Below are 47,845 nucleotides of genomic sequence, written 5' to 3'. Positions count from 1 at the left end.
AATAGGGTTCACAACAATCGTGGCAGTATGGCTTATATTGTCTGCATACGTTGTTAGGTCGGTTGGGTGAAAGATCGCCTTGGCAGGGTGACTGCCTGCTGCTAGCAACGTACCTATGCCGATCACCGTTCCCGATGGATCGAGTTGGTATTCAAAGCTACCGGGAATAGTCACACCTGCCGATGTCTTCGCCTGTGCATTCAACTGCGTTGCTGATAACAAAGTGCCATAACTGATTGGTGACGGATCTGACCAGGTCAAAACAGGTGTTATCGGGGTAACCGGAACAATAGGGTTCACAACAATCGTGGCAGTATGGCTCACATTGTCTGCGTATGTTGTAACATCTGTTGGGTGGAAGATCGCCTTGGCAGGGTGACTGCCCGCTGCCAGTAACGTACCTATATCGATCACCGTTCCCGATGGATCTAGCTGGTATTCAAAGCTACCGGGAATAGTCACACCTGCCGATGTCTTCGCCTGTGCATTCAACTGCGTTGCTGATAACAACGTGCCATAACTGATTGCCGTAGGATCTGACCAGGTCAAAACAGGCGTTATCGGGGTAACCGGAATAATAGGGTTCACAACAATCGTGGCAGTATGGCTTATATTGTCTGCATAGGTTGTAACATCTGTTGGGTGGAAAATCGCCTTGGCAGGGTGACTGCCCGCTGCCAGCAAGGTACCTATATCGATCACCGTTCCCGATGGGTCGAGCTGGTATTCAAAGCTACCGGAAATAGTCACACCTGCCGATGTCTTTGCCTGCGCATTCAACTGCGTTGCTGATAACAACGTGCCATAACTGATTGCCGTAGGATCTGACCAAGTCAAAACAGGTGTTACCGGGGTAACCGGAATAATAGGGTTCACAACAATCGTGGCAGTATGGCTCACATTGTCTGCATAGGTTGTAACATCTGTTGGGTGGAAGATCGCCTTGGCAGGGTGACTGCCTACTGCCAGTAACGTACCTATATCGATCACCGTTCCCGATGGGTCAAGCTGGTATTCAAAGCTACCGGGAATGCTCACACCTGCCGATGTCTTTGCCTGTGCATTCAACTGCGTTGCTGATAACAAAGTGCCATAGCTGATAGCCGCCGGGTCTGACCAGGTCAAAACAGGTATTATCGGGGTAACCGGAATAATAGGGTTCACAACAATCGTGGCAGTATGGCTTATATTGTCTGCATACGTTGTTAGGTCGGTTGGGTGAAAGATCGCCTTGGCAGGGTGACTGCCTGCTGCTAGCAACGTACCTATGCCGATCACCGTTCCCGATGGATCGAGTTGGTATTCAAAGCTACCGGGAATAGTCACACCTGCCGATGTCTTCGCCTGTGCATTCAACTGCGTTGCTGATAACAAAGTGCCATAACTGATTGGTGACGGATCTGACCAGGTCAAAACAGGTGTTATCGGGGTAACCGGAACAATAGGGTTCACAACAATCGTGGCAGTATGGCTCACATTGTCTGCGTATGTTGTAACATCTGTTGGGTGGAAGATCGCCTTGGCAGGGTGACTGCCCGCTGCCAGTAACGTACCTATATCGATCACCGTTCCCGATGGATCTAGCTGATATTCAAAGGTGCCTGCGATACTTACGCCTGCCGATGTTTTCGCTTGTGCATTCAACTGCGTTGTGCTTAACAACGCTCCATAACTGATTGGTGACGGATCTGACCAGGTCAAAACAGGTGTTATTGGGGTAACCGGAACAATAGGGTTCACAACAATCGTGGCAGTATGGCTCACATTGTCTGCGTATGTTGTAACATCTGTTGGGTGGAAGATCGCCTTGGCAGGGTGACTGCCCGCTGCCAGTAACGTACCTATATCGATCACCGTTCCCGATGGATCTAGCTGGTATTCAAAGCTACCGGGAATAGTCACACCTGCCGATGTCTTCGCCTGTGCATTCAACTGCGTTGCTGATAACAACGTGCCATAACTGATTGCCGTAGGATCTGACCAGGTCAAAACAGGCGTTATCGGGGTAACCGGAATAATAGGGTTCACAACAATCGTGGCAGTATGGCTTATATTGTCTGCATAGGTTGTAACATCTGTTGGGTGGAAAATCGCCTTGGCAGGGTGACTGCCCGCTGCCAGCAAGGTACCTATATCGATCACCGTTCCCGATGGGTCGAGCTGGTATTCAAAGCTACCGGAAATAGTCACACCTGCCGATGTCTTTGCCTGCGCATTCAACTGCGTTGCTGATAACAACGTGCCATAACTGATTGCCGTAGGATCTGACCAAGTCAAAACAGGTGTTACCGGGGTAACCGGAATAATAGGGTTCACAACAATCGTGGCAGTATGGCTCACATTGTCTGCATAGGTTGTAACATCTGTTGGGTGGAAGATCGCCTTGGCAGGGTGACTGCCTACTGCCAGTAACGTACCTATATCGATCACCGTTCCCGATGGGTCAAGCTGGTATTCAAAGCTACCGGGAATGCTCACACCTGCCGATGTCTTTGCCTGTGCATTCAACTGCGTTGCTGATAACAAAGTGCCATAGCTGATAGCCGCCGGGTCTGACCAGGTCAAAACAGGTGTTATCGGGCTAACCTCAATTATACCAGCCTTACTCAGATTGTCTGTATAATTTATAAGATCAGTTGGGTGGAAGATCGCCTTAGCCGGGTGATTGCCTGCTGCCAGTAATGTACCTATATTGATCACCGTTCCCGATGGGTCGAGTTGATATTCAAAGGTGCCTGGAATAGTCACACCTGCCGATGTCTTTGCTTGTGCATTTAACTGCGTTGTGCTTAACAACGTACCGTAACTAATCGCTGCAGGATCTGACCACACTATTTGAGGGATGCCCTGCGTAACACTAAAAGACACAAGTAACTCGGCTGGCTTGTAAATACTATTACCAACCTGTATAATATGGAGTGTAACGCTTCCAATTCCGGTTAGGGTAATAAGTGTGCCCGATATGGAAGCAGGATCTGTTGATAATATTGAATAAGTAATTGGTAACCCCGAACTTACTGTTGCATTCAATGCAGCAATATCAAACGGCGCATCGCCATAATGTTTATCAGGAATTGTGCCGGTAATACTTATTGTTTGGCTGGCTTTTGGTGTTACAGAAACTGCGGTAGAAAGCGCACTCGTTGCAATGCTATTAAAAGCAGATATGGCATAATAGTAAGTCTGCCCGTTGGTTAAAGCTGGTCCTGTAGTTACGTAAGTAGGACTGGTAGCAGGGAAAATCTGAGCAATTGACAATAAATTCGCAGGATCCGTCCCTCCGAATATTTTATAAGAAATTAAATTATCTCCGGTTGGGTTAGCGGTCCAGTCTAACTGAACTTTACCATCAAGCGAGGTGGCGGTTAAACCAATGGGTACCGATGGCGTTGCCAAATAAGTAACACTATAGGTGGCAAGATCATTACCATTGCCATTAATATCGTGGGTTTTATCGGCGTCTAATGTTAGCTTTACAGTTCCATTAACCGGGGTTAGGGTTAGGGCGTAAATTTCATTTACATTAAGTATTTGTACGCGTTGATTCGCTTGGTCTGCAACATAAATATTGCCCAATTTATCTGCCGCCACGCCAGTCGGGAAATAAAAATGTCCATTTCCAGAAACCAGGTCATCTCCTATCGAACCAAGAAATATCCCGTCTGTATTGAAAACCTTAATCTTGAATCCTTGATTATCTGCTACATAAAGTTTGCCAGTACCATCGGTTGTTATACCAACCGGTGATTGAAATTGGTTATTATCAGTACCATGCGTACCAAATGCACTCACAAAAACACCCGTCGGACTAAATTTCTGTACGCGATTATTGTCTGTATCAACTACATAAATAAACCCGGCAGCATCTGTTACTACCCCCCTGGGGGTAATAAATTGCCCATTACCAGAACCGAACGAACCTATTTTTTTTATAAAGTTGCCATTAACAGCATTAAAAACATCTATACGATCATTATCACCATCGGCTACAAATAAATTATTGCCGCTATCCACATAAACGCCTTGTGGCGAGTCCAGTTTCCCATTTCCGGAACCGCTTGAGCCTATAATAGCAGACAATATGCCCAAGGGAGTAAATACCACAATTCTGTCATTACCACTATCGGCTACATAAATTTTCCCGCTTGCATCAAGCGCAATACCATTAGGATTATTTAATGGCGTGTTACCGGCTATTACATCCCCAAAAACTCTTATAAGTGTACCATTTGTGCTAAAAACTTCAACCCGGTTGTTTAATTTATCTGTAACATATATTTGCCCTGCACCGTCAACTGTAATACCTGTTGGATTATTAAACTGACCTGGTACAGCAGACCCCGGCGTTGGTGGGTTAACTGCCGGCGTATTTCCAAATTGCGAAGTATAGGTAAGTGTAACATTTTCTTTTAAACTGCTTATTGTTGCATTTTCTGGTATAAAATCTGCTATGGTTAGCGGTGTTACTACAGGCTTGTCTAGTGTTACTGTAATGGCTATGGGCGGAGAATTTACCGGACTAGCAGGGCCGGTTATGGTAGTATGAACTGGGTTACCTGACGGCAAAGCATAGCTAAGCCCCGCGGCTGACGCATATATAGTATACCCTAAAATTAAGTTGAACAGCAGTATAAGTTTTTTCATACAGGAACTTGCAATATGTTTAGGTAAATAGCTGTTTAATTGTGAGTCATTTTTGATGACGCTGTGATTACCACATTAAACATATATAACAAGCAAAACTTGGAGCGTTATGCCATTGTTCAAATATAACAGAAAGTTATATCTGTAAGTTACCACAATATTTTGATTAGTGTAAAAATATTGTTACAATGCAACATTTTCCATAAGCCATTTTTTTACGTATACGAACTATTTAAAATTGAATACTAGATAGTTATTACTTAAATGAGTATCATAGAATGTAAAAATTTTAAACAAAGTAAATAACTTGCCGAAGCCCGATATATTAATCAATTGTTAAAATAGTATTAGACAAATTTTACTGTTATCAACTAATTTTATACTCGCCAATATAATCCATTTCTTTTTAAAACGCGTGTTGCCTCAATATCAAATAAGTTTTGCCTTATGATCATTAAAAACACTTATTTTATTAAATACATTACTGTATTTAGTTGTTGTTTATTTGCTTTTATAAATTTGGCTTGCGCCCAGGCAGAATTACAACCGTGGGGAAATTTAACCGGGATAAGAAAGGATGGACAACTTTTCAATTTTGAATCATCTTTAACTTTTGTTTATAAAGGTTGGACAAACAGTATCTCCACAAAATTAGAAGCCCAGCAGCCTAAATATATCCGCGACGGCCAAAATCAAATTGTCAATACTGCTATTGATAGCTTGTTGCTTTCTGAAAATATTAAAGAAGCAGGCAATGGCAAGGTCAGGATCAAAGTTGAGGCCACCGGCAAATCCGATATACCCGCAGAGGGCTTATTTTTCAAATTAATGTTACCTGCTGTTTATAATAACGGCTCCATACAAGCGGAGGGCGCTGTCAACCCCTATTCCATTGCTCAGTTGACAAATACAGCATTGAAAATTTCGACCAAAGTAATTACCATTATTACCGGCCAGCAACAGCTAAAATTAAATTTGGAAGAAGCAACCGAGGTGATAATCAAAAAAACAGATACTGGGACAACGTTTTACTTACCTGTTATAACAGGCAGTATTGCTAAAGGACAAAATGTGGTTAAAGAATTTTCTATTGCGGTTTCGGGTGCTGTTAATTTAAATGCGGTTAATATTAAACTTAATGCCGCTGACCAAGGCCGTGTGTTTGACGGCTTTGGCGGGAATTTTAGATTACAAAACTCCAAAACAGACCCACAGGTTATTGACTATTGCCTCAATAATATGCGCGTTGCCTGGGGACGGGTTGAAATGCCGTTTGCATTTTGGCAGCCCGAAAAAGATACAGACCCTTTACTTCAAGACCCTAACGGCAACCTTAACCCGCATGTAAAAGCATCTATGGAGATGGCGCAACGGCTGCAAAAAACAGGGATGCCTATTATATTAACCGCATGGAGTGCGCCTAAATGGGCTATTATTGGTGAGCCACATTATCGCCCTAAACCCGGCGAGCAATGGGGAAACCCGCTTAACCCCGAAGCCATGCAGGCCACTTACAAATCTATTGCCGATTACATTTTTTATTTAAAAGATAAGTTTGGGGTTAATGTAGATCTATTCTCCTTTAATGAATCTGATCTGGGGATTTACATCAGGGTAACCGGGCAGCAACATAACGAACTGATTAAAGGCCTTGGCGCTTACTTTGTATCAAGAGGCATAAAAACTAAAATGTTATTGGGTGATAATTCTGACGCTACCACGTACGAGTTTATTTATCCTGCCCTTAATGATACTGATGCGCGGCAATATATCGGCGCTATCTCTTTTCATTCATGGCGGGGCTGGGAAACAGAAACACTGCAAAAATGGGCTGATGCTGCAAAAAAGATAAATGTACCGCTTATTGTGGGCGAAGGCAGCATTGATGCCGCTGCCTGGAATTATCCGGCTATTTTTCAGGAGCAAACTTATGCTATTGAAGAAATTAATCTTTATATACGCCTGTTAGCTATTTGCCAACCTATAACTATACTGCAATGGCAGCTTACTGCCGATTATTCTCCGCTTATTGGTGGCGGTATTTTTGGCAATGATGAGCCCTTACACCCGGGACAGCGTTTCTGGAATTTAAAACAACTGGCATCAACCCCCCAAAATGTTTATGCCATAGCCGCAAAAGCAGATCAGGACAATGTAACCTGTGCCGCCATGGCCAATAAACAAACACAAGATATTGCCTTACACCTGGTCAACAACGGCGCTAAGCGCAAAATGGTCGTTTCGGGTTTACCGGCAACAAATAAAAAGCTGGTGCTTTATATCACCTCTAAAAAATTGTCGATGCAAAAGAGATCTAAAATTGAGGTTGTAAACGGTGTAGCCAAATTCACACTCCCTGCTGTTTGCTTTGCCAGCTTACTAACCGAATAAACATTAACGCATTGAATTAAGCCGTGTAACTAAGATCCATAATCATCTTAACTCCGATTTTACAATTACATGATTTAAATAATCAAACAGACTTGTCTGTTTTTTGCTCTTTATCTTACATTTGCTCCCGGTAATTAAAACCAGCATATTATGAAAGAGCAGGTAGGCGTTAAAGAACGGATTATGACAACGGCATGCCGGCTATTTTATGAGCAGGGCTATCAGGCTACCGGTATTAACCAGATTATAGATGAAGCACAAATAGCCAAATCGAGCCTTTACCAGCATTTTGCCTCTAAAGAATTATTGCTGAACGAATACCTGCTTACCCACAAGGCGCAATGGCAGGTTGATATTACAGATTTTACATCCGGTTTACCCGATGGTAAAGATAAGCTGCTGGCCTTTTTCGATTTTAGAAAAAAACGCCTGGAACAAAACCATTTTAAAGGCTGCACGTTTTCGCGCGTGGTGTATGAATTGCCAAACCTTGTTGAAAGCTCGGCCGACATTATCCGGGCTCATAAAAATACTATTAAAACATTTATTGCAAGTCAGTTAAAGGCTGTTACCCCACCCTACTCCAAAGAAACAGTAGACGAGATGACAGGCATGATCTTTAATTTATCGGAAGGGGCTATATTACAATCTACGCTTTTTAATACCTCACAACCTTTAGATGATTCTAAAAAGGTGGTAGCTCAATTGCTGCAAACTATTTAACACATACATTTCATTCTTTTAATCTACTACCTATGCAAACAGACTTATCTGTCCCCACCCCCATAGTTGAGAAATTTCCCTGGCTTATTCTCTTTACTATTTTACTGGCTCCATTAATAACGGTGATAGACGTATTTATAATGAATGTAAGCCTGCCTACTATACAAGGTTATTTCCAGGCATCAGATGCTGCTGTACAGGGCATTATAGCATCTTACCTGGTTGGCTATTCTGTATTTTTGGTAACCGGCAGCCGTGCAGGCGATCATTTTGGCCGTAAAAAAATTTTCATGGGCGGCCTTTTTGTATTCACACTAGCTTCGGCGCTTTGCGGCTATGCGGGCAGTATCGAGCAGCTTATTATTTTCCGTTTTTTACAAGGAATAGCTGCGGGCTTTGCGGTACCGCAAACCGTAACACTTATACAACTTAACTTTAAACATGGCGAATACCGCAGCAAGGCATTAGGCTATTACGGCATAACTTTGGGTATAGCATCTGTTTTGGGGCAGTTTTTAGGTGGTTATTTTGTTACCGCCCATTGGATGAATGAACCCTGGCGATTAATATTTTTAATCAATGTACCCATTGGTGTCATCGCAGTTACAATGGCTACCTTCTTTATCCCGGAATCAAAAATAGTGAAGAAGGCCAACTTTGATATGGGTGGCGTGCTGCTACTCACCGCCGGTTTATCGGCCCTTATTTACCCCATTATACAGGGCCGCGAACTGGGCTGGCCTGCATGGACCTTCGCGTTACTGGCTTTCGCTTTTATATTGCTTTTTGCATTTATACGCTATCAATACCACCGTGCAAAAAAAAACAAAAGTGCCCTGATGCCACTGCATCTATTTAAAATTAAAAGCTTTAACCTGGGTTTAGGCATGGTATTCTTTTACTTTGCCTTGTTTAGCGCATTTTTGCTAACCTGTGCCTTGTTTCTGCAAACCGGCCATCATGTTGATCCTTTAACTTCGGCCAGTTACTTTATAATATTGGGCTTTGCATTTATGTTCTCTTCGCACTGGTCCATTAAAAACGGATCGAAATTTGGCACCGGCTTATTACAAGTCGCTTGTTTATTATTAATCGTATCGTTTGCCATACAACTCATCTGGTTTAAAAACGCCATCCCTTTTATTGCCATTGTAGTTACCTTTTTATGCTACGGCTTGGGTGCTGGCATGCTGGTGCCTTCGTTTCTTAAAATAGCCCTTAAAGATGTACCGCATGACCAGGCCGGTATTGCCAGTGGTGTATACTCTACCGTGCAACAGTTTTCATCGGCCTTGGGTGTAAGTATGATTGGCGGCGTATTTTTTTACGTAGAGCATAAAAAAGGAAATTTTGATGCTGGCTATCATGCCGCATTATATTGTTTAACGGGTTATGCACTGGCTGTTTTATTGTTACTCTACCTTTTCAAAAAAACGGACGATAATAAAGGTGCGTTGTAAAACTAGTTCGAAAAAATTCACATGATCAAAATGCCTTCCTAAAATCAGGAGGCATTTTTTTGCAATAAGAAAGCAATCTATTTCTTACGGTTGATGATGAACCCGTTTTTCACGGTGTCCATGCCAATTTTAGGGTAATATTCCATGGCGGTTGGTGCCGAGAGTAACAGCATCATACATTGGTCGCCAAGGGTTTCTTTGGTTAAGGCTACCAGCTTTTTACCAATGCCTTCTTTCTGGTATTCGAGTTTTATAGCCAGATCTGCCAGGTAACTGCAATAGTAAAAATCTGTTAAGGTGCGCGACACGCCAACCAACAGATCACCATCCCAGGCGGTGATCACGAGGTTAGAGTTTTCATAAATTTTCCCTATCCGGTCGGCATCATCAGTTGGCCGATTTAAACCGGCGCTGTTGTACAGATCAATAATTTGCTGCGTTGTAGGCTTAACATCGGTTTTGTAAGTGATATTCATATGAGCAGGAAATGGTTAGTTATCAAATATCAGAAATAAAGCACATAATTATTGGCCAAATACAAAAACAAGGCAATGTGGCAAAACCATAAATTTACATAACGTATGTGCTTTATCATTAACCACAAATACCGTATTGCAATTAAGCCTGTTGCAACAATACTAAGACAAGAAAGGGGATGTTGATCTAAAAGATATCTTGTTCAATGTTTTTTATCACCCGGTTTACCTTCTCGTTATAAAAGGTCATGATCCTGTTTTGGAAGTTTACCGGGTTGGGCTTAGCATAGCCTTTGGTGGCCATCATACTCATCAATACGCCCCTTTGGTTTAGCCTGCCCGCTTTGGTTTTTTTGTTCCAGCTAAGAGCGGTTATTTTCATCAGCCAGTTATCCAGCATCTCACCTATGGTATTGTTAAATAAAGCCTCTGTAAACGATTTAATCCACCCTTGTTTTAATGGCTCTGCACATGATACCCGCATCAGGTGATTGGGCAGGTAATCGCGGGTCCAGATGTTGGCCCTGTAAAATTTATCGAAGGCCAGGTCGCCTTGTAGTGGTATCATCGTTACAGTTTCGGTGGCTGTAAATAAATTTTGCTCTACAATTTCGGCATGTACTTCATCCACAAAATAGTTCATGCAAAAGTAATCCTGCTTATTAAAAATAAAACTGAATTTCTTTAACAGGTGCAGCAAACTACGAGCTATCCACAGCCGGTTAGTGGCGGTAATAATAAAAAAGTCGATGTCCGATTTATCGTCGGCATATTTTTTTGATAACGAGCCGGATACTGCTACCCCCCTTACATAGGGAAACTTAATTAAATAGCTGCTTACCGTTTCGGCAATTGCCAGTAGTTCCTGTGCTTTTTTAGCCCCTGCTTTTCTGCGGGCAACGATGTATTCATCGTTTTTTAAGGCATAATAGTTATCCAGCTGATACACAAAGCCATTGTCGCTTAGGTAATTTAAACAATGCTGCACCTGGTCTAACTCACAACGCGTTGTCATGAATAAAAAAACTTCCTCTTTGGTAAGCGGAAAGTTAAAAAGGTCGTAATAAGCCAGGGCCGACAAAACCTGGGTTTTAATGCCCGAATAATCTGTGATGTATCTGTATGGCTTATACATAAGTGCTTTGTTTATAGCGTTGTTGCTGTACACAATTAACACGTTGAAACTTGCGGTAAGGTTGCCTCTAAAGCTTGCTTTTTTATATTTAAAGTTGATTTTGATGCTGATTTTACCGTTAATAGCAACAAGGCAAAAAATGCACTGTAAAAGAAAATGCCTTTGTTTGCATCCAGTGTGTTTTCGGCTACAGAGGTACTAATTATGAGGACTACACAGGTGGCCAACAGCAGGTCTTTATTCCTGATGGAGATGATGAGGCTGTAACCCAGCGCAAATAAATAAACAGCTAAACCAACCAAACCGCTTTTAATAAGCAAGCTCAAAAACTCGTTATGCGCGTTAAGTTGATGTATAAACGAATGATACAATTTGTTGTAGAAATACGTTTGCTCCATTACTTCCTTCTCGGTGCCTGTTCCAAAACCAAATATTGGTTTTGCTTTCACAGTATGCATAGTAGCTTTCCAGCGGTCGAGCCGCGAATCGGTAACCAGGGTAAAGCGATTCAGGTCTACATCCGACTCCAGATCAGAAAATAACCTGGTTTTTAAACCATCGTACCGAAACACCAAAGCCGTACCCAACAACGTAATTAATAACGAAGCAATCAATAGCATCAACCGTTTTTTACCTTTAAACAGGTACAAAGGCACAAACACATAGGCTACAATGAGCAAAGAAATAATGGCCGATTTGGAAGAAAGCTGGATGAGCCCAAGCAGCAATATCCCTATCCCCGTAAGTAAAATTACTTTGGCCGATTGCTTCTTTTCACATAATGTATCCTGAAACAGGATGACAACAGCAGCAACCAACAGGATAGAAAAAAAGGTAGCATGGATGCCAACCGGTTTCGAAAAATTATGGTTGATAAAACTAGCAGTATAAATGAACGAAAGCGGTAAATGAAAATGCCTGATGGTGGCCAGCACAATGCCAAACAAAACTGTTACAACCAAAACACAGCTCCAGGCATAGCCGCTCAGCAACTGCTTTTTGTATTTGTTGATTAATGGCTGATGCAGCGCAAACAACATGGGTACTAACAGCATATGCGCCTGCGTGCCCCAATCATCAAGCGCTTGTTTGAAATTGGTTGTATATATGGTACTGAAAAGTGTTACAAAAAATACGGCTTGTACTATTAGTACCCGTTTATCATAGATCCGTTTCAGATCCTCTTTTTTCAGGTTGATCAGCGTATGGATCGTCAGGCTTATAAAAATCAGTTCGCTAAAAAAACGATCGAGCGGTAAGCAGACAAAGAACAGCAGGATATGGTAATAGCTGATCTGGTTGATTATGGTATCCTTAATAAGCCAAAACTTTCTCATAGTTCATGCTGCAATAACATTCATAAATATAGGCTTCGTACTCGCCAATGATCTTGTCCCAGTTGTAGTGTTGCTGAATCCTTTTAATGTTGTTACCGATCATAGTATCCTCTGCCGAATTACGTGCTACCACTTCGGTTAGCCATTGTACATCTGCCGATGAGCTGAAGTAAAACGCATTATGATTTAATACCGACCGGTTAAAAGGATTATCGTGCGCGGCGATTAAAGCGCCACCGGCCATAGCCTCTAACAGCGACGGATTAGTGCCACCCACACTGTGCCCGTGAAAATACAGGTAAGCATTATGCTGTAGCTGCTGTATGGTTTTTATATTAAAAATGGCATCATGAAAACACACCCGCTCGTCGTGCCCAAATTTGGCTTTGAGGTATTTACCAAATTTGTTACCGGTGTTGCCTACCACTAAAAACTTTTTGGTTGATACGCTTTTGGTAAACCCTTCTAAAATTGTTTCTATATTATTTTCGGGCTCCATGCGAGCCACCAGCAGAAAGTACGCTTTTGGTTTTAGTGCAAACCGGTTCATGAGCGGGCAATCATCACCAATAAACTTTTCGGCCCCGTAGGCTATAAAGGCACTGCTGATGCTATACTTTTTTTGCAAGTATGAGCGAATCACCGTAGAATCGGCAATGTAATAATTGCTGTGCTTTACAGCCAGTTTTTCAGCATATTTTAAAAATGATTGTACCGGTTTTGAGTACTTCGACCGTTTCCACTCCAAACCGTCCATGTTGGAGATAATGGTGGCTTTACGTGGAAACAAACTACCCCATACCGAACTGCTGGTATAGCCCATAAACAGTATCACATCAAAATCGCGCCGGCGCATATCCTGTATACAGTTAAAATCATAAATAAACTGGCCTGCAGTGCCCAAAACGTGCTCGGGGTCGTAACAGTGTACAATTTCCACTCCGTTCCAGTTGCTTCCCTGGTAAGGGTGGTTATGCGAATTATATACTGTTACCGAATGCCCTTTTTCCACCAGTCCAGGTGCAACATAAGCGGTTATTTGCTCGAAGCCGCCATAGTGGTTAGGAATGCCGCGCGTACCGGCAATGGCAATTTTTAACTTCATGATCTTAGTAAATTATAAAGTGTACCGGCCGTTTGCTGCCAGTTATACTGTTGTTGAATTTGGGTGGCCGCATTTGCAAGAAAAGCAGCATTGGGCGGGTTGGTTAATATCATTCGGAGTTGAGAAGCAAATCCAGCCTCATCATTCGGGTTAAAGCAATACGGCTCAAAAAAGCTGAAACTTTGCATGGCCGTAGCCGATGAGCATAATACCGGCACCCGGTGTATGGCAGCCTCTAATGGCGGGATGCCGAAACCTTCGGCAATTGAGGGATAAACAAATAACCGGCAGGCTTGGTAAAACAAGGACAAATCATCCTCATTAACCTGTTCTATGCAATAGAAATATTGTTTTTGTTCATCCGTTAATCCGTCTACCAATTGCTGCAAAGCAGGCACCTTTATTGAGTTTTTGCCGATAAAAACCAGGGGTATCTGCTGTTTGTATAACTCCAGTTTCAACCAGATTTTTAGCAGCAGTTGGTGGTTTTTACGAGCTTCTACCCTGCTTATATACAGGATATAATTTTGAATGCCGTATTTTTCTTTGATGCACTTAGCAGCTACTTCTTTATCAACTGTAATTATAGGTTTAACACCATTCGGCAAAACATGGATCTCATTTTTTGAAAGATGGTAGTAATTTGCTATCCGCGCTTGTGAGTAAGCGGATACCGTAGTTTTAATACTGGCATTTTTAATGCTCCGGGCAAACAAATACTGCCTGCTTTTGCGGTAAGCGAACGAAAAGTATTGTGCAAAATCGTTAAAAACAATATCGTGCAAGGTTACAATGTATCGGCAACCCGGCTTACTACGTGGAATGATATATTGAAAATGTGCAAAATCAAATTGATGCTTCTTTATCAGCCGGGGTATATCAGTTACATAGCGCAGCAAACCCGGTTTAGCATTTTTATACTTCAATATATTCTGTGCTTTTAATTGAGGAAACACCGCCTGTAATTTTGCCGGGTTAGATGTACCAAAATATAGGTCCACATCCGGATAGCCCTCCATCATCGCACCGTATAATCCTTGCAAAAAGGTGTAAGTCCCCTGGTACTCTTTGTCCATAGTGTGGGCATCTACAAACAGTTTAATGGGTTTATCGTGCATTTTCTGCGCCTCCTTGTTCGCGGTGTAAGGTTGTGGCTTTGGCCTTATGGTAGATAAGGTTAATGAAACGGCCGGGCAACAAGGTCATCAGCAAAAGCATGTAACTTTTAAAATGGAGCCTGTTAATGGATAGCAGCTTATAAATATTGGAACGCGCTTTTTGCGGATTGTGATTATTCCACAAAAACTTTTTAGCCAGCAGGCCATAGTAGGCTTCATGGTTAATATTGTTACTCAATTGTTGACTGCGAATCTTCATCAGTTCGCGGTATTCATCAGCGCTGATAGATCCGCTTTGTAGGGCATCAAACTTAATTTCCAAAAATCTGGGGTCGCACCATTTTTCGTCTATGGTTACAGATTCCGGGTTCAACCTTACCTTAATCAGGCTTTGGGGCAGGTTGTAACCTTTGTAATGCTTAAGCACTTTAAGCCACAGTAAATGGTCTTCAAAAGTATGCGCATAAATATTATAGCCGCCCTGTTCTGTGATGCTATCCTTGCGGTAAAACACACTTGAATGAATAAACGGGCATATCTTATAACTTATACTATCGATACCCTTATGTGGCAAAATTGGGGCTTCGAAATTAAAAATATGGTTACCATCCTTATCCACATAATCTGTCGCCGAACCGATAATGTGGTACTCAGGATGGGTAAGCATAAACCCGTACTGCACAGCCAGGCGGTTTGGATAGCAAATATCATCAGCATCAAAACGGGCTATATAAGGTGCATTTGCCAGGCGCAGGCCCGTGTTTAACGCCCCGGCTACGCCCTCATTTGGCTGATTAATCAGTACAATGCGGTCATCATTAAAAGATGCCACAATTGCAGCTGTATCATCAGTCGAACCATCATTAATAATCAGGAGTTCGAAATTGGTAAAGGTTTGCTGCAGTACAGATTCAATAGCCTCGGCAATGTATAACCCGGCATTATAAGCAGGCATCAGCACGGTGATATGTGGGTTGCTACTCATATGGCCTGTGGTTTAAGCGACTGGTTCTCGCGGATATCGGCCAATAAAAGCAGTTCGGCCAGTACTACTATAGATAATTGCTCGAACCAGTAATCTGTAAAAAACACGCAGCCTATAAAAAGCAAAAGTGGCAAACCATAGCTGAGGTACCGGTATTGCTTTAAGAAATAGCCCACGTAACATAAGGCAAATAACACAAGCCCGGCAATACCATATTCGCCCAGTAACTGGTCGTAAACAGAATCTGGACTATTGATAATGGAGTGCATCCCCGTACGCCTGCTAAAAAAATTGAGGTATACATCGAGGTGGTTCGATAAAAAATCGTGGCTGATAAACGTATACCTGGCCGGGTACCCACCCGCCATGCCCAAATCTGTAGCCTTGAAAGCCAGCTTGGATGAGAAATTACCCATCCCGTCGCCGGTTAAAATTTTCCGTGGATTTGCTGCCAGGAAATGCACCGTCTGCTTAAAGCTAATTACCTTACCGGGCACAATACGCTTTGTGGTTTGAGGTTGAGTAGCCAAATGCAGGCTTTGCGGGTGTTGTGCTATAAAAGCGATCAGCCTTTGCTGTGTGGCATCAGTGTCAGACCGGGGCTGAAATTTCGCTGTGTGGATACTGTCTTTTGGTAGCTCGTATTTAATTAAACCTAATGGCTGAGGCCTATTTATATGCCTGGCCCGATATTCCGCCTCCAGTTTAATGCTCAGTGTATCAAGGTAAAACTGCGCTATTTTTTGTTGCCTTTGCAATGGCGTAAGTATGGAATCGGGCATATTGGTAATCCGCACTTCTTTAACCGGTACAGGGTCAAAAGACACATTTTTGTTGAACACCATTTTGTTATACATCTTATCGATGTAGTACATATTTTGTGGTGATATTTTGACCATAAAGATTATCAGCATTAAAAGGCAAACTACCATCATACTCTTCTGTACCTTTGTGCTTTTTATTATAAAAGCCAGTATCAGCACGCCGAACAGCATTAAGTTAATGGTATTGCTGGCTGCCAGTAACAGTACCAGCATACAGATTAACAGCATTTTAAAATTTTGCCTGAACAGGAAATAAATTACCCCCGATGCTGCTATTACGGCATTGGTAATAGATACATCAAAGGTGATCCCCTTAATATAATCGCCGGTATTGAGGAAATATTGTTGAAAGTTACCCTGATAGGTATAGGGGTTAATTTCCCCGATCTTTAAAATGATCAACAAAATATTACCAAAAGACACAAGGGCATTAATGATAAAAAACGCCGTAATGGTACGATGTAATATTAAAGGCGCGGTGGTATCTGCAAATAACTTAACCTGGTGGATGGCCAGGATACAGATTAGCCAAAATATTAACCCGGTAAAAAAGGCTATGTTATAATGGGCCGAAAAGAAGTATCGAAATATAACCCAATTTATGACGGCAATAATTATAATACCGGGGTAAAACAACGGCAACCGCGAATTTTTAAGCTTAAACCCAAACTTAAAATCGGGCCGTATAAAGTAGATCAGCACCAGGGCAAACAGTTTTACAACCAGCTTTACATTTAAAAAAAGCAAAAGGAATACCAGCCACGGCCAGTTAATTCCTTTTACTAATGCTCTCATTTTAACTAAAACTAATTCACCCATTAATTAACACTCATCCGGCTTATTTTAAACCCCGCATAGTTGTTAATAGAATTACGCCTGCGTAACACAATAGGTTGCCTGACAGCAAGCATCAACAAAAATTTATTACCCAATGGCTAATTTTATGGCAGTTAGTTTCTTGAGGTTAATTTGCCCGGTAAGCAAGGCCAGCAACGCATACATAGCGGCAGCAAAAAATACAACCGCCCATATATTAGTGAAAATATATAAAGTAATCAGTCCGCTCACCAGGGAGCATACCATGCAGATAAGCAGATCTATCCCCGCGCGACGGGCCAGCTGCTTTTCAATACTTAAACTATATAAAACCGCCTGTGCAAGCATGGCAGCCAGGTAAGCGATAGCTGCACCTATATTACCAATTAAGGGAATCAGCATTACATCCCCTATAATATTCACTACAAAAGTAACCGCGAATACCTTAAATATGAGCCGCATTTTCCCCTGCGCAAAGCCAATGCTCCACAAAAAATTGTTAAAGTACATTAAAGGCATGCCCGCAGCTAATACCAAAATTATAGCCGAGTTAACAGTGCCGTATTTGTCCCCGGTAAGCCAGTCTACCAATGGCGACCAGCACAAATACAGCATTAAGCCAATGAAAGCAGCCCCTGCCAGTTCTATCCTTAATAACTGAAACAACCCCGGTGGGAATATGCCCCTTTCTTTAATTAAATTTACAAACCGGGGCAGCAGTAACGGGGCTATTGCCAGCAGCGGCAGGGTAGAAATTTCGAAGGCTTTGTAAGCAAAACTATACTCGGCCAGCTTAACGGCAGACAGGTACAGGCCGATAAAGATCCAGTCGAACCGGGCCAGGGCCGATGTAAATAATACCACCCCTATCTGCGGTAAGGCTTCCTTCAGTAATTTTAAATAAGCTTTAGGAATTAATTTGATAACAACCGGTAGCCGCAAATAGCGATAGAACAGAAAAAGCGTAACCACAAATTCCAGGCTATCTCCTGCTAAAAAAACAATAGCCGTTATACTTAATGATATATGCTGAAACAGGGCAAGTAACAAGAGTGCTATACCACGTACTATATTAGATACCACAGCCATTTTAGCCAATAAACCAAACCGCTCTTTACCCGATGCCAGCTGCTTAAACGGCGTAGAAAAATAAAGCGCCAGTTTACCTGCGCCAATCAGCATTAACAACTGCAGCACTGGCCCGTTGTGCGGTGCCAGCCACCATACAAACCCTAAACAGGTGTAAAACAATAATCCTGACAGTAGTACATGGGTTATAAACAGCGAGGTTACGTTAGCGGCATCATCACCCCGGGCTACCTTTTTAATCACCAATTGATCTATGCCGCAGGCCAGGATATTAAATGCGGTAAGCAGTACGGCCAGCACCCAATTGAATTGTCCAAAGCTGGCTTTATCCAACCTGGCCGATAGAATATAGAATATAACCAGCCCGAATACCTGGTTAATAACTAACTGAATAGTATTGGCAGAAAGATTTTTTAGATGGTTAGATTTCACTGACTGCTTCAATATCCGGGTTATAAATAGGGTACGCACCAAACACCTAAAGCGTTGCCTGTGTTGCAATTAATTAACATAAACATACTTGGCAGTACACAATAATTTATTTATTTTGCAATACAAACTTTACTTATCACAATAAATTCGTGAAACGATCTCCAAACGCCAATAAAGTAAACTATGTGTACATAGTTTAAAGCTGATTCAGCCTGTTTAAACCTATAAAATTCTTTGTTATTCACTATTGATTCGTCAAAGCTGCACCCCTTATCAGTTTTCACAGCCCCCTAACCCTAATTGCACATGCGAAAACACGTACTTCTGTTTATTATTCTCTTAATTTCACTCACAAAAAGTTTTTCAGAAACCCACGTTACGGGCAATATTTCAAGTAATACCACCTGGACAAAGGCTAATAGTCTGTATATACTTGACGGTACAGTTGGCGTACCCGCTGCTTACACCTTGACTATTGAACCCGGTGTAACGGTACAAAGAGCGGCCGACTATCAGATACTCATTAATGGGGCAGCTTCTTTTAAAAGGTCGGCAGCAGACAGGATTACTTTTTCGAGTGGAGCTGCACTAACTACTTTCAGTACTTTTTTTATAGAATTTCAAAAAAGCAATTTAGATAATTCCAGTTTGCGATTTATAAGTTTTCATGCAAACAGTGGAAACGCAAACAACTTACGAATTGGTAATGAATCTGAATTCTCGCAAACATCTCCCCAAAATTCAGGCTCATTGTTAATATCGCGGTCTAATCTTAGCAATGGGGTCAACGATCAGCTGGGCGGTACAGAGTCTTGGTATGCATCTGCAGTTTTAACAAAAATATTACCCTCTCCACCGGCAATCACATATTCAAACAGTAACTTAACTCATTATCTGGGGCAAGCCATTACCCCGTTATCGCCTGCTAATAGCGGTGGTGCAATACCCTCCAATTACATTAACAATGTTACCACCATTGCGGGCAACGGCACGCTGGCACTTACCAACGGTACAGGTACGGCTACCAGTTTTTATTACCCGGCAGGTTTAACTACAGATGTTTCTGGTAATATATATGTGGCCGATGCCAATAATGCCGCCATCAGAAAAATAACACCTTCCGGCGTAGTTAGCACCTTTGCTAAGGAGCTACCACTTAATTACCCCACCGGCGTTACTGCAGATGCTGCTGGGAATCTATATGTGGCAGACCAGCATCTTAACGCCATTTTAAAAATTACAGCGGCAGGGGTAATTACCACGTTTGCAGGCACTGCCCCCGGCGATTTGGATGGCACCGGTACCAATGCGCGGCTGTACGCTCCATCTGCAATAGTTACTGATGCAACTGGCAACCTGTTTATAACAGATGAGGGCAATCACCGGATAAAGAAAATAACTCCGGCGGGCGTGGTAACTACCATTGCAGGCAGTGGTACTTCGGCATTTGTAAACGGTACAGGTGTTAGCGCGGGCTTTAAAAGCCCGCATGGCATTACTGTTGACCAAGCAGGCAATTTATACGTTACCGATCTTAGTGATTTCCGCATCAGAAAAATAACCCCTGCCGGTGTAGTTACAACCTTTGCAGGTAGCGGGGCAGCAGGCACTGCCGATGGCGCAGGTATTACAGCCAGTTTTGCAGCGCCCACAAACATTACTATAGATGGAAGTGGTAATTTATACGTAACCGATTTAAAACTGATCCGCAAAATTACGCCCGATGGCGTGGTTTCAACCATAGCTGGTAATGCTTCTTCAGGTTCTGCAGATGGCGTTGGAGTTGCGGCAAGTTTTAACACCCCCTGGGGAGTTACAGTTGATGCCGATGGCAACCTTATTATAGCAGATGGGTTTTCTAAAATACGGAAGCTTGCTTTAACGGGTTATGGCATCAGCCCTTTATTGCCTAATGGATTATCGTTCAGCACTACAGGTGCCATAAGCGGTACGCCTACAGCCTTATCACCCCAAACAGCCTATAAAATTACTGGGGCAAACTCGAGCGGTGTTAGTACCGCTACAATTAATATTGCTGTGCAACTAGTCCCTGCACCAAACATCAGTTATAGCGGGCCCAACATATACACCGTTAATACATCAATAACGGCTTTATCAGCAACCAGCAGCGGCGGCGCGGTACCTGCCGGTTTATATGCGCAAACAACTACAGTAGCTGGCGGGGTAGTTCCGGGCAGCTCCAATGGCACGGCTTCATTTGCATCTTTTAATAATCCGCAGGGATTAGCCACTGACGCATCCGGCAATATCTATGTAGCTGATGCCTTAAATAATAAGATCAGGAAAATAACACCGGCAGGTGTAGTAACTACCTTTACAGGTACAGGTGTAGCCGGGTCTTTAAACGGCACACTGTCAACAGCAACTTTTAATACGCCCGGCGGTATAGCTTTTGACAACGTTGGTAATATGTTTGTGGCCGATGGCAATAGCCACAAGATCAGAAAAATTACACCAGATGGTACGGTGAGCACTTTAGCAGGCGACATTAATGGCGGTTATGCCGATGGACAGGGTACAGCTGCCAAGTTTACATTTCCATGGAGTATTGTAACAGATGCAGCCGGTAATATATATGTAACAGACACCTATAATAATGCTATCAGAAAAGTAACATCAGCCGGTGTGGTTACCACATTTGCCGGTAATGCTACCGCACATGGCGCTGCAAATGGTACCGGAGCTGTAGCTACTTTCAATATACCGATAGGTTTAGCTATTGATGCCGGTGGAAATTTATTTGTTGCAGATCAATCAAATTACCTGATCAGAAAAATAACGCCTGCCGGTGTAGTAACCACCTTTTCCGGCAGCGGCCAAAGCGGTACTGCAGATGGAACCAGTGTAGCCGCAAGTTTTACCTCGCCGACGGCAATCACGATCGATGCGACAGGCAACCTGTATGTTACCGACAAAAATCTTATAAGGATGATCACGGCCCAGGGCGTTGTTACTACACTTGCTGGTAATAGCACAGCAGCATCTGCTGATGGTATCGGTGCATCGGCTGGCTTCAACAATCCGTTCGGTTTAGTGACAACCCCGTCCGGAAACCTTTTCATTGCAGAAGGTGGAACTAAACCCGCAATAAGGAAACTTGCCTTAACCGGATACAGCATTTCCCCTACGCTTCCCCCCGGCTTAACACTTGATGGTATGGGCACTATAACAGGCACTCCCAAAATTATATCTCCGGCAGCCAGTTATACCATAATTGCTGCCAATACGGGTGGGGTTGGCACAGCTAAAGTTAGTATAGCTACTACGGTTTCTCTTCCCGCTGTTCCAAATATCAGTTATAAAACGCCGCAAAATTATGGTATCGGTACTGCTATTACGCCCCTGTTACCCGTTAATAGCGGCGGCGATGTTGCGCCCGGCTATTATGGCCAGGTAACAACCATAGCCGGTACAGGCGCACAAAGTGCTATGGACGGCACTGGCACTGCAGCGAGCTTTAACTTTCCGGCTGGTTTAGCCACTGATGCCGCCGGGAACATTTTTGTGGCCGACGCAGTGAATGGTAAGATCAGAAAAGTAACACCAGCCGGCGTGGTTACTACTTTTGCAGGTGGCGGGGGTAATACCTATGTTAATGCAAAAGGTACTTCTGCCGGATTTAGCTATCCAACAGGGGTAACATTTGATGGCGCGGGCAACTTGTATGTGGCCGATCAGAATAACCAAGTGATCAGAAAAATAACATCAGATGGTACAGTATCAACTTTTGCAGGCACGGGTTATGAGGGTACCACAAACGGTGCCGGTACCGTGGCTACCTTTACTTACCCAACCGCAGTGGTTGCAGATGCGTTCGGCAATTTGTTTGTAACCGAGGAGCTCAGCAGTATTGTCAGAAAGATAACACCCGCAGGTGTGGTAAGCACCTTTGCAGGCAATGGCGTAAAAGCACTTGTAAATGGTACAGGCACCAACAGCAGCTTTTTTAAACCGCAGGGTATCGCTGTCGATCTTTCCAGCAATTTATACGTAGCCGATTTTGGTAATTATTGTATCCGCAAGATAACACCAGCCGGGGTAGTAACTACATTTGCCGGTAGCGGCACTAAAGGCACAGCAGATGGTATTGGTACAGCCGCCAGCTTTAGCGGCCCTCAAAATGTAACGGTGGATATTGCCGGTAATGTTTATGTAACAGACCAAGGCAGTAACCTCATCCGCAAAATAACCCCAAGTGGTATAGTAACTACTATTGCGGGTAACAGCAGCCAAAAAGGGGCCCTTGATGGTATTGGATCGGCAGCAACATTTAACTATCCCTGGGGTATAACCATAGATGCTTTGGGAAACCTGATTGTGGCAGACAAGGTATCGAACAAGATCAGAAAAGTTACCCTGTCCGGTTACGCTATTAATACCGCGCTTCCAGATGGTTTATCACTTAATATCAACGGTGCTATAAGTGGTACACCAACCAAAACTATAGCAGCTAAAGATTATACAATTACAGCCTATAATGTAAGTGGTACAAGCAATGCAACACTCAATATTGCAACTAAAACAGTACCTGTTATTAAAGCTACCCCACCATCGGCCCCAACCTATGGCGATGCTGATATTACACTTGTAGCAACCAGCACCAATACGGTTACGCCTATTACCTACAGCAGCTCTAACCCCAAGGCAATTACAATAGTCAACGGAAAACTGCATATAGCAGGTTCGGGCATCTCGGTTATCAAGTTGTCACAAATTGCAAATGATAGTTTCCTTAATGCCGATACCACATTAACCGTAACCGTTAAAAAAGCACAACTCACTGTTACGGCAAATAATTTATCGCGCAGAGTTGGGCAGCCTAACCCTGCTTTTGTATTCACCTATAAAGGATTTGTAAATAATGAAGACACAACCGTTTTGTTAATTAATCCGGTTGTTTCAACACGGGCATCGGTAAGCAGCCCTGTTGGAGTTTATGATCTCATCCCATCCGGCGCAAATGCAAATAATTATGATTTTACCTATATTAACGGAACCATTACTGTTACACCGCCTGTAACCAACCTTAAAATATCGGGCACCAGTGTAACTTGTAAAGGTTCTAAAAACGGATCTATAACAATAGAGCCAGCTACAGTATTAAACTATACGGCGGTGATTACAGCAACTAATTATACTAAAACCCATCACTTCAGTTCAAAGATTGCAATTGATACCCTTAGCCCAAATACCTACCATGTTTGTGTGAGTACAGACAACATCCCGGGCGTGCAGCAATGTTCTGATATAGTAATTACCGAACCTAAAGACCTTGCTGTTTATGCAACAGTTAACAAAACCATAAACACCGTAAGCCTTAATTTAACGGGGGGCCAAAATTATACGGTAAAACTAAACGGAACCGAGTACCAAACCAGCAGCAACTCGATAACCCTGCCGCTTAACCGGGGCAGCAATAAGTTATCGGTTACTACAGATAAACTTTGCCAGGGAACCATTGAGCAGATCATTGATCTTTCGGGCATTACAGCACCCTACCCCAACCCTTTTCAGGATGTGCTGTATGTAAACCTGGGCGAGGGTATCAGCAAAGTGGCTACCATCAGCATCTTTAATGTTACCAGCGGCGCACAGGTATTGAGCCAGAAATTCACTAACCAATCCGGCGTAGTACGCCTGGATGTATCGGGCCTGCAAAGCGGTGTTTATACAGTAAACCTCTTACTTGATGCCAAGCTATCTACCTTCAAAATTATCAAACTATGAAAAAACTAAACTATATCATATTAGCCCTGTCGCTAATTTTGGCAAGCTGCGGAGGCACAGGTTCTGACCCGGCACCTGAGCCGGATAAGCTGCCCGTAAAAGTACTACAGATCTTCCCCGAAAAGGATGCCGTTTGTAACCAGGGGACTACCATATCGGCTACACAAAGCTCGGTTACCCTAAGGTGGAATAGCGCTGCTAATACAGATAGCTACGATGTAGCGGTTAAAAATTTGCTTACGGGTGCATCAACCACGCAATCATCTACGCAAACACAACTAACGGTTACATTGGCTACCAATACCCCTTATTCCTGGGCGGTTACTTCAAAATCGGCCAAGGTAACTGATACTGCGGTAAGCGATACCTGGAAATTTTATAACGCCGGGCCCGGCACCGTTTCTTACGCACCATTCCCTGCCGAACTATTAACCCCAACCAACGGGCAGGCCGTAACCCCGGTTAACGGTATGGTAACACTTACCTGGAAAGGCAGCGACGTGGATAATGATATTGTAAGCTATGATGTTTATTTGAGCAATCTGCCAACCCCGGCCTTGTATAAAAGTGATGTAACCGCAACTACTTTGGATGTTAATGCGAAGCCGAACAGCTATTGGCGCGTTGTGACTAAAGACAGCAAAGGCAATACTTCCGACTCGGGCGTGTTTCAATACACTATTAAATAAGCACTTATAACCCTTTAAAATAGCCATTCTGCGTTAACCGGGATGGCTATTTTTGTTCGAGGCACCCGGTAACAATATGCCTATAAAAGCCGCTATACTTGCATTGTTAGGATGTTTGTTTTAACTTGAACAACTTATGCAGCCCCTAACTGATATAAAACTCGGTTTTAGTATTTATTACCTAAGCGAAAATGCGGTTACGCTTGAGTTTGGGCACGAAATTAGCGAAGATCTGTTACAGCAGATCAGTAGCTTTAACCAGTTGATCAACCACCATCCATTTACCGGTTTTGAAACGGCGGTACCTGCCTATGGCACGCTCAGTATTTTTTACGACCCAATACAAGTAATCAGAGCTACTGATTTACCGGGGATAGATTGCTTCGACAAAGTATCGGCCTATTTGTACCAGCTTAATAACCAGCCGGCCCAAATACACAATGTACCTTACAACCTGATCACCATCCCTACCTGCTACGGCGGTATATATGGCGAAGACCTGGAAGAGGTTGCCGCCCTGCACAATTTATCTGCCGATAAGGTGATCGATTTACACAGTTCGACCATATATAAAGTATATATGATAGGTTTTGTGCCCGGCTTCGCTTACCTTGGCGGCATGTCTGCACAACTGGCCACGCCCCGTAAGCCAAGCCCCCGTAAAGTTATACCCAAAGGATCTGTAGGCATAGCTGGCGAACAAACAGGCATCTACCCCTTACAAACACCCGGAGGCTGGCAATTAATTGGCCGCACCCCACTCACCCTATTTGATGCAACCCGCACACAACCGGCTTTACTAAAAGCAGGCGACCAGGTTGTATTTAAACCCATAGACCATCATCAGTTTGAACAATATCGAGATTAAATAATGCGGATACGCATCATTAAACCGGGCATCCTCAGCACAATTCAGGATCTGGGCCGAAAACATTACCTGTCTCAGGCGGTACCGGTTTCGGGCGCTATGGATACACTTTCGGCGCGTGTTGCCAATATTGCCATAGGCAACCCCGACCACGCAGCCGTTATAGAATTTACTTATGCTGATGCAGAGTTTATGACGGAAACCGATATGCTGATGGCTTACGCCGGCGACGGCGCTACACTACAGGCCGGAGATATTATTATCCCTCCCGAAAAACCTGTTTTTATCCCTGCATACACCTCCATCCAGCTCATTAACAACCCGGCTGGCAGCCGTACCTATTTATCGGTAGCCGGTGGTTGGGATATACCCGAAGTTTTGGGCAGCCGAAGCACTTTTATTACGGCCGAAATAGGCGGTTTCAATGGGCGCAGTTTGCATGCCGGTGATACCCTGGCCAGCACCGAAACTTTTACGCCAATTACGGCAACTATATTTGACAGGCTTAAAGGCGAAACCATTACCTACCCTGCCTGGAGCGTTGCCCGCCGTATGTTTTTACCTGCCGATACCAAACACATCCGTATAGTGCCTGCCCATGAATTTAGCTGGTTTCACGGTTTGGCTCTTGTCAACTTTTTGTCGCTGCCTTATACCCTGAGTATGAACAGCAACCGGATGGGCTATCACCTGGATGGCGAACCTGTTACGCGCATCATCAAAAACGAATTGCTCTCTACCGCGGTTACACCTGGCACCATACAGGTTACCGGTAATGGCAGCCTGGTGCTGCTCATGGCCGATTGCCAAACCACCGGCGGCTACCCGCGCATTGCCCATGTGGCTGCCATTGACCTGCCGCTATGCGGACAATTGAAACCCGGCGACACCATTTATTTTGAAGATATCAGCCATCAAGATGCCGAAATGCTGTATATTGAACGAGAACAGGAATTACAGCAACTGAGGGAGGCAATTCAGCATAAGTATTTATAATTATTGATACATTATAAGCATGCAAACTATTGATTTAAACTGCGATATGGGCGAAGCTTTTGGCAATTACCCCATGCCCAATGATGAGATTTTACTCGACCATATTACCTCGGCCAACATCGCCTGCGGTTTTCACGCCGGCGACCCGGAGGTAATGCAGCATACCGTAGCCCTGGCCATTAAAAAAGACGTAGCCATTGGCGCACACCCCGGCCTGCCCGATCTGCAGGGTTTTGGCCGCCGCGAAATGAAGATCAGCGCCAACGAAGCTTACCAGATTACCATGTACCAGATTGGTGCCCTGTTTGGTTTTGTAAAGGCAGCCGGTGGCAAACTGCACCATGTTAAAGCACATGGTGCGCTATATAATATGGCCGCAAAAGACCCCTCATTAGCCAAAGCCATTGTACAGGCTGTACATGATTTCGATTCAACTTTAATATTATACGGCCTCGCCGGAAGCGAGATGATAGAAGCCGCAAAAAAAATCGGCATCATCACCGCATCAGAAGTGTTTGCCGACCGTACCTACCAGGACGACGGCTCGCTTACGCCCCGCTCGCAAAGCAACGCACTCATTACCAACGAGCAACAATCCATTAACCAGGTTTTACAAATGGTGAAACACCAGCAAGTGCAATCTGTCAGCAATAAAAATATTCCCCTAAAAGCCGAAACCCTTTGCCTGCATGGCGATGGCAGCCATGCGGTAGAGTTTGCCAAACTAATTAACGAAAAGCTGAAAGCTGAGGGAATAACGATTAAAGCACCGGGCGTGTAAATGTTTGAGCTTAATCTTAAATATGAAACATCACAACAAACTGATATTGAACAGTCGGTTTTAATGGACAATATATTTAACTATATCAAAAAAGAATATCAAATATTAGAAAGAACCGATCATAAAATCGTAGTTACTTTTAATACCGGCAGTGGCTTACTTTGGATGTCCAGATCGAAACAAACACGAACTATAAAAGATGGTAGATTTGACGTAGGTGAAGCTAAAATCACTTTTACATATTACTTAGATATATTACCAGACATCATATTTATATCTATAGGAATACTGCTCGGCGTATTTGCCGATTCGCGGGCGTTTATGCTTCCGATACTACCAACAGTAATGTTAATATTTAGGATAAGGGCTTTAAGAACCAGCAGTCGGGATATATTATGGGGCATAACATCCAATTCAACTCAGCCAATAACTACAAAATTTAAATCCATTCGCTTTGACAGAGAAAAAGTTTAACTGGAGCGTACTTATCGGCGCGGCTTTTCTGATGGCGAGTTCGGCCATTGGTCCGGGGTTTTTAACACAGACTGCCGTTTTTACCGAACAGCTGGGAGCCAGTTTTGGGTTTGTTATCCTGCTTTCTATTATACTCGATGCCATTGCCCAGCTTAACATCTGGCGTATTATTGCCGTGGCCGATAAGCCTGCTCAGGATATTGCCAACCAGGTTTTCCCGGGGCTTGGGTACTTTATTTCTTTTCTGGTTTTCTTAGGTGGTATGGCCTTTAACATTGGCAACATAGCCGGTGCAGGTTTGGGTTTAAACGTTTTGCTGGGCGTAAGCGTTGGGCAGGGCGCTATCATGAGCGCAATTATTGCCATCGGCATTTTCGTGTACAAAGAATCGGGGAAGGCCATGGATGCCTTTGCCAAAACCATGGGCTGCCTTAAAATTTTGCTGGCCTTATTTATTGCCTACATCAGCAAGCCGCCATTGGTGGAAGCCGCCATCCGGTCGGTTAACCCTACGCACTTTAGCTTTACCGCTGTGCTTACCATTGTGGGTGGCACAGTTGGGGGCTACATCACCTTTGCAGGTGCCCACCGCTTACTGGATGCCCGCCAAACCGGCGTACAAAATCTGCCTGCCATTAGCAAGGGAGCTGTCAGCGCTGTCGGCTTAGCTTCTTTAATGCGTTTACTATTGTTTCTGGCAGCACTGGGCGTGGTAACAGCCGGCATAAAGCTTGATCCCACCAATCCGGCTGCTTCGGTATTCAAATTAGCAGGCGGGCAAATTGGCTATAAATTATTCGGGTTGATCATGTGGTCGGCAGGAATCTCTTCGGTGGTTGGTTCGGCCTTTACCTCGGTATCTTTTATCAAGAGCTTTCACCCGGTGATATTAAAATTCAACCGGCAAATCATTATCGGTTTTATCGTAGTGTCGTGTTTTATATTCCTGATGATCGGCAAACCAGTGAAAATCTTACTTGCTGTGGGTGCCATTAATGGCCTCATTTTACCATTGGCCCTGGGTATTATGTTGGTGGCTGCCTATCGTAACAAAATTATATCGAATTATAAACAACCGCTTTGGTTAACGATACTTGGCGTTATGGTAGTTGTTGTGATGACCTGGATGAGTTACGGCGCTATTGTACAGATACTGCATCCATAAAATTTCTATTACAAAATGATCTCCAAAATAAAAACATACGCAACCACTGCGTTGCTGTTAGCGGGTGCTGCTTCTGCCTTTGCACAGGGTGCCCGTCCGCTGGTTGAACCTGGTGTTTCTCTTAAGCTGGCTACCTACAGGCATACCGCGTTGAGCAATCTGCAATACACGCTGAACTTTGATATCCCGGCCGAGAAAAGCCAGGCCATTAACGCTACGGAAAATATCAGTTTTACATTAAAATCATTAGTGCAGCCCTTACAGCTGGATTTTAAGCAACCTGCCGAAAAAGTAAAAGCCATTAGCGTAAACGGTCAGGATATTCCCGTTGACTGGGCTAATGAACATTTAGTGGTCGACACCAAATACCTGCATGCAGGCATCAACAAAATATACCTTAAATTTACAGCCGGTAACGAATCATTAAACCGGAACGACGATTACCTCTACGCGCTTTTTGTACCCGACCGTGCCCGTACCGTATTCCCCTGCTTCGATCAGCCCGATCTGAAATCGCGGTTCTTACTGACATTACAAGTACCCTCCGACTGGAAAGTATTAGCCAACGGCGCTAAAAAGGATTCGGTAGTTAACGGCCAGCGTACCACATTTCATTTCGCTAATTCTGACAAACTGCCTACTTACCTATTTTCGTTCACAGCCGGGAAATATACTTACGCGCAGCAATCTGTCGGCAAACATACTGCCGTATTTTTGTACCGGGAGACTGATGCGACTAAAATTAAACTCAGCGTCGATTCTGTTTTTATCGCCCATAAAAATGCCATTAGCTTTTTAGAAAACTGGACAGGCATTCCCTTCCCTTTTCAGAAGGTAGGCTTTGTGGCCATTCCCGATTTTCAGTTCGGGGGCATGGAGCATCCGGGCGAAGTGCAATACAAAGCATCGGCCCTATTTTTGGAAGATGGTGCAACTAAAGACCAGTTTATTAGCCGTTCTAACCTTGTTTCGCATGAAACCGCGCACATGTGGTTTGGGGACATGGTAACCATGGAGTGGTTTAACGATGTATGGATGAAGGAAGTGTTTGCCAACTTTATGGCCGACAAGGTGACCGAAAAAATGATGGGCAGCGAAACCTTTAACCTTAAGTTTTTGCAAGACCACTACCCTGCCGCTTATGGTATTGACCGTACACAGGGCGCTAACCCTATACGCCAACAGCTGGATAATTTGCAGGATGCAGGCTCACTTTACGGCAATATCATTTACCACAAAGCGCCTATTATGATGCGCCAACTGGAACTGCTTATGGGCGCGGCCAATTTCAGGCTGGGCATACAGGAATACCTGAAAAAGTACGCCTACACCAACGCCACCTGGAACGACCTGATTGCCATACTGAGCAAGCACAGCAAAACCGACCTGTATGCCTGGAACAAGGTTTGGGTAAACCAACCCGGCCGCCCGGTATTTGATTATAACATCAACTACGCCGGCAACAAGATCAGCAAATTTACGCTTACCCAGCACGCCGAATTTGGCGAACAGCGCAGCTGGCCGCAGGCCTTCAATGTTACCTTGGTTTACCCGGATCATAGCCAGAATATAACCGTAAACATGATTGGCACGCAACTGGATTTGAAGGCTGCCGAAGGCCTTGCCAAACCTGCCTATGTATTGTTTAACAGCAATGGCATGGGGTATGGCCTGTTCCCTACGGATAAAAATATTACCGCCGGTTTGTACAACATTGCCAGCCCGCTGCAACGGGCAACTGCTTATATAGCTGCTTACGAAAACATGCTGGCAGGCCGGTATTTTAAACCAAACGAACTGCTACAACTATTTACCAAAGGCCTTACTGTTGAAAAGAACGAAATGAACCTGCGGATGTTGACGGGTTACATCGGCAACATTTACTGGGAGTTTTTGCAACCCACGGAACGCTTAAAAATGGCTACTACGGTTGAGCAATCTTTTTGGACGGCGATGCAGCAACAAGCAACTGCCAACAATAAAAAAATTCTGTTCAGGGCATACCAGGATGCGTATTTAACGCACGAAGCGCAAAGCAATATCTACAACATCTGGCAACAAAAGCAGCCTCCCCTTGGTGTTAAACTAACCGAGGATGATTATACCTCGCTGGCCTTCTCGGTTGCCCTGAGAAGCGACACCACAACCCATATTTTAAAACAACAGGAAGATCGCATTACCAACACCGACCGCAAAAAACGGATCGAGTTTCTGATGCCGGCCCTGTCTCTCGACCCACAGGAACGGGACGCATTTTTCGCCAGCCTTGCCGACCGTAAAAACCGTGGTAAAGAAGCCTGGGTAACCGCAGCCCTGGCTTATTTAAACCATCCGCTACGCCAAAGCACCTCGATAAAGTACCTGCCCAAAAGCCTCGATCTGGTTGAAGAGATCCAGCGTACCGGCGATGTATTTTTCCCGCAATCGTGGTTGGGATCGATACTGAGCAGCTACCAAAGCAAGGAAGCAGCACAAATTGTTAGAGACTTTTTAAAAGCGCACCCGAATTACAATCCGAAGCTGAAGGATAAGATCCTGCAATCGAGTGATAATTTGTTCAGGGCGGAGAAGTTGCTGGATCAGGCAACACACTACGTCATTCTAAGACACTCGAATCACTATCCCCCCTTCATGACGTGGCATTAGTAGTACTATTCGCCCGTCGTGCCGAACTTGTTTAGGCCCCCCACTTGCTGAGCGAACTATGCAAATTAGACACATGTACTGTGGGATCCCGAAATAAATCCGGGATGACGTGAAGTATAAAAAACAGCAAAGGCATTCTGGTTTATGTATACTTCTGCCGTGCTGAACTTGTTTCAGCATCCCACTCGCTAAGTATGCGGTACAACTATTTGCTACCTGTACTGTGGGATGCTGAAACAAGTTCAGCACGACTGGCGAAAAAATAATTGTACGTGCGTTTACAACGCCCATGTGCTAATCTTCTTCCTGATGAAGAGCAGTTCGGGGTTAACACTTAACTGGGGCAAGCCGGGTATCATGCTCAAAAAAAATACGCCTACAACCAATACCATGGGGTAAGCAATACTTACACCGCCGTACTTACCTTCAGCAACTCTTCAGCAAAAATAACGGCTGCTTTTTTGCGGTAGGCCCCCTTGTTCCAGATCACATACGATTGCCTCGACAATTTATTACCTGCAATAGGCACTGCCACCAGCTGATCCCACCCTATGAGCGCTTTTTCATTAATAATACTCACCTGCTCGCCGTTTTGTACCAGTGATAACAGCGAATGCATATCGTTCAATTCAACACGTATAGAGGGCTTGATCTTCTTTTTCTCAAACAGTTCGTCCACAAAATTGCGGGAACTGAACCCTTTGGCCGGCAAAATAAGGTTAAGGTCCAGCACGTCCTTCAGGCTGATATTTTTGAGCTTAGCCAGCTTGTTATTTTTGGCTACCACCATTACAATGTTCGATTTAGAGAGCGGCTGCAAATCAAAATCGGGGTCGTTACTCTGATTATGGAAAGCCAGGATGAGGTCCAGTTCAGATTGTTTGAGTTTAAACTCCAGGTCTTCGGGCGCGCCATATTCGAGGTAGATCTTAAGGTTGGGGAACTTTTTAGAAAATATGGGCAGCACCGGCAGTATCAGCGAGGTAAAGGCATAGGTTACCCCTATTCGCAGTTCGCCGGCCAGCATGTTGTTTAAGTCGTTAATGGCTTGCTTACCTTTTTCAATATCCAGCAATACCCGGCGGGCATGGCCTAAAAATACCTGGCCGGCCTCGGTGAGGCTTACATGTTTTCCCAGCCTGTCAAACAGCGGCATCCCCAGTTCCTGCTCCAGTAATTTAATCTGCTGCGAAAGGGTAGATTGTGTAATGTACACTGCTTCTGCGGCTTTTGTAAAGTGTAAAAGCTCTGCCGCTTTTACAAAATAGCCTAACTGCCTTACTTCCATAATCAATCGTTTTTACCTATCAATATCATTAAAATAATCTATTTTACAAATGCAATCATAATACCGATTTTTGTATCAGCAAAACAGAAATAAGCAACATGGCAGCCGCAAAGGCTTTAATGTCAAAAAATCACCCCGAAAATGAACGTACTCAGATCCTTAAAATACCGAAATTTCAAACTCTTTTTTTACGGCCAGTCTGTATCATTAATTGGTACCTGGATGCAAAAAACAGCCGTAAGCTGGTTGGTTTACCGCTTAACCGGTTCGGCCGTATTACTGGGTATTGTAGGCTTTGTAAGCCTGATCCCTTCACTGGTTTTATCGCCTTATGCAGGCAGCTATATCGAGCGGCATAACCGCTTTAAGGTGCTGGTTTATACCCAGGTAATCTCCATGATCCAGGCCGGTGCGCTAGCCGCTATGATCTTCTTTAAATTTTACAGTATACCGGGCATTGTGATACTGAGTTTAATACAAGGGGTTATCAATGCCTTTGATATTACCTGCCGCCAATCTTTAATGGTAGAGATGGTTGATAATAAAGAAGACCTGCCCAACGCCATTGCCCTTAACTCTACCATGACTAACATTGCCCGTATTGCAGGCCCTGCCGTGGCAGGTATTATACTGAGTACACTGGGCGAAGATTTCTGTTTCATCAGTAATTTCCTGAGTTACATTGCCGTGCTGACTTGTTTGTTTATGATGAAGCTTAACCTGGCTGCCGTGGTAAAACCACAAACAGATATTTGGACCGAGCTAAAAGAAGGCTTCAAATATGTATCGGGTAATAAAGATATCAGCAGCATGGTAATTATGCTGGGCCTGAGCAGCTTATTTGTTATACCATTTAACACCCTGATGCCTATTGTTGCTAAGGATCTGTTTAACGGTAATGCCAAAACGTTCAGCTGGTTTGAGAGTACTGCGGGCTTGGGTTCTGTTATCAGCGCCATTTACCTGGCCAATCTTAAAAACAGCAAAGGGCTTATTAAAATCATCACGGCTGCAAGCCTGCTTTTTGGTACCAGCGTGTTGTTTCTGGCCTACGCCAAAGCCTTGCCTGTCGCCCTATTTTTTATGACCATTACCGGTATCGGTATGATGGCGCAAACATCGGCCATTAATACTTTTATACAAACCAATGCTGCACCCAACATGCGCTCGAGGGCTATCAGTTATTATGTGATGGCTTACCAAGGCATTATCCCAATCGGTAGTTTAATGATCGGCTTGCTGGCCAACTCAATGGGGCCGCGTGCGGCAATGGGGATAGAAGGAATTATAGGCATTGTGTCTGCCCTGCTATTTATACTTTACCGCAACCGGGTTAGCGAAGGCCATATTTTCGGCAGAAATAAAACAATGTTTGCAGGAGATTAATACCTCCTGTTTTTAATTAGCCGCGCCTGACGAACTATGGATAACCGAAGTGATAATAAAGGCCACTACAGATACAATTAGCCCAAACATGAATACATTGTATGCCCACCTTAACAGTAAATATTTGCGACCCAGCACCGCACCCTGCGAGTACACATCCCTGATTAAAGTATCATACAAAAAGTCTTTATCTTCCATAACCAACTTCATTCCGTTGGCGTACTGATCCATTGGCATTCTGTAAAAATTACCAAAGAACAACAGGTTAACTCTTTTTTTATCCAGGTCTTCCTGATTAAATGTACCATGTGGAATGGTTGGCCTGGTAGCGAGGATAGAAAGCGTCATGGTGGTTAAGCTCACCGCCAATAATATAATGGTCGGGATAATGAGATAGCCGTTCGTATCCAGCTTCCTTAACACCAAACTGATAATAGCCGACAGGATAATAGAGTTAACCGTAATTAAAATATGCGCCTTTTTATCGGCCATATCGCTCAAACGCTGGTTATTGCTCGATGTGATCCTGAACATGGTTTCAATACCCTTTTCAGGCTTGTCATCATCGTCCTTGTCTTTTTTATCCTTCTTATGTTTTTTTTCTTTTTTAGGTTCTTCTTGTACGGTAACTTCTGCTACGGGTACAGGTTGCTGTTGAGCTTCTATGTGCTTTTGCTGCGCTGCCTCAACCTCGGCTTTCAATGTGGCCAGATTTTCTGCCTTTTTATGCTCCAGCACCCTGCGGCCATAATCGGTAGTGTAATGGTGGCGTTCCATAAATGCAACGGTTCCGGGCCACCAATCTGCCTTGCTAATCTCTTTATGCATTAACAGCTCTACCTCTTTGCGCAGCTCGTTGCTTTTCTCCATAAAAGAGTTTTTACTCAGGTGGAAAAGATCTGCATCGCACAATATTTGTTCTATCAGGGTTGCAGGCTGCTGCGGCATAGCCGTAGCCATAATGGTAGCCGTTACTTTATCAATTACAGCAATATCAATCTCGTGCTTTTCGAGATATGCTTTAGCCACATGCGTGCTGGCTATCTCGTGTGCCTGCACGTCAACTATATAACCGGTATCATGAAACCAGGCAGCAGCCGATAATATAAAAAGGTCTTCATCATTCAGCTGATAGTAATCTGCTATTTTAAGGGCTGCCTTTACCACGTATCTGGTATGGTCGAGGTTATGATAAAGCAACTCCTCACGGGGATGCTCTTCAAAATAGTCGGCCACATGTTTGGCAATTTTATCTGTCAGCTTCTGATAATTCATTCGGTATGCTTAGGTGATTTACATCTTTTACAAAGAAAATGTTTTTAGATATATATTTATCTTTCAGCTGTATTTCAAATTTATTTTACTGCTGAACCCTAAACTGCCTCCTGCTGATCTTTTTTGCCGAAACTGTAAATGAGGTAAAACAATGCAGGCAAAATAAACAAACTACCTATTAATAATGCTATACCAAGCGAATCTATTGTTTTATCTGGCGCTTTATGATGCAAAAGCGACAGTTCTGTACCATTTTTTAGCAGTAAAATATTGGGGTAATGACTATAGGTTACCGCAATGAGCAACATGGTAACCATAAAGCCGGCCAAAAACCGCATACTGATCACCTGATCTTTCAATATGGCAATCCATAAAAACACTAGCGCTATTGCTGCGCTGATAATGGTTAGCAATGATATTATATTGCCCAGCAACCATTTCAGCAGCGGGATACCATCTGCCAGGGAAGAGCCGAAGATCATACCGGCCCATATCAGCATGGCCGCATTCATTTGCACGGCTTTGCGTTTGTACCTGCGTTTAGATTCATCATCTTTTACTTCGCCAATTAAAAAGATAGCCGCCAAAAATCCACACAGCGCAACTGTAAAAAAGCCCACAGAAAAAGAGAACCAGTTAAACCAATCGTACACATAGGCCGAAAGAAATGAGCCTGCAACGGTATCAACCTTGCGTGATACGGCACTGCCCGCAATAACGCCCAGAAACAGCGGCGTTATAAAGCTGGAGTATACGTAAATACGGTTATAAACCCATTGCATACGGTCTTTAACGGCATCATAATTACGGAAAGAAAAGGCCGTACCACGGGCAATAATGCCCATTAACATAATAACCAGCGGGATGTGTAAGTATACCGAAACCGTTGTGTACACCACCGGGAAACCCACAAACAGGATAACCACGGCAATAATAAGCCACATGTGGTTAGCCTCCCATATAGGGCCAATGGCTTGGTATGATATTTTGCGGATGTGTGATTTATTGGTTTTAGAAGTAAACAATTCCAGGATACCCGCGCCAAAATCGGCCCCGCCCATCAGCAGGTATATTAACAACGAGATCCATAAAAAACCGATAACTACGTAAATCATGATGCTTTTAAAGTTAAGGGTTGGTGGTCATAAATTTCGGGCACCATTTTTATCTGGCGGCTTAGTAAAAACGTAACCGCAATAGCCAGCGAAAAGTATACAGCTGTAAACAGGTAAAACGAATAAACAATACCCGGCATCGGGGTAACAGCATCGGCAGTACGCATTACGCCCTGAATGATCCAGGGTTGGCGGCCAACTTCGGTAACCGTCCAGCCGGCTTCAACGGCCAAAAAGCCCAATGGCGTTGCCAATACAAATATTTTGAGGAACCATGTTTGAGATAGCCATTGTTTCCATTTAAACAAAGCAATAAGGTATAGTAAACTAATACCCAGCATAGCCATCCCTAAGGCTACCATCAGCTGAAAAGCATAGTGCGTAACCGCAACCGGCGGCTGGTCTTTCAGCGGGATTTTATCCAGACCCACTACTTCCGAATCGAACTTATCATTTACCATTAAGCTCAGCATACCGGGCAGCTCAATAGCGTAGTTTACTTTATGATTTTCAACATCGGGTATACCACCAATAATAAGGGGCGAATAGTGTTCTGTTTTAAAATGGGCCTCCATTGCGGCTAACTTGGCAGGCTGATTTTTAGCCACAAATTTGGCCGAGATATCACCGCTTAAAGGTTGCAAAATGGCAGCAACCACGGCAAATATGGCCGTGATCCTAAATGCTACGGTATGGAAACCTACATTCTGTTTCCTGATAATCATTAAAGCATGAATCCCTGCAACCGCGAAACCCGTGGCGGCAAAGGCGGCAATAGTCATGTGCAGGGACTGCGAAAACCAGCCCGTGTTGAACATAGCTTTAATGGGGTCGATATTGGTATACTTGCCGTTGATATAATCAAACCCGGCCGGGCTGTTCATCCAGCTATTGGCTGCCACAACCAGTATCCCCGATATAATACCGCTTACCCCTACCACCACACCTGTAAACCAATGGAACCAGCGGTTAAAGCGTGTCCAGCCATACAGAAAAAATCCCAATGCAATGGCCTCGATAAAGAAAGCCGTTCCCTCCAAAGAGAATGGCATCCCAAAAATTGGTCCTGCGTTTTTCATAAACTCGGGCCAGAGCAAGCCTAACTCGAATGACAGTACCGTGCCCGACACCGCACCTGTAGCGAAAAAAATAGCCACACCCTTACTCCAGGCCTTGGTTACATTTTTATAATTCTCGTTACCGGTGCGCAGCCACATAAAATGGGCTACCGCCATAAAAAATGGCATCACCATACCAATACAAGAAAATATGATGTGGAACCCTAACGAGAGCGCCATCTGCGAGCGGGCGGCTATAAAATTATCCATAGTATTAATGCATTAATGTAATGATGCTTAACAGAATACGGGGGTGGCTTTTATCAACACAAAATCATTAAGCCAGATTCTAATTTCCCGAACAGCTACTTACCAGCTACGGCGATAAATATAGGCGGTTATGTAACATAATAGCTACTGTAGTATAATTTGTAACGTATATAAATTATCAACAGACTGATATACAATTTGTAAATGACCATCAATATGATTATAAATCACTCAGAAGGAGAGGCATTTAAGCCTCTATATCAATGCCAATCCGTTTAAGCAGCATGGAGGCATTAAAGGTTTTGCACTCGCCATTCTTAATCTTGTAATCAAACAGCATTTCGCCATCCAATACTTGTATATCGAAATAGAAGTTGCGGATATAATCGGGGTATTTCTGTTCCAGCTGGGCTATTTGTAAATCGTGGGTAGCAACCATCCCTACCCCTTTTTTGCTAATGATTTGCTCAATTACGGCTTTCGATCCCAGATACTTATCAACCGAATTGGTACCGCGTAGCATTTCATCGATGAGGAAAAAGATCTTCTCTTCGCCTTCTACAGCTGCCAGCAGCATTTGCAGGCGGTCGAGTTCGGCTTTAAAAGTGGATGTACTTTCATTGAGCGAATCCTTGATGCGCATGTAGCTTACCATCGTAATTACCGATACCTGCATACTGTCGGCACAAACGGGTGCACCACACAAAGCCAGCACTGTATTAATACCAATGGTACGCAAAAACGTACTTTTACCGGCCATGTTAGAGCCGGTTATAATATCGATCTTATACGTATCGCGCAGTTCATAATCATTTTTTACGGCCTGGTTTGTATTGATAAGCGGATGTGCTAACTGTTGCGCCACTAATGTATAACCACCATCATCTACTATGCCCGGGAAAGCCCAATTGGGGTTATTGATATGCAGGCCCGAGATACTTATGAGTGCTTCAAATTCTGCAATTACATTAAAGGCATTTTCCAGGTTCTGGCGATTATTACGCTTCCAGTTTTCTATAGCGATGATCTGGCGGATATCCCACAGTAAAAACAGGTTCAGGAAAAAACCTACGTAAATATTGAGGTGGTAATTAAGCTTATTTATTAAAATAGAAAGCTCTTTGATCCGCATCGATGTGCCATCATTTTTAATAACCAATGCCAGGTTAATGTTACAGTCTGCCTGCCAGCTCTCCTGCTCTATCTTCTCAAAAACACCGGCATAGTTACCCAGTACATGGCCAATTTTTCCGGCTATTAAATCAGTTTTCTGAATGTAAGCAGCCCTCGAAAAAATGATGCTCATATTGGCAAGCCCAATCAGCACGGCAAGCATTTTTGCCGGGTAATAATACCATGATAATATGATGGCCGCCCCCAGTAACCAGGGCGCAATTTTGGCATATTTGCTTAACCATGCCTCGCCTTTAAGGTTTAAGGGAAAATGTAAATAGGTAATGAGTTGTTCGAGATGGTTTACGGGCTCTTTAATGGCAAATAAAAGCCGGGCCTGCAGGTCCAGTTTCCAGCTGTTTTTGGTGCCGATCTCTTGCACGGCATGCTGGTGTTTTAATATCACATCTTTAGCAGCGGGCTTGCTTAACCATGCTGCCAACCGGCTGCAACCGGCAAAAGTTGCCGCCCGGTTAAGCATCTGGAATAGGGAGAGATTACCGAAGATATCCAGATCTGCCGTGTAGAAATGCTTGTCGTTATTAAACCCATTGCCGTTATCATACAGGTTGGCACGGGTGCTTATACCGGCAACTTCGTTTTCGGTAACACTGTTCAAATTTTTGTAATACTGTTTTTGCTTTTCAAAGCCACTTTGTTTGGCCACCAGCCAGGCAAATACAAAGCCCAGCGCAATAAAAGCGCCCAGTACAATGAAAATATTATTGTAGATAACCGCAAAATAAATACCCAATACAATCAGGCCAAAAACCACTAAACGTAACAGCGAATACCGGTTAGCCAGCTTTTCATATCGGGTAAATTCGTTTTGTGCGGCAAGTGCACGTTGGTTGTAGTCGGTGATAATGGCTTGATCCATGGGTATAATTGTTGGGGCTAAGTTACTATATAGGTTTAGTTTTTTTTCATTCTGAATGTAATGAAGAATCTTCTTCATCCTGTATAACGACATTTTATAGCGAAGAAGATCTTTCGCTATCTCTCGGGATGACAATATAAGACGTATAAAATGCAAAAAGCGTCCCAATGAAAACCGGGACGCTTTTTTAGATATATGAGTAACTATATTATTGTTTCCAACCGCCGCCTAAGGCTCTGTACAATTCAGATACGGCGCTTAGCTGGGCATTTTTAATAGAAGCTAGGTCTAACTCACTTTGTAACACATTACTTTGTGCAGTTATTACCTCCAGGTAAGTTGCCATACCGTTCTTAAATAACAAGTTTGAGTTAGTAGTTGCATGCTTTAAAGTGGCTACGCGATTGGCAGCAATTACTTGTTGCTGCTTAAGCTTTTGCACTTTAACTAAAGCATCAGAAACTTCGCCAACAGCGGTTAAAACCGACTGTCTGAATTCTAACACAGTCCTTTCGCGTTGTACTTTGGCTATATCATACTTAGTTTTTAACTCTTTGTGATCAAACAACGGCTGCAGTACGCTTCCTGAAACTATCCCAAATAAAGATGCCGGGATGTTAAACCAGTTAGTAGCCTTAAAAGAATTTACACCGCCGGTTGCTGTAATCCTTAAAGCAGGATACATTTCTGCTTTGTTAATACCTACATTGGAGTTGGCAATAACCAGTGCAAGCTCACGCTGCTTAACATCGGGCCTGCGGCTTACAGCCTCAGATGGTACACCTGCCGATAACTCATCAGGGATATTGATTTGACCTAAGGTGTTATCCCTTGCTATTGCATCAGGTAAATGGCCTGTTAAAATGCTTAGCGCATTTTCTTGTATGGTAACATTTTGTTCAAACTGAGGGATTAATTGCTCGGCAGCCTGTTTTTGCGCCAGGGTTTGATCAACCGCTAAAGATGTTACCTGGCCTGCATCAAATTGCAGTTTAACAATACGCAAAGTGCTATCGTTTAAGCGCAGGTTACTTTTCGCAATTTTCAATTGCTCATCAAGCATCAGCAAGTTATAATACCCTTGTGATATGCCGGCTACTAAATCGGTTTGAATTACTTTTCTGGCTTCGCTGGTTTGCAGGTAAGCGGCTAGTGCGCTTTTTTGCTGATTACGGATTTTACCCCAGATATCTGCTTCCCACGAAACAGCTAAATTGGCCGAATAGTCTTCAATATGTTTTGAACCGATATTGTATTGTGTTAAGCTTAAGCCTGTAACACTATTGTCTGACGGGCGATTTGAATTCGCAGTCACGTTCAGGTCAACCGATGGCACGTACTCCCATTTTACCTGTCTGAATTGTAACTGTGCAGCTTCCATATTCTTAAGGGCTATCTGCATGTCAAAATTCCTTACCATAGCGCTGTCTATCAGCTTTTGCAGGGTAACGTCTGTGAAAAAGCTTTTCCACTGTATATCTGCAATGCTGCTGGTATCTTTAAGGCTATCAGTCCTGAATTTTACCGGCACATCGGCCACCGGCTTTTGTATATCTTTTGATACTTTACAGGCACTTAGCACCACAATTGCAAGCAATATGGAAAACCTGTTTATATATGTTTTCATTTCTATTTGATATTTAAATTATGCAGTGTATCCGTCCTCTAGTTTAAGTACAGCATTGCCATCCTGATCAGCAGGTGAATCATCAAGCAATACAGCTACCGGTACACCGCTTATTCTTTCCTGTAAACCCTGGAATATCACAAACAATACCGGTATAATGAACAAACCAAGCAATACGCCTGACACCATACCCCCGGCAGCACCAATACTAATAGAGTGGTTACCCTGGGCAGATGGGCCGGTTGCGATACTCATTGGGAATAAACCGAATACGAATGCAAGCGATGTCATAACAATTGGCCTTATCCTTAACCTGGCTGCTTCTATTGCCGCAGCAACCAGAGTATGGCCTGCCTTACGTTTCTGTACAGCAAACTCTATAATCAAGATGGCGTTTTTAGCTAACAGACCGATAAGCATGATTAAGGCTACCTGTACATAAATGTTGTTTTCGATACCGGTTAAACCCAATACCACAAACACACCGAATATACCTGTAGGGATAGAAAGTATTACCGCCAATGGCAGGATATAGCTTTCGTACTGTGCCGATAACAAGAAGTATACAAACACCAAACAAAGCATAAATATCACAGCTGATTGCCCGCCTGATGAAATTTCCTCACGTGTTTGGCCAGAGAATTCATAAGCAAAGCCAGCCGGCAATTGCTCTTTAGCGGTTTCCTGTATGGCTTTAATAGCATCACCAGAGCTGTAACCTGGTTTAGGTATCGCGTTTACTTCAATGGAGTTAAACAGGTTATAACGTGAAGCGGTTTCTGAACCATAAACACGGGTTAGTTTAACCAAAGTATTGATAGGCACATTTTCGCCGGCTTTGTTCTTAACAAATACCCGGTCAATGGCTGTAGGGTCTGTCCTGTCGGCAATATCTGCCTGAACCACTACCCTGTAGTACTTACCAAAACGATTAAAGTCTGATGCCTGAGCGGTACCAAAGTAAGCCTGCATGGTTGACAGGATGTCTTTAACATTTACACCCAGTTGGTTGGCCTTTTCGTCATCAACTTCTAATTGTAGCTGAGGATAATCGGCTTTGTAAGATGTAAAGGCATAAGCGATGGCTGGTTTCTGCATCAGCTTGCCTATAAAGTTATTGGCAATGCCGCTAAATTTATCCAGCCTGCCATTGGTTCTATCCTGCAGCACTACATCTAAAGCCTCCACATTACTAAAGCCCGGTACAGTTGGAAAACTGAACACAAAGAAAGTACCACCGGGTATACCACCCAATCTGCCTCTCACTATTTCTTGTATCGCATCAATATTTTTAACCGCGCCTCTTTCTTCAGTAGGTTTTAACAACAGGAATATAACACCTGCAGATGGACTGCTTGATTGCGTTAAAAAGTTGAAACCAGACAACGCCGTAACAAACCGGGCTGAGGGTAAAGTTTTCAGTTGCTCTTCGGCAAGTTTAAATGTTTTATTAGTACCGCTTAATGAGGTTCCTGATGGCGTATTAACCGCTATGGCAACGAAGCCCTGATCTTCAGTCGGGATAAAGCCTGTTTTAGTTCTGTTTACCATATAAACAGTAGCCAACACCACTAACACAAGGCCGCCCATACTGATCCATTTATTACGGATCAGGAATTTTAAGCCACCTGTATACCTGTTGGTTATATAGTTAAAGCCACCATTAAAGCCTGCGTAAAATTTATCAACAAACCCTTTTTTAGGTGCTTCATGGCCATGGCCGTCCACATTATGTTTGTTCTTTAAAAACAAGGCGGCTAAAGCCGGGCTCAAAGTTAAAGCGTTAACAGCCGATATAATAATGGCTATGGCCATGGTTAATGCAAACTGCCGGTAAAATATACCTGTTGAGCCAGTCATGAAACTAACCGGTAAAAACACGGCTGCCATTACCAGCGTAATAGATATAATAGCACCAGTAATTTCATGCATTGCCTCGGTAGTGGCTTTTTTAGGCGTAAGGCTTGGGTCGTGCTCCATTTTGGCGTGCACCGCCTCTACCACCACAATGGCATCATCCACCACAATACCGATGGCCAATACCAGTGCAAACAAGGTTAACAAGTTAACAGAGAAACCAAAAAGGTTCATGAAGAAGAACGTACCGATAATAGCAACCGGAACCGCGATGGCCGGAATTAAGGTAGACCTAAAATCTTGCAGGAAGATGAACACCACAATAAATACCAATATAAAGGCTTCTACCAAGGTATGCTCAACCTGATTAATAGACTCATCCAAATCTGTTTTGGTACGATAGAACTGATTGTATTTGATACCGACAGGAAAATCCTTCGATGCTTTTTCCATCAACTTATCAATTGCTATTTGAATTTCATTAGCGTTTGAGCCCGAAAGTTGTATAATACCAATCACAATACCATCGTGCCCATTTAGGTTGCTATCACTGTTATAAGAATAAGCACCCAATTCTACACGGGCTACATCTTTTAAATGTAATACCGAGCCATCTGCATTTGCACGGATAGCAATGTTCTGGTATTCTTCGGGTGTGGTTAGCTTACCTTTGTATTTAATTACATATTCAAATGCTTCGGTACTGCGCTCACCAAACTTACCTGGGGCAGCTTCAATGTTCTTATCTTGTATAGCTGCAGTTACTTCGGCCGGGGTAACTTTGTAGGCTGCCATTTGGCTTGGATTAAGCCAAACACGCATTGAATAATCTTTTACACCACCAAATATACTTGCAGAGCCCACACCCGGGATACGTTTAATTTCGGGGATAATATTGATCTGTGCATAGTTGGCTACAAAGGTTTGATCGTATTTTTTGGGATCTTCTGTGTATATAGCCATTGCACCAATAAAGCTGTTTTGCTGTTTGGTGGTAGTTATACCATATTGTACAACCTCGGCAGGCAACTGGCTGGTAGCCTGTGATACACGGTTTTGAACGTTTACCGCAGCCTGATCCGGGTCTGTGCCTTGTTTAAAGTAAACAGTAATACCCAGTGTACCATCGTTACTGGCAGTGGAAGTCATGTAGGTCATGTTCTCCACACCATTAATGGCTTCTTCCAGCGATGGTGTTACCGAACGTAAAATAGTTTCGGCGTTAGCGCCCGGGTAAACAGCAGATACCAATACCGCCGGAGGGGCTATATTCGGGAACCGCTCCAGGGGCAGTTTGGTTAAGCCAAGCACACCAACTATCACCAATAGTATGGAGATAACGGTTGAGAGTACCGGCCTTTCTATAAATTTTTGAAACATGACTTTAAAGTTTAAGTGTATGTATTAGTTTTTTGCTACAACTGCTGCTACCTTTTCGGCAGATTGTTTTTCAGGGTGTATCACCATACCTTCCTGTAATTTATCGATACCGCTTAATACAATCTGGTCGCCTGCTTTTACGCCGTCTTTAACCAGGTAATTGTCGCCGTTTTTACCAATAATATTAATCGCTTGTTTTTTCACTTTGCTGCTATCGCCTACGGTAAACACAAATACTTTATCCTGCATATCAACAGTTGCTGATTCGGGCACAATTAAAGCATCCTTATGTTCAAGGCTTAAACGGATCTTGCCTGTATTACCCGAACGTAACAGCCCCTGAGGATTTGAAAATGTTGCCCTTACCGTAATTGCACCTGTAGTTTTATCAAACTGGCCATCAACAATATCAATTTTACCGTGTTTAACATACTCGGTACCATCTGCCAGCAACAGCGATACAAAAGGTAATTTTTTCAACTTATCTTTTATAGTTTCACCCGGGTATTGCTCTTTAAAAGCCACAAAGTCCTTTTCGCCTAAAGCAAAGTAAACATGCACTTCGTGCACATCAGATAATTCGGTCAAAGCTGCAAGATCCTGTGGCCCAACTAAGCTTCCCTGTTTCCTTTCTAAACGGCCTATATAACCGCTTACAGGTGCCTTAATTAAGGTATAACCTAAATTGATCTGTGCTGTAGATACATTAGCTTTTGCCGATTCGATGTTGGCTGTGGCAACCTTGTAGCTTGCTTTAGCAGTTTTTAACTGATAATCTGACACTACTTTGTTTTCTACCAGCGGGGTCAATTTGTCTACTTCTATTTGCGCATTGCCTTGTGCTGCTTCTGCCGCGTGTAAGCTGGCTAAAGCGTTATTTAATGCCGAGCGGTAAGGCAATTCATTTATTTTAAATATCGGTTGGCCAGCGCTTACATAAGCGCCTTCGTCAACAAATACTTTATCTAATGTGCCGCTTACCTGGGGCCTAACTTCAACATTAACGGTACCTTCTATTGATGCAGGGTATTCCTGATAAGTGGTTTGAGTACCTGTTTGAACTTCTGCTACCGGCAATGAAGGGGCCGGTGGTGCAACCTGGGCTTGCTGAGGACTTCCGCAGCTTGCTAAAGCGATGATAACCAGACCTATCGCCATAATCCTAACAGCATTAAGATTGCTATCGCTGTTAAGTTTTCGTTTAAATGTATTCATGAGTGTTTGGTGTGTTGACAATTTTAATAGTGTGAGAAACTCGAACGCTGGTAACTTTACTGCGTTAATTTTAATACGTGGATTTATTTGTTATTAATGTACCGGCGTTATTTTAATTAACACCGTTAGCTTTAGCGGCCAAAAAAAGAGTAGCTACTTTAAGTTTTTAATAAAGCCTGTGATAGCGTCATCTAAAACCATTTTGTTTAATTCAATATCGACAACAGAGTTGCCGTTTATTTTGATAGATATTAACCCGTGCATTACCGACCAAAAGGTGTGGTATTTTAAACATGCGTTCGCCTCTGTACCACTTTTATCTATCATGCTTTGGATAGATTCTGTAACAGCTTCGGCAAACATCAATTGTTCTGGTAAACATTTTGAAAATTCGCAGCAAGCCATCCCTATGCCAAACATCAGTTGGTAATGTTCTGTATTGTTTAGTGCAAAATCCCAGTAAGCATCTGCAATGGCCATGATTTGGTCTGCAGGATCGGTATGCTCGCTTTTTGCTTCTAAAATTCTGTCTGTTAATAGTTGAAACCCCGTACGGCCAAACTCAATTAAAATGGCTTCTTTATTTTCAAAATGATCGTAGATAACAGGAACGCTGTACTCAATAGCATCGGCAATCTTACGTATCGACAATGATTGCCAACCGTCAGTTTTTACCATTTGCCATGCAGCGCAAATAATATCCTTCTTAACCTCATCTTTGTGACGCTGTCTGCGTTCTACGATTCCCATTGTTGCCTTACTTCCTAACAGTGTTAGCAAAAGTATCAATGTTTAAGTTAAAGTTCCAAATGTTTTGTAATAAAACCTACGATTGTTTCATCATATTATAATTTCATGACAAAAGGTATTGTAATATACCTGTAGATGACGCATTGGCAGAAAACAGGTTATTAATACGAGAAAATAGGGATTTAATTACGGCAGGGAACTATTCACGGATCAGCAACAACCTCAAAATCAAACATTTGTTTAACAGGCCGAATTTTAAAAAACTCCTGAAACAAATAAGGAGTGGCTCGCCCACTCCTTATTTATATTAACTAAACTATTTACCCTTGCATGTAAAAAAACTTGACGCAAAGATGCAGTTAGCTTGTTGGGTTAATGTAAGGTCAATATTAAGTCTTTAGTATAATTTACAGTTGTGGTATCAATTCGATAACATGCTGTTTGAAGATCCTATCAAGGATTTCCTGGGTTTCATTGGGGTAACTCACTTCAACTATGCTATCGTTATTAAGCCATTTGGTAATGGTTTCTTCGTGTTTTTCTTTCAGACTTTTAATTACCGGCACCCCCATAGATTTTAGCGCGGCGGCATTAAGCTGCTGCTCATACTGGTTTTTCATAGGGATAACCAATAGTTTCTTTTTCATAAACAGGGCTTCGGCCGGGGTT

Annotated in this window: 32 protein-coding genes; 13 read left to right on the top strand and 19 right to left on the bottom strand. The window is 43.3% G+C overall.

All coding sequences use genetic code 11. The features are described from left to right. A partial coding sequence (locus RG47T_RS05290) for a 6-bladed beta-propeller (RefSeq protein ID WP_139302411.1) occupies positions 1–4,644 on the bottom strand: 4,644 nt, incomplete at its 3' end. 447 nt (positions 4,645–5,091) lie between these two features. On the opposite strand from RG47T_RS05290, the gene RG47T_RS05285 reads away from it, so the two are divergent. The 3 genes from RG47T_RS05285 (at position 5,092) to RG47T_RS05275 (ending at position 9,218) form a co-directional block, all read left to right on the top strand. Next, positions 5,092–7,035: a glycoside hydrolase gene (locus tag RG47T_RS05285; RefSeq protein ID WP_083627303.1), complete on the top strand. Its 1,944-nt coding sequence runs from the start codon at positions 5,092–5,094 to the stop codon at positions 7,033–7,035. Positions 7,036–7,185: 150 nt separating this feature from the next. Next, positions 7,186–7,758 (top strand): TetR/AcrR family transcriptional regulator, encoded by a 573-nt coding sequence (locus RG47T_RS05280; RefSeq protein ID WP_074488458.1) that lies wholly within the window; start codon positions 7,186–7,188, stop codon positions 7,756–7,758. Positions 7,759–7,790: 32 nt separating this feature from the next. Beyond that, complete coding sequence (locus RG47T_RS05275; protein ID WP_074488457.1) at positions 7,791–9,218, top strand: MFS transporter; 1,428 nt, start codon at positions 7,791–7,793, stop codon at positions 9,216–9,218. 77 nt (positions 9,219–9,295) lie between these two features. On the opposite strand, the gene RG47T_RS05270 is transcribed toward RG47T_RS05275, so the two are convergent. The 8 genes from RG47T_RS05270 to RG47T_RS05235 form a co-directional block, all read right to left on the bottom strand. Beyond that, complete coding sequence (locus RG47T_RS05270; RefSeq protein WP_074488456.1) at positions 9,296–9,694, bottom strand: GNAT family N-acetyltransferase; 399 nt, start codon at positions 9,692–9,694, stop codon at positions 9,296–9,298. A 187-nt stretch (positions 9,695–9,881) separates the two neighbouring features. Then, the gene (locus tag RG47T_RS05265; protein WP_139235609.1) at positions 9,882–10,829 is read right to left on the bottom strand and encodes a hypothetical protein; all 948 of its coding nucleotides are present in this window, start codon (positions 10,827–10,829) and stop codon (positions 9,882–9,884) included. 35 nt (positions 10,830–10,864) lie between these two features. Continuing rightward, a complete protein-coding gene (locus RG47T_RS05260) occupies positions 10,865–12,166 on the bottom strand; it encodes an O-antigen ligase family protein (RefSeq protein WP_074488454.1) in 1,302 nt (433 codons plus the stop codon). Beyond that, positions 12,144–13,271, bottom strand: a complete 1,128-nt coding sequence (locus tag RG47T_RS05255; protein WP_074488453.1) for a DUF1972 domain-containing protein — start codon at positions 13,269–13,271, stop codon at positions 12,144–12,146. The genes RG47T_RS05260 and RG47T_RS05255 overlap by 23 nt, the downstream gene beginning before the upstream one ends. Beyond that, the gene (locus RG47T_RS05250; protein WP_074488452.1) at positions 13,268–14,389 is read right to left on the bottom strand and encodes a glycosyltransferase family 4 protein; all 1,122 of its coding nucleotides are present in this window, start codon (positions 14,387–14,389) and stop codon (positions 13,268–13,270) included. Before RG47T_RS05250 ends, RG47T_RS05255 begins: the two co-directional genes overlap by 4 nt. Beyond that, on the bottom strand, positions 14,379–15,374 hold the full coding sequence (locus tag RG47T_RS05245) for a glycosyltransferase (protein WP_074488451.1): 996 nt from the start codon (positions 15,372–15,374) through the stop codon (positions 14,379–14,381). Before RG47T_RS05245 ends, RG47T_RS05250 begins: the two co-directional genes overlap by 11 nt. Next, complete coding sequence (locus tag RG47T_RS05240) at positions 15,371–16,993, bottom strand: hypothetical protein (protein WP_139235610.1); 1,623 nt, start codon at positions 16,991–16,993, stop codon at positions 15,371–15,373. Before RG47T_RS05240 ends, RG47T_RS05245 begins: the two co-directional genes overlap by 4 nt. A 129-nt stretch (positions 16,994–17,122) precedes the next feature. Next, complete coding sequence (locus RG47T_RS05235; RefSeq protein WP_216351004.1) at positions 17,123–18,547, bottom strand: oligosaccharide flippase family protein; 1,425 nt, start codon at positions 18,545–18,547, stop codon at positions 17,123–17,125. A 294-nt stretch (positions 18,548–18,841) separates the two neighbouring features. Here RG47T_RS05235 and RG47T_RS05230 point away from each other — a divergent pair, with 294 nt between their 5' ends. From RG47T_RS05230 to RG47T_RS25965, 9 genes are all read left to right on the top strand, one after another. Continuing rightward, positions 18,842–24,283, top strand: a complete 5,442-nt coding sequence (locus RG47T_RS05230) for an MBG domain-containing protein (protein WP_074488448.1) — start codon at positions 18,842–18,844, stop codon at positions 24,281–24,283. Next, on the top strand, positions 24,280–24,972 hold the full coding sequence (locus RG47T_RS05225; protein ID WP_074488447.1) for a hypothetical protein: 693 nt from the start codon (positions 24,280–24,282) through the stop codon (positions 24,970–24,972). Before RG47T_RS05230 ends, RG47T_RS05225 begins: the two co-directional genes overlap by 4 nt. Positions 24,973–25,108: 136 nt before the next feature. Next, entirely contained in the window at positions 25,109–25,840 is a 732-nt protein-coding gene (gene pxpB, locus RG47T_RS05220) for a 5-oxoprolinase subunit PxpB (protein WP_074488446.1), read from the top strand. A gap of 3 nt (positions 25,841–25,843) precedes the next feature. Then, the gene (locus RG47T_RS05215) at positions 25,844–26,836 is read left to right on the top strand and encodes a 5-oxoprolinase subunit C family protein (protein WP_074488445.1); all 993 of its coding nucleotides are present in this window, start codon (positions 25,844–25,846) and stop codon (positions 26,834–26,836) included. A 19-nt stretch (positions 26,837–26,855) separates the two neighbouring features. After that, positions 26,856–27,617 (top strand): LamB/YcsF family protein, encoded by a 762-nt coding sequence (locus RG47T_RS05210; RefSeq protein WP_074488444.1) that lies wholly within the window; start codon positions 26,856–26,858, stop codon positions 27,615–27,617. Then, positions 27,618–28,091, top strand: a complete 474-nt coding sequence (locus tag RG47T_RS05205) for a hypothetical protein (protein ID WP_074488443.1) — start codon at positions 27,618–27,620, stop codon at positions 28,089–28,091. Then, positions 28,072–29,256, top strand: a complete 1,185-nt coding sequence (locus RG47T_RS05200; protein WP_074488442.1) for an NRAMP family divalent metal transporter — start codon at positions 28,072–28,074, stop codon at positions 29,254–29,256. Before RG47T_RS05205 ends, RG47T_RS05200 begins: the two co-directional genes overlap by 20 nt. Positions 29,257–29,271: 15 nt before the next feature. Next, positions 29,272–31,902 (top strand): M1 family metallopeptidase, encoded by a 2,631-nt coding sequence (locus RG47T_RS05195; protein ID WP_074488441.1) that lies wholly within the window; start codon positions 29,272–29,274, stop codon positions 31,900–31,902. Between the two features lie 228 nt (positions 31,903–32,130). Beyond that, on the top strand, positions 32,131–32,301 hold the full coding sequence (locus RG47T_RS25965) for a hypothetical protein (RefSeq protein WP_171972477.1): 171 nt from the start codon (positions 32,131–32,133) through the stop codon (positions 32,299–32,301). A gap of 7 nt (positions 32,302–32,308) precedes the next feature. Here the strand turns inward: RG47T_RS25965 and RG47T_RS05190 are convergent, their stop codons facing one another. Continuing rightward, a complete protein-coding gene (locus RG47T_RS05190; RefSeq protein WP_074488440.1) occupies positions 32,309–33,190 on the bottom strand; it encodes a LysR substrate-binding domain-containing protein in 882 nt (293 codons plus the stop codon). Between the two features lie 141 nt (positions 33,191–33,331). On the opposite strand from RG47T_RS05190, the gene RG47T_RS05185 reads away from it, so the two are divergent. Then, positions 33,332–34,576, top strand: coding sequence for an MFS transporter (locus RG47T_RS05185; protein ID WP_074488439.1), 1,245 nt, complete (start codon positions 33,332–33,334; stop codon positions 34,574–34,576). Between the two features lie 12 nt (positions 34,577–34,588). On the opposite strand, the gene RG47T_RS05180 is transcribed toward RG47T_RS05185, so the two are convergent. The 9 genes from RG47T_RS05180 to RG47T_RS26610 form a co-directional block, all read right to left on the bottom strand. Beyond that, entirely contained in the window at positions 34,589–35,851 is a 1,263-nt protein-coding gene (locus tag RG47T_RS05180) for a Pycsar system effector family protein (protein WP_074488438.1), read from the bottom strand. Between the two features lie 98 nt (positions 35,852–35,949). Next, the gene (locus RG47T_RS05175; protein WP_074488437.1) at positions 35,950–36,966 is read right to left on the bottom strand and encodes a cytochrome d ubiquinol oxidase subunit II; all 1,017 of its coding nucleotides are present in this window, start codon (positions 36,964–36,966) and stop codon (positions 35,950–35,952) included. Next, complete coding sequence (locus RG47T_RS05170; RefSeq protein ID WP_074488436.1) at positions 36,963–38,294, bottom strand: cytochrome ubiquinol oxidase subunit I; 1,332 nt, start codon at positions 38,292–38,294, stop codon at positions 36,963–36,965. Before RG47T_RS05170 ends, RG47T_RS05175 begins: the two co-directional genes overlap by 4 nt. 247 nt (positions 38,295–38,541) lie before the next feature. After that, positions 38,542–40,347: a MutS-related protein gene (locus tag RG47T_RS05165; protein WP_074488435.1), complete on the bottom strand. Its 1,806-nt coding sequence runs from the start codon at positions 40,345–40,347 to the stop codon at positions 38,542–38,544. A 208-nt stretch (positions 40,348–40,555) separates the two neighbouring features. Further along, on the bottom strand, positions 40,556–41,974 hold the full coding sequence (locus RG47T_RS05160) for a TolC family protein (RefSeq protein WP_074488434.1): 1,419 nt from the start codon (positions 41,972–41,974) through the stop codon (positions 40,556–40,558). Positions 41,975–41,992: 18 nt separating this feature from the next. Continuing rightward, complete coding sequence (locus RG47T_RS05155; protein ID WP_074488433.1) at positions 41,993–45,211, bottom strand: efflux RND transporter permease subunit; 3,219 nt, start codon at positions 45,209–45,211, stop codon at positions 41,993–41,995. 24 nt (positions 45,212–45,235) lie between these two features. Then, the gene (locus tag RG47T_RS05150; protein ID WP_074488432.1) at positions 45,236–46,426 is read right to left on the bottom strand and encodes an efflux RND transporter periplasmic adaptor subunit; all 1,191 of its coding nucleotides are present in this window, start codon (positions 46,424–46,426) and stop codon (positions 45,236–45,238) included. 153 nt (positions 46,427–46,579) lie between these two features. Continuing rightward, entirely contained in the window at positions 46,580–47,176 is a 597-nt protein-coding gene (locus tag RG47T_RS05145; protein WP_074488431.1) for a TetR/AcrR family transcriptional regulator, read from the bottom strand. Between the two features lie 407 nt (positions 47,177–47,583). Continuing rightward, on the bottom strand, positions 47,584–47,845 hold a 262-nt coding region (locus tag RG47T_RS26610), incomplete at its 5' end, for a glycosyltransferase family protein (RefSeq protein WP_290439117.1).

Source organism: Mucilaginibacter polytrichastri (assembly GCF_001911425.1).
GTDB lineage: Bacteria > Bacteroidota > Bacteroidia > Sphingobacteriales > Sphingobacteriaceae > Mucilaginibacter > Mucilaginibacter polytrichastri.
Note: the sequence above shows the minus strand (reverse complement) of the source record. Positions and strands in the feature narration are given on the sequence as shown.

Coding starts and splice junctions, on each gene's coding strand:
- RG47T_RS05270 (WP_074488456.1), bottom strand. CDS start 9,694: ATGAATATCACTTACAAAACCGATGTTAAGCCTACAACGCAGCAAATT.
- RG47T_RS05165 (WP_074488435.1), bottom strand. CDS start 40,347: ATGGATCAAGCCATTATCACCGACTACAACCAACGTGCACTTGCCGCA.
- RG47T_RS05150 (WP_074488432.1), bottom strand. CDS start 46,426: ATGAATACATTTAAACGAAAACTTAACAGCGATAGCAATCTTAATGCT.
- RG47T_RS05205 (WP_074488443.1), top strand. CDS start 27,618: ATGTTTGAGCTTAATCTTAAATATGAAACATCACAACAAACTGATATT.
- RG47T_RS05280 (WP_074488458.1), top strand. CDS start 7,186: ATGAAAGAGCAGGTAGGCGTTAAAGAACGGATTATGACAACGGCATGC.
- RG47T_RS05195 (WP_074488441.1), top strand. CDS start 29,272: ATGATCTCCAAAATAAAAACATACGCAACCACTGCGTTGCTGTTAGCG.
- RG47T_RS05175 (WP_074488437.1), bottom strand. CDS start 36,966: ATGATTTACGTAGTTATCGGTTTTTTATGGATCTCGTTGTTAATATAC.
- RG47T_RS05215 (WP_074488445.1), top strand. CDS start 25,844: ATGCGGATACGCATCATTAAACCGGGCATCCTCAGCACAATTCAGGAT.
- RG47T_RS05145 (WP_074488431.1), bottom strand. CDS start 47,176: ATGGGAATCGTAGAACGCAGACAGCGTCACAAAGATGAGGTTAAGAAG.
- RG47T_RS05185 (WP_074488439.1), top strand. CDS start 33,332: ATGAACGTACTCAGATCCTTAAAATACCGAAATTTCAAACTCTTTTTT.
- RG47T_RS05190 (WP_074488440.1), bottom strand. CDS start 33,190: ATGGAAGTAAGGCAGTTAGGCTATTTTGTAAAAGCGGCAGAGCTTTTA.
- RG47T_RS05225 (WP_074488447.1), top strand. CDS start 24,280: ATGAAAAAACTAAACTATATCATATTAGCCCTGTCGCTAATTTTGGCA.
- pxpB (WP_074488446.1), top strand. CDS start 25,109: ATGCAGCCCCTAACTGATATAAAACTCGGTTTTAGTATTTATTACCTA.
- RG47T_RS05210 (WP_074488444.1), top strand. CDS start 26,856: ATGCAAACTATTGATTTAAACTGCGATATGGGCGAAGCTTTTGGCAAT.
- RG47T_RS05245 (WP_074488451.1), bottom strand. CDS start 15,374: ATGAGTAGCAACCCACATATCACCGTGCTGATGCCTGCTTATAATGCC.
- RG47T_RS05180 (WP_074488438.1), bottom strand. CDS start 35,851: ATGAATTATCAGAAGCTGACAGATAAAATTGCCAAACATGTGGCCGAC.
- RG47T_RS05240 (WP_139235610.1), bottom strand. CDS start 16,993: ATGAGAGCATTAGTAAAAGGAATTAACTGGCCGTGGCTGGTATTCCTT.
- RG47T_RS05170 (WP_074488436.1), bottom strand. CDS start 38,294: ATGGATAATTTTATAGCCGCCCGCTCGCAGATGGCGCTCTCGTTAGGG.
- RG47T_RS05230 (WP_074488448.1), top strand. CDS start 18,842: ATGCGAAAACACGTACTTCTGTTTATTATTCTCTTAATTTCACTCACA.
- RG47T_RS05250 (WP_074488452.1), bottom strand. CDS start 14,389: ATGCACGATAAACCCATTAAACTGTTTGTAGATGCCCACACTATGGAC.
- RG47T_RS05160 (WP_074488434.1), bottom strand. CDS start 41,974: ATGAAAACATATATAAACAGGTTTTCCATATTGCTTGCAATTGTGGTG.
- RG47T_RS05265 (WP_139235609.1), bottom strand. CDS start 10,829: ATGTATAAGCCATACAGATACATCACAGATTATTCGGGCATTAAAACC.
- RG47T_RS05275 (WP_074488457.1), top strand. CDS start 7,791: ATGCAAACAGACTTATCTGTCCCCACCCCCATAGTTGAGAAATTTCCC.
- RG47T_RS05260 (WP_074488454.1), bottom strand. CDS start 12,166: ATGAGAAAGTTTTGGCTTATTAAGGATACCATAATCAACCAGATCAGC.
- RG47T_RS05155 (WP_074488433.1), bottom strand. CDS start 45,211: ATGTTTCAAAAATTTATAGAAAGGCCGGTACTCTCAACCGTTATCTCC.
- RG47T_RS05255 (WP_074488453.1), bottom strand. CDS start 13,271: ATGAAGTTAAAAATTGCCATTGCCGGTACGCGCGGCATTCCTAACCAC.
- RG47T_RS05285 (WP_083627303.1), top strand. CDS start 5,092: ATGATCATTAAAAACACTTATTTTATTAAATACATTACTGTATTTAGT.
- RG47T_RS25965 (WP_171972477.1), top strand. CDS start 32,131: ATGCTGAAACAAGTTCAGCACGACTGGCGAAAAAATAATTGTACGTGC.